39 protein-coding genes and 2 tRNA genes (1 of these 41 only partly in view) are annotated in these 45,356 nt (G+C 71.0%); 16 read left to right on the top strand and 25 right to left on the bottom strand.

The annotated features are described in order from the left end of the window. Positions 1 to 112: 112 nt before the first annotated feature. From AB0E88_RS04080 to AB0E88_RS04030, 11 genes are all read right to left on the bottom strand, one after another. Positions 113 to 2,074 carry a TIGR03960 family B12-binding radical SAM protein gene (locus tag AB0E88_RS04080; RefSeq protein ID WP_361623370.1) on the bottom strand — a complete coding sequence of 654 codons (1,962 nt, stop codon included), beginning with the start codon at positions 2,072 to 2,074 and terminating at the stop codon, positions 113 to 115. A 70-nt stretch (positions 2,075 to 2,144) separates the two neighbouring features. After that, positions 2,145 to 3,644 carry a CYTH and CHAD domain-containing protein gene (locus tag AB0E88_RS04075; RefSeq protein WP_361623367.1) on the bottom strand — a complete coding sequence of 500 codons (1,500 nt, stop codon included), beginning with the start codon at positions 3,642 to 3,644 and terminating at the stop codon, positions 2,145 to 2,147. A 161-nt stretch (positions 3,645 to 3,805) separates the two neighbouring features. Beyond that, positions 3,806 to 5,002, bottom strand: a complete 1,197-nt coding sequence (rodA, locus tag AB0E88_RS04070) for a rod shape-determining protein RodA (protein WP_361623364.1) — start codon at positions 5,000 to 5,002, stop codon at positions 3,806 to 3,808. Then, positions 4,999 to 7,251 (bottom strand): penicillin-binding protein 2, encoded by a 2,253-nt coding sequence (gene mrdA / locus AB0E88_RS04065; protein WP_361623361.1) that lies wholly within the window; start codon positions 7,249 to 7,251, stop codon positions 4,999 to 5,001. Before mrdA ends, rodA begins: the two co-directional genes overlap by 4 nt. A gap of 215 nt (positions 7,252 to 7,466) precedes the next feature. Then, positions 7,467 to 8,138 (bottom strand): rod shape-determining protein MreD, encoded by a 672-nt coding sequence (gene mreD, locus AB0E88_RS04060; RefSeq protein ID WP_361623358.1) that lies wholly within the window; start codon positions 8,136 to 8,138, stop codon positions 7,467 to 7,469. A gap of 13 nt (positions 8,139 to 8,151) precedes the next feature. Then, positions 8,152 to 9,201, bottom strand: coding sequence for a rod shape-determining protein MreC (gene mreC, locus AB0E88_RS04055; protein WP_361623355.1), 1,050 nt, complete (start codon positions 9,199 to 9,201; stop codon positions 8,152 to 8,154). A 154-nt stretch (positions 9,202 to 9,355) separates the two neighbouring features. Next, a complete protein-coding gene (locus AB0E88_RS04050) occupies positions 9,356 to 10,375 on the bottom strand; it encodes a rod shape-determining protein (protein WP_103782377.1) in 1,020 nt (339 codons plus the stop codon). Positions 10,376 to 10,690: 315 nt separating this feature from the next. Continuing rightward, the gene (ndk, locus tag AB0E88_RS04045) at positions 10,691 to 11,104 is read right to left on the bottom strand and encodes a nucleoside-diphosphate kinase (RefSeq protein WP_361623352.1); all 414 of its coding nucleotides are present in this window, start codon (positions 11,102 to 11,104) and stop codon (positions 10,691 to 10,693) included. A gap of 66 nt (positions 11,105 to 11,170) precedes the next feature. Further along, complete coding sequence (locus tag AB0E88_RS04040) at positions 11,171 to 11,536, bottom strand: DUF4233 domain-containing protein (RefSeq protein WP_361623349.1); 366 nt, start codon at positions 11,534 to 11,536, stop codon at positions 11,171 to 11,173. A gap of 3 nt (positions 11,537 to 11,539) precedes the next feature. Beyond that, on the bottom strand, positions 11,540 to 13,054 hold the full coding sequence (locus tag AB0E88_RS04035) for a folylpolyglutamate synthase/dihydrofolate synthase family protein (RefSeq protein ID WP_361623346.1): 1,515 nt from the start codon (positions 13,052 to 13,054) through the stop codon (positions 11,540 to 11,542). Between the two features lie 188 nt (positions 13,055 to 13,242). Continuing rightward, complete coding sequence (locus AB0E88_RS04030) at positions 13,243 to 15,867, bottom strand: valine--tRNA ligase (RefSeq protein ID WP_361623343.1); 2,625 nt, start codon at positions 15,865 to 15,867, stop codon at positions 13,243 to 13,245. 137 nt (positions 15,868 to 16,004) lie between these two features. On the opposite strand from AB0E88_RS04030, the gene AB0E88_RS04025 reads away from it, so the two are divergent. Beyond that, positions 16,005 to 16,982, top strand: a complete 978-nt coding sequence (locus AB0E88_RS04025; protein WP_361623340.1) for a hypothetical protein — start codon at positions 16,005 to 16,007, stop codon at positions 16,980 to 16,982. Between the two features lie 73 nt (positions 16,983 to 17,055). Here the strand turns inward: AB0E88_RS04025 and clpX are convergent, their stop codons facing one another. From clpX to AB0E88_RS04000, 5 genes are all read right to left on the bottom strand, one after another. Then, on the bottom strand, positions 17,056 to 18,336 hold the full coding sequence (gene clpX / locus AB0E88_RS04020) for an ATP-dependent Clp protease ATP-binding subunit ClpX (protein ID WP_361623337.1): 1,281 nt from the start codon (positions 18,334 to 18,336) through the stop codon (positions 17,056 to 17,058). A 191-nt stretch (positions 18,337 to 18,527) separates the two neighbouring features. Then, entirely contained in the window at positions 18,528 to 19,208 is a 681-nt protein-coding gene (locus AB0E88_RS04015) for an ATP-dependent Clp protease proteolytic subunit (protein ID WP_361623334.1), read from the bottom strand. Between the two features lie 109 nt (positions 19,209 to 19,317). Continuing rightward, a complete protein-coding gene (locus AB0E88_RS04010; protein WP_361623415.1) occupies positions 19,318 to 19,926 on the bottom strand; it encodes an ATP-dependent Clp protease proteolytic subunit in 609 nt (202 codons plus the stop codon). Between the two features lie 361 nt (positions 19,927 to 20,287). Then, positions 20,288 to 21,664 (bottom strand): trigger factor, encoded by a 1,377-nt coding sequence (gene tig / locus AB0E88_RS04005; RefSeq protein ID WP_361623331.1) that lies wholly within the window; start codon positions 21,662 to 21,664, stop codon positions 20,288 to 20,290. Between the two features lie 228 nt (positions 21,665 to 21,892). Next, positions 21,893 to 21,969, bottom strand: a tRNA-Pro gene (locus AB0E88_RS04000). Positions 21,970 to 22,145: 176 nt separating this feature from the next. On the opposite strand from AB0E88_RS04000, the gene AB0E88_RS03995 reads away from it, so the two are divergent. Further along, positions 22,146 to 22,216 (top strand) — tRNA-Gly (locus AB0E88_RS03995). Between the two features lie 20 nt (positions 22,217 to 22,236). On the opposite strand, the gene AB0E88_RS03990 is transcribed toward AB0E88_RS03995, so the two are convergent. Together AB0E88_RS03990 and AB0E88_RS03985 are read right to left on the bottom strand one after the other, a co-directional pair. After that, entirely contained in the window at positions 22,237 to 22,929 is a 693-nt protein-coding gene (locus AB0E88_RS03990) for an RraA family protein (protein ID WP_361623328.1), read from the bottom strand. Positions 22,930 to 22,998: 69 nt separating this feature from the next. Beyond that, entirely contained in the window at positions 22,999 to 23,193 is a 195-nt protein-coding gene (locus tag AB0E88_RS03985; RefSeq protein ID WP_361623325.1) for a hypothetical protein, read from the bottom strand. Between the two features lie 242 nt (positions 23,194 to 23,435). Here AB0E88_RS03985 and AB0E88_RS03980 point away from each other — a divergent pair, with 242 nt between their 5' ends. Continuing rightward, complete coding sequence (locus AB0E88_RS03980; RefSeq protein WP_361623322.1) at positions 23,436 to 24,497, top strand: acyltransferase family protein; 1,062 nt, start codon at positions 23,436 to 23,438, stop codon at positions 24,495 to 24,497. A gap of 128 nt (positions 24,498 to 24,625) precedes the next feature. Here AB0E88_RS03980 and AB0E88_RS03975 read toward each other — a convergent pair whose 3' ends face one another. Together AB0E88_RS03975 and AB0E88_RS03970 are read right to left on the bottom strand one after the other, a co-directional pair. Continuing rightward, positions 24,626 to 25,099 carry an HD domain-containing protein gene (locus tag AB0E88_RS03975; protein WP_361623319.1) on the bottom strand — a complete coding sequence of 158 codons (474 nt, stop codon included), beginning with the start codon at positions 25,097 to 25,099 and terminating at the stop codon, positions 24,626 to 24,628. 16 nt (positions 25,100 to 25,115) lie between these two features. Next, complete coding sequence (locus AB0E88_RS03970; protein ID WP_361623316.1) at positions 25,116 to 26,294, bottom strand: PP2C family protein-serine/threonine phosphatase; 1,179 nt, start codon at positions 26,292 to 26,294, stop codon at positions 25,116 to 25,118. Between the two features lie 174 nt (positions 26,295 to 26,468). Here AB0E88_RS03970 and AB0E88_RS03965 point away from each other — a divergent pair, with 174 nt between their 5' ends. Next, positions 26,469 to 27,731, top strand: a complete 1,263-nt coding sequence (locus AB0E88_RS03965) for a GNAT family N-acetyltransferase (RefSeq protein WP_361623313.1) — start codon at positions 26,469 to 26,471, stop codon at positions 27,729 to 27,731. A gap of 43 nt (positions 27,732 to 27,774) precedes the next feature. Here the strand turns inward: AB0E88_RS03965 and AB0E88_RS03960 are convergent, their stop codons facing one another. Further along, complete coding sequence (locus AB0E88_RS03960; protein ID WP_361623305.1) at positions 27,775 to 28,584, bottom strand: DNA-formamidopyrimidine glycosylase family protein; 810 nt, start codon at positions 28,582 to 28,584, stop codon at positions 27,775 to 27,777. A 79-nt stretch (positions 28,585 to 28,663) separates the two neighbouring features. Continuing rightward, positions 28,664 to 29,149 carry a ribose-5-phosphate isomerase gene (locus AB0E88_RS03955; RefSeq protein WP_361623302.1) on the bottom strand — a complete coding sequence of 162 codons (486 nt, stop codon included), beginning with the start codon at positions 29,147 to 29,149 and terminating at the stop codon, positions 28,664 to 28,666. Positions 29,150 to 29,380: 231 nt separating this feature from the next. Between AB0E88_RS03955 and AB0E88_RS03950 the strand changes: the two genes are divergently transcribed. Together AB0E88_RS03950 and AB0E88_RS03945 are read left to right on the top strand one after the other, a co-directional pair. Then, positions 29,381 to 30,880: an amino acid permease gene (locus tag AB0E88_RS03950; protein ID WP_361623299.1), complete on the top strand. Its 1,500-nt coding sequence runs from the start codon at positions 29,381 to 29,383 to the stop codon at positions 30,878 to 30,880. Between the two features lie 40 nt (positions 30,881 to 30,920). After that, positions 30,921 to 32,234 (top strand): FAD-binding oxidoreductase, encoded by a 1,314-nt coding sequence (locus tag AB0E88_RS03945; protein ID WP_361623296.1) that lies wholly within the window; start codon positions 30,921 to 30,923, stop codon positions 32,232 to 32,234. A gap of 214 nt (positions 32,235 to 32,448) precedes the next feature. Here AB0E88_RS03945 and AB0E88_RS03940 read toward each other — a convergent pair whose 3' ends face one another. Then, positions 32,449 to 33,033, bottom strand: coding sequence for a biotin transporter BioY (locus AB0E88_RS03940; RefSeq protein ID WP_361623293.1), 585 nt, complete (start codon positions 33,031 to 33,033; stop codon positions 32,449 to 32,451). A 436-nt stretch (positions 33,034 to 33,469) separates the two neighbouring features. Between AB0E88_RS03940 and AB0E88_RS03935 the strand changes: the two genes are divergently transcribed. From AB0E88_RS03935 to AB0E88_RS03900, 8 genes are all read left to right on the top strand, one after another. Then, positions 33,470 to 34,681 (top strand): ROK family protein, encoded by a 1,212-nt coding sequence (locus tag AB0E88_RS03935; RefSeq protein WP_361623290.1) that lies wholly within the window; start codon positions 33,470 to 33,472, stop codon positions 34,679 to 34,681. A gap of 170 nt (positions 34,682 to 34,851) precedes the next feature. Beyond that, on the top strand, positions 34,852 to 35,922 hold the full coding sequence (locus AB0E88_RS03930; protein ID WP_361623412.1) for an ABC transporter substrate-binding protein: 1,071 nt from the start codon (positions 34,852 to 34,854) through the stop codon (positions 35,920 to 35,922). Then, positions 35,919 to 36,761, top strand: a complete 843-nt coding sequence (locus AB0E88_RS03925; protein ID WP_361623287.1) for an ABC transporter permease — start codon at positions 35,919 to 35,921, stop codon at positions 36,759 to 36,761. The genes AB0E88_RS03930 and AB0E88_RS03925 overlap by 4 nt, the downstream gene beginning before the upstream one ends. Continuing rightward, complete coding sequence (locus tag AB0E88_RS03920) at positions 36,737 to 37,471, top strand: ABC transporter ATP-binding protein (RefSeq protein ID WP_361623284.1); 735 nt, start codon at positions 36,737 to 36,739, stop codon at positions 37,469 to 37,471. Before AB0E88_RS03925 ends, AB0E88_RS03920 begins: the two co-directional genes overlap by 25 nt. Further along, positions 37,468 to 38,832 (top strand): LLM class flavin-dependent oxidoreductase, encoded by a 1,365-nt coding sequence (locus AB0E88_RS03915; protein ID WP_361623281.1) that lies wholly within the window; start codon positions 37,468 to 37,470, stop codon positions 38,830 to 38,832. The genes AB0E88_RS03920 and AB0E88_RS03915 overlap by 4 nt, the downstream gene beginning before the upstream one ends. A gap of 11 nt (positions 38,833 to 38,843) precedes the next feature. Beyond that, a complete protein-coding gene (locus AB0E88_RS03910) occupies positions 38,844 to 39,734 on the top strand; it encodes a TauD/TfdA family dioxygenase (RefSeq protein ID WP_361623278.1) in 891 nt (296 codons plus the stop codon). 124 nt (positions 39,735 to 39,858) lie between these two features. Further along, a complete protein-coding gene (locus AB0E88_RS03905) occupies positions 39,859 to 41,247 on the top strand; it encodes an amino acid permease (protein WP_361623275.1) in 1,389 nt (462 codons plus the stop codon). Positions 41,248 to 41,362: 115 nt separating this feature from the next. Continuing rightward, positions 41,363 to 42,010: a superoxide dismutase gene (locus tag AB0E88_RS03900; protein WP_361623272.1), complete on the top strand. Its 648-nt coding sequence runs from the start codon at positions 41,363 to 41,365 to the stop codon at positions 42,008 to 42,010. A gap of 119 nt (positions 42,011 to 42,129) precedes the next feature. Here AB0E88_RS03900 and AB0E88_RS03895 read toward each other — a convergent pair whose 3' ends face one another. Next, entirely contained in the window at positions 42,130 to 42,906 is a 777-nt protein-coding gene (locus AB0E88_RS03895) for an SAM-dependent methyltransferase (protein WP_361623269.1), read from the bottom strand. A gap of 117 nt (positions 42,907 to 43,023) precedes the next feature. Between AB0E88_RS03895 and AB0E88_RS03890 the strand changes: the two genes are divergently transcribed. Beyond that, on the top strand, positions 43,024 to 43,290 hold the full coding sequence (locus AB0E88_RS03890) for a hypothetical protein (RefSeq protein WP_361623266.1): 267 nt from the start codon (positions 43,024 to 43,026) through the stop codon (positions 43,288 to 43,290). Here AB0E88_RS03890 and AB0E88_RS03885 read toward each other — a convergent pair. Beyond that, entirely contained in the window at positions 43,277 to 43,921 is a 645-nt protein-coding gene (locus AB0E88_RS03885) for a DsbA family protein (RefSeq protein WP_361623263.1), read from the bottom strand. The genes AB0E88_RS03890 and AB0E88_RS03885 overlap by 14 nt on opposite strands. Positions 43,922 to 44,076: 155 nt before the next feature. Between AB0E88_RS03885 and pepN the strand changes: the two genes are divergently transcribed. Continuing rightward, positions 44,077 to 45,356 carry the start of an aminopeptidase N gene (gene pepN / locus AB0E88_RS03880; protein ID WP_361623260.1) on the top strand. Its footprint extends 1,300 nt past the window's final position, so only the first 1,280 of its 2,580 coding nucleotides appear in the window; the start codon lies at positions 44,077 to 44,079; its stop codon lies off the right edge, out of view.

The raw sequence follows: 45,356 nt of genomic DNA, 5'->3' as shown, positions 1-45,356 counted from the left end.
GTCGGGTGTGCGTGCCCGACACCCCCGCGCCGGGCCCGCCCGGGCCGGCGGGGGGGGGGCGGGCGGAGAGCCCCCTGTCCCGCGCGGGACAGGGGGCTCTCCGGGTGGTGCGTCAGTGCGTGTGACCACTCGTCGCGGGCGCCGGGGCGGCGTTCTTGACGGTCAGCGGCAGCAGCTTCTTGCCCGTCGGGCCGATCTGGATCTGGGTGTCCATCGCCGGGCAGACACCGCAGTCGAAGCACGGGGTCCAGCGGCAGTCCTCGACCTCGGTCTCGTCGAGGGCGTCCTGCCAGTCCTCCCACAGCCAGTCCTTGTCGAGACCGGAGTCGAGGTGGTCCCAGGGCAGGACCTCCTCGTAGGTGCGCTCGCGGGTGGTGTACCAGTCGACGTCGACGCCGAAGGGCGCCAGCGCCTTGTCGGCGCAGCTCATCCAGCGGTCGTAGGAGAAGTGCTCGCGCCAGCCGTCGAAGCGGCCGCCGTCCTCGTAGACCGCGCGGATGACGGCGCCGATGCGGCGGTCGCCGCGCGAGAGCAGGCCCTCGACGATGCCGGGCTTGCCGTCGTGGTAGCGGAAGCCGATGGAGCGGCCGTACTTCTTGTCGCCCCGGATCTTGTCGCGCAGCTTCTCCAGCCGGGCGTCGGTCTCCTCGGCGGACAGCTGCGGCGCCCACTGGAAGGGGGTGTGCGGCTTGGGGACGAAGCCGCCGATGGACACCGTGCAGCGGATGTCGTTGGACCGCGACACCTCACGGCCCTTGGCGATGACGCGGGTCGCCATGTCGGCGATCTGCAGGACGTCCTCGTCGGTCTCCGTGGGCAGGCCGCACATGAAGTACAGCTTCACCTGACGCCAGCCGTTGCCGTAGGCGGTGGCGACCGTGCGGATCAGGTCCTCCTCCGAGACCATCTTGTTGATGACCTTGCGCATGCGCTCGGAGCCGCCCTCGGGGGCGAAGGTCAGACCGGAGCGGCGCCCGTTGCGGGTCAGCTCGTTGGCCAGGTCGACGTTGAAGGCGTCGACGCGGGTGGAGGGGAGGGAGAGGCCGATCTTGTCGTCCTCGTAGCGGTCGGCGAGGCCCTTGGCGATGTCGCCGATCTCGCTGTGGTCGGCGGAGGACAGCGAGAGCAGGCCGACCTCCTCGAAGCCGGTCGCCTTCAGGCCCTTCTCGACCATGTCGCCGATGCCGGTGATGGAACGCTCGCGCACCGGACGGGTGATCATGCCGGCCTGGCAGAAGCGGCAGCCGCGGGTGCAGCCGCGGAAGATCTCCACCGACATCCGCTCATGCACCGTCTCGGCCAGCGGGACCAGCGGCTGCTTGGGATAGGGCCACTCGTCCAGGTCCATGACGGTGTGCTTGGACACCCGCCACGGCACGCCGGAGCGGTTCGGCACGACCCGGGCGATCCGGCCGTCCGGCAGGTACTCGACGTCGTAGAACTGCGGGATGTACACCCCGCCCGTCCTGGCCAGGCGCAGCAGCAGTTCCTCGCGGCCGCCGGGACGGCCCTCGGCCTTCCACTCCTTGACGATCCGCGTGATGTCGAGGACGGCCTGCTCGCCGTCGCCGATGACGGCCGCGTCGATGAAGTCGGCGATCGGCTCCGGGTTGAACGCGGCGTGTCCGCCGGCCAGGACGACCGGGTCGTCCAGGCCGCGGTCCTTCGCCTCCAGCGGGATGCCGGCGAGGTCCAGCGCGGTGAGCATGTTCGTGTAGCCCAGCTCCGTGGAGAAGCTGAGGCCGAACACGTCGAACGCCTTCACCGGGCGGTGGCTGTCCACCGTGAACTGCGGGACGCCGCGCTCACGCATCAGCGCCTCCAGGTCCGGCCACACGCTGTAGGTGCGCTCGGCGAGGACGCCCTCCTGCTCGTTGAGGACCTCGTAGAGGATCATGACGCCCTGGTTGGGCAGGCCGACCTCGTACGCGTCCGGGTACATCAACGCCCAGCGGACATCGCAGCTGTCCCAGGGCTTGACGGTGGAGTTCAGTTCGCCGCCCACGTACTGGATCGGCTTCTGCACATGCGGGAGCAGGGCTTCGAGCTGCGGGAACACCGACTCGACGGACATCGGGGGAACCTTTGTGAGCTGACAGGGGTGACCATTCAGCGTAACCCGGTCGGCGGCCTCCCCCGTACGCTCACAGGCTCGCCCCTGCCTCGATCTCCTTCCACAGGCCGGGAAGCTCCCGCTCCGCGGCGGCGGCGCGTGCCTCCTCCCTGCCGTGCAGCAGCCCGTAGGTGAAGGCGCTCTCCCCCGCCGCGTGGGCGACCACGGACAGTTCGCGCAGGGCGTGGCGGGCCATGACGCTGTCCTGGTGGTCGCCGAGCAGGCTGGTGAGCGACTTCATCGACTTGGCCAGCGAGCGGGCGGGGCCGCCGAGGGCGGGCGTGGCGGCCTCGGCGGCGTACCGGGTGCGCTTGGCCTTCTTGCGGGCCTCGTGCAGGGCGACGTCGCGCTCGTGCCCCGGCGGCAGGTCGAGGGCCTGCGCGAGAAGCCGGGACACCTTGGCGAGGTCCTTGTGCACGGCGGCGGCGAGCACCGCGTCCGGCTTCTTCGCTGCCTTCTTGCGCAGCGGCGGGTCGGCGAGCACGGCGTCGAGGGCGTCGAGCAGGGCGAGCGCACGGGCGGAGTCCAGTACGGCGACGAGGTGGCCGCGGGTGTGGCCGTGCCGGGCGCTCGCCCAAGCGGCGATCCGCTCGTGGACGGGGCCGTGGACCAGGGCGGGCGGGACGTCGTCGAGGGCGGCCGTCAGACGTGCGGCCAGGACCTCCTGGTCGCGGTCGGCGCCCAGCTCGCCGGCCAGCCACTTCAGTTCGGCGGCGACCGGATCGGTGACGGCGCGGTCGAGGACGCTGCCGAAGGTGCGGAAGGTGCTGCGCATGCGGCGGGTCGCCACCCGCGTCTTGTGCACGGAGTCCGGGACGTCCAGGCGGATCGCCGGGTCGCCCGCCACGATGGCGTCGCGCTGGGCGCGCAGGTAGGCGAGGAGGTGGTCGCCTGCGGTCACGGGCTTGGCCGGTGCGCCGGTCCGGGTCCGGGAGCCGCCGGTCTCCTGAAGGGCACGGGCCAGCTTGGAGGGGGACTCCGACGGGCGGACGCCCGCTGCGCGCAGGTGCTTGTCGACCTTGCGGAGGAAGGCGGGGTCGGCGCCGTCGGCCAGTTCCACCTCGATCTCGGTCCACCGGGCGGTTCCGCCCGCCCGGTTGAGCCGTTCGGCGCGCACCTCGTCCACGCTCGCCTCGGCCAGCAGTGCGCCGTCGGCACCGACCAGGTGGCGCACGTCCCGGGAGCTGCGCAGCCGCACCACGGGCACCAGCTCGGCGTGCCGGATCCGGGAGCGGACCAGCGCGGCGATCTCGTCGGGCACGGTGTCGGACAGCGGCCCGCGGATCTCGTCGCGCACACCGGGCTCCACCGGGAGTTTGAGGTGCCAGCCGGCGTCCGAGCCGCCGGTGCGGCGGCGCAGGGTGACGGCGGCCGCGGCGAGGCGTTCGTCGGCGGTGTCGTAGTAGGTGGCGTCCAGTTCGGCCACGCCCCGGTCGAGGACGGCCGCGATCCCGGCGACGCCGGTCAGGTCGGGCAGCCCGCTGCCGTCGGATGCGTACTTGCGCTCGATCTCCCGTTTCGTCTCCGCCATGACCCGAATCTAATCGCAGTCGGGGCGGGACGGCAGGGGGCCTTTCCCGGCGTCGGCGGCCGGCCCGCGTCCGGTGCGGGCGCGCACCTCACACCCAGCCGCCGCACAGGCCGGTGCCCTCGCACCCCTGCGTCGCCGTGCCGCTCATGGTGTCCGCCCGCTCACGCCGACAGCGGTCTTTGTACCTTTATCGACTGCAGCAGTCCGATCGCCATCCACACCGCGAACATCGACGAACCGCCGTAGGAGACGAACGGCAGGGGCAGGCCGGTGACCGGCATGATGCCGAGGGTCATGCCGATGTTCTCGAACGCCTGGAAGGCGAACCAGGCGACGATCCCGGCGGCGACGATCGTGCTGTACAGCTCCGTGGTCTCGCGGGCGATACGGCAGGCCCGCCACAGCACCACTCCGAGCAGGAGGATGATGAGCCCGGCGCCGACGAAGCCCAGTTCCTCACCGGCGACGGTGAAGACGAAGTCCGTCTGCTGCTCGGGCACGAACTGCCCGGTGGTCTGCGAACCGTGGAACAGCCCGGCGCCCATCAGGCCTCCGGAGCCGATCGCGATGCGCGCCTGGTTGGTGTTGTAGCCGACGCCCGCGGGGTCCAGGTCGGGGTTGGCGAACGCGGCGAAGCGGTTGATCTGGTACTCGTCGAGGATGTGCAGCTGCCAGATGGCGACGCAGCCGATCGCTCCGGCGATGAGCAGGCCGAAGACCCAGCGGTTGGAGGCGCCGGAGGCGAGCAGCACGCCCAGGATGATGGCCACCATGGCCAGCACCGAGCCGAGGTCGGGCATCAGCAGCAGGACCAGGCACGGCACCGCCGCAAGACCGAGGGCCTGGGCCACGGTCCGGTGGTCGGGGTAGAGCTTGTCGCCCGCGTCGACCCGCGCCGCGAGCAGCATCGCCATGCCCAGGATGATCGTGACCTTGAGGAACTCGGCGGGCTGGACCGAGAAGCCGCCGATGACGAGCCAGTTGCGCTGGCCGTTGATCGTCGCGCCGAGCGGGGTGAGGACCACCAGGGCCAGCAGCACGGACAGGCCGTACAGGACCGGCACGACGTTGCGCAGGGCGCGGTGGCCGAGCCAGAGCGTGGCGATCATCAGGGCGAGCCCGATGCCGAGGTTCATCAGGTGCCGCAGCAGGAAGAAGTACGGGTCGCCCTGGTTCAGCTCGGTGCGGTTGCGGGTCGCCGAGTACACCAGCAGCGAGCCCAGCAGGGACAGCGCCAGCGCGGCGAGCAGGATCGGCCAGTCGAGCCGTCGGGTGAGCGAGTCGCGGGCGAAGATCCTGGTCCAGCCGGCCCGCTCCGGGCCGTACCCGGAGACGGAGAAGCTGTTCACGCCGGTCATCGGGGCATCCTCCGGCTTCCCCGCCTGCGCGGCCGTCTGCGGGTGTTGCGGTTGCCGCCGGTGGTCGGTGAGGCCGTGGCGGCGGGCTGCTGGTCGTCGCCGTTGGTCGGGTTGTTCTTCTGGGCGTTCTCGGCGTCCCTGGCGGGGTCGCCGCTGACCTTCGGGGCGGCGATGGTGCCGTCCGTGCGGACCTTGGGCAGGCCCTTCTGCGGCTGGGGCAGCAGCGCCTTCTTGTTGTCGATGGAGCCGTCGCCCTGGACGCCGTAGAGCGCGCTGTAGATGTTGCGCACCGCCTCACCGGAGGCGCCCGAACCCGTACCGGCCTGGGCGATCGTCATGATCACCGTGTAGTCCTTGGAGTAGGTGGCGAGCCACGACGTGGTCTGCTTGCCGTAGACCTCCGCGGTACCGGTCTTGCCGTGCAGCGCGATCTTGTCCTGCGGCCAGCCGCCGAACTTCCAGGCGGCCGTACCGCGGGTGATGACGCCCGCGAAGGCGTCGTCCATGCCCTTGAGGGTGGCCTGGCTGACGGGCAGCCGGCCGCGCACCGTGGGCTTGATCTCCTGCACGCTCTTGCCGTCCGGGCTGATGATCGCCTTGCCGATGGTCGGCTGGTACATGGTGCCGCCGTTGGCGACGGCACCGTAGATCACGGCCTCCTGGATCGGCGTGACGAGCGTGTCGCCCTGGCCGATGGAGTAGTTGATCTCGTCGCCCTCACGCATCTTGTTGCCCTCGAGGCAGTTCTCGTAGGCGATCTTCTCGACGTAGCTGCCGTCCTTCTTGCCGCTCTTGCACCAGGCGTCCTTGTTCGCCTGCCAGTAGGCGAGCTTCCACTGGCGGTCGGGGACGCGGCCGGTGACCTCGTTGGGAAGGTCGACGCCGGTCTCCCTGCCGAGGCCGAACTGGTGGGCGGTCTTGAAGAACCAGTCCTTCGGCTGCCCCTTCTTGGGGTTGATGCCGCCGTCCTTCTTCCACTCCCGGTCCGCGAGGCCGTAGAAGACGGTGTCGCAGGAGACCTCGAGGGCGCGGCCGAGCGAGATGGGGCCGAAGCTCTCCCCCTCGAAGTTCTTGAAGACCTGGCCGCCCACCGAGTACGCGCTGGTGCAGGGGTAGCCGCCGTCCCACTCGTAACCGGCCTGCACGGCGGCCGCGGTGGAGACCACCTTGAACGTCGAGCCGGGCGCCGCCTGACCCTGTATGGCGCGGTTGAGCAGCGGGTAGTCGGAGTTCTTGCCGGTGAGGGCCTTGTAGTCCTTGCCGGAGATGCCGCCCACCCACACGTTGGGGTCGTAGGTCGGCGCGGAGGCCATGGCGACGATCCGGCCGGTCTTGGCCTCCATGACCACGACGGCGCCGGAGTCGGCCTTGTAGTTCTCGCCGGTGATCTTGTCGAACTGCTGGCGGGCGGTCTTCATCGCCTTGTCCAGTTCGTACTCGGCGACGCGCTGGACCCGGGAGTCGATGCTGGTGACGAGGTTGGCACCGGGCTCGGCGGCGTCGGACTGCGCTTTGCCGATGACCCGGCCGAGGTTGTCCACCTCGTAGCGGGTGACGCCGGCCTTGCCGCGCAGCGCCTTGTCGTACTGCCGCTCCAGGCCGGAGCGGCCGACCTGGTCGGAGCGCAGGAAGGGCGAGTCGGTGTCCTTGGCCTTCTGGATCTCCTCGTCGGTGACCGGGGAGAGGTAGCCGAGGACCTGCGCGGTGTTGGCCTTGCCGGGAGCCGGGTAGCGGCGCATGGCCTCGGGTTCGGCGCTGATGCCGGGGAAGTCCTCGGCGCGCTCGCGGATCTGCAGCGCCTGCTTGGGGGTGGCCTCGTCGGTGATCGGGATCGGCTGGTACGGCGAGCCGTTCCAGCAGGGCTGGGGGGTCTTGGCGTCGCACAGCCGGACCTTCAGCATGACCTCCTCGGGGTCCATGCCGAGGACGGCGGCGAGCTTGGTGAGCACCGCCTTGCCGTCGTCCTTCTGCTTCAGCAGGTCCGTGCGGGACGCGGAGACGACCAGCCGGGTCTCGTTGTCGGCGAGGGGCACGCCGCGCGCGTCCAGGATCGAGCCGCGCACGGCGGGCTCGACGACCTGCTGGACGTGGTTGCCGGACGCCTGCTTCTGGTACTCCGCGCCCTCGCGGATCTGCAGGTACCACAGGCGGCCGCCGAGGGTGCCGAGGAGGGAGAGGACGAGGATCTGGATGACGACGAGCCGGATCTGGACGCGGGGCGTCCGGCCGGTCTCCGGGATGTTGGTCACTGCGGCTGTCTCCCCCTTTCAGGACGCGTGCGGCTGGGCGTGTACGAGCGGTGTCCGGGTGCGTACATGGGGTGAACGAACGGCCCCCGAACGCCGGTTCCAGCGGCGTTCACCCGTACCGGTGAACTTGACCTCCCACGTGATCTCGGGCGTGATCTTCCACGTGCTCTCCCGCGACCACTCCCACGGGCACTCCCCTGTGAACTCCCCGCCGCTCACAGCCGCTTGACCCCCTTGATGCGTCCCGCGCGGGCCACCCGCGCCCGCGCCGCCTTCACCCGCAGCCCGCCCCGCTGTCCGCCGATCTTCAGGCCGGTGCCGCCGGCGACCCAGCCGGAGGAGATGTCGGCGGACTTCGCCGAGGAGCCGGTCTCGGCGAGCGGGTCGTTGTCCGCGCGGCGGGCCAGCGCCATGACCCCGGGGACTACGAACGGCGCCAGCAGCAGGTCGTACAGGGCCGCCGTGAACAGCAGGCTGGGCAGGCCCACGTGCCGTGCGGCGGTGTCGCCGACGAGGGCGCCCACCCCGGCGTACAGCAGGGTCGAGCCGATCGCGGCCGCGACCACGGTGACCATGGGGCCGGTCGCCGACTTCAGCCGGCCGTTGTCCGGTCTCATCAGCCCGGCGGCGTAGCCGGTCACGCACAGCACCAGGGCGTAGCGGCCGGCCGCGTGGTCGGCGGGCGGGGCGAGGTCGGCGAGCAGACCGGCGCCGAAGCCGATGAGGGCGCCGCCGACATGGCCGTAGACCAGGGCGAGGCCGAGGACGGTCAGCAGCAGCAGGTCGGGGACGGCGCCCGGCAGGTGCAGGCGGGCGAGGACGCTCACCTGGACGACCAGGGCGACGACGATCAGCGCCGTGGAGAGCAGGATCCGGTTGACGCGCATGGAATGTCAGCTCCTACTGCAGCTCTTGCTGGCCGTCTTGGGTCTGCCCGTCGCCTGACGGTGGTCCGGTCTGCACGTCGGTGGCGGGCTGCTCGCTGAGCTGCGGCTGCGGCTGCTGCTGCCCGTTCTGCTGCCGGGCGTCGCCCGACGCGGTCGCGCCCGGGGTGACCGTGACGGTGACCGTCGGCGTGGGGACCGGCCGGGGCTTGGCCGGCAGGACCGTGTCGCGCGGGTCCTTCTTGGGTGCCTCGACGACCACGCCGACGATGTCGAGCTTGGTGAAGCCGACGAACGGCGTCACGTACAGCGTCCGGGTGAGTCCGCCGCCGGAGGGGTCGACGCGGGAGACGACACCGACCGGCACGCCGGGCACGAACGGCTTGTCGGCCTGCGAGCCGAAGGTGACCAGCCGGTCACCCTTCTTGACCTCGGCCTTGCCGTTGAGCAGCTCCACCCGCAGCGGCCGGTCGCCCTGGCCGGAGGCGAAGCCCAGTTCGTCGCTGCCTTCCATCCGGGTGCCGACGGTGAAGTCGGGGTCGTTGGCGAGCAGCACGGTGGAGGTGTTCGGGCCGACCGTGGTGACCCGGCCGACCAGGCCCTCGCCGTTGAGCACGGTCATGTCGCGCCGGATGCCGTCGTTGGCGCCGACGTCGATGGTGATGGTCCAGGAGAAGCCCTGGGCCGCTCCTATGGCGATGACCTCGGCGCCCTTGATGCCGTACTGCCCGGCGCCGGCCACCTTCAGCATCTTGTCGAGCTGCTTGAGCCTGCTGCGGTTGCGGTCGTCGCTGCCCAGCCTGGCCTTGAGGGCCGCGTTCTCCTTCTCCAGCGCGGCGAGCCGGTCGTGCCGCTCCCCGGAGTCGCGGACGGCCTCGACCGCGTTGCCGACCGGGTTCACCGCCGACGCCACGCCGTTCTCGATCGGACCGAAGGCCGCGGCCGCGGCCTGCCGGGCACCGTCGACCGGGGAGTCCTCACCGCCGCGGATGTCCACCGTGATCAGTGCGAACGCGATGGCGATCAGCAGCACCAGGAGAAGCCGGCTCTCTCGTGTGTCCCTCACGTGCGGCGGCCGTGCCCTTCCTCATTGGAATGTGTGCAGGGGTCGGATGCGAGTGTTCACCTGTGCGGAGGCATATGGCGGAGCTTATGCCTCCATATCAACGATCCGCCGTACGAGAGGAGATCATCTCGTACGGCGGAATCGAAGCGTTACGTCATCGGCGCGGCGCGGCGTCCAGGACCTGCTGGAGCGCCTCGAACTCCTCGACGCACTTGCCGGAGCCCAGCGCCACGCTGTCCAGCGGATCCTCGGCGATGTGGATCGGCATGCCGGTCTCACGGCGCAGCCGCTCGTCGAGGCCCCGCAGCAGCGCGCCGCCACCGGTCAGGACGATGCCGCGGTCCATGATGTCGCCGCTCAGCTCCGGCGGGCACTTGTCGAGGGTCGTCTTGACCGCGTCGACGATCGCGTTGACGGGCTCCTCGATCGCCTTGCGCACTTCGGCGGCGGAGATGACGACGGTCTTGGGCAGCCCGGAGACGAGGTCCCGGCCGCGGATTTCGGTGTGCTCGTCGGTGTCGAGGTCGTACGCCGAGCCGATCGTGATCTTGATCTGCTCGGCCGTCCGCTCACCCAGCAGAAGGCTGTACTCCTTCTTCACGTGCTGGATGATCGCGTTGTCCAGCTCGTCGCCCGCGACGCGGATGGACTGCGCGGTGACGATGCCGCCGAGCGAGATGACCGCGACCTCCGTGGTGCCGCCGCCGATGTCCACCACCATGTTGCCCGTGGCCTCGTGGACCGGCAGGCCGGAGCCGATGGCCGCGGCCATGGGCTCCTCGATGATGTGCACCTGGCGGGCGCCGGCCTGGGTCGACGCCTCGATGACCGCGCGGCGCTCGACGCCGGTGATGCCCGAGGGCACGCAGACGACGACCCGCGGCCGAGCCAGATACCGCCGCTTGTGGATCTTCAGGATGAAGTAGCGGAGCATCCGCTCGGTGATCTCGAAGTCGGCGATCACGCCGTCCTTGAGGGGACGGACGGCAACGATGTTGCCGGGCGTGCGCCCGATCATCTTCTTCGCTTCGGCGCCGACCGCGAGGATGCCACCGGTGTTGGTGTTGATCGCGACGACGGACGGCTCGTTGAGTACGATCCCACGACCCCTGACGTACACCAGCGTGTTGGCGGTCCCGAGGTCGACAGCCATGTCACGGCCGATGAACGACATTGAGTTCCCCATGAGGATTCGTCTGGCCTTCCCACGAGCTTTTGAGGGCTTTTCAGGTAGGCGAGGTGGGTGCTGTGACGTGAAGGCTTCCATCGTAAACGCGCCTGCACGAACACGGCGTGAGGGTCTTCGCCATTGTCATCAGATGCGACGGCGCCCCGCTTGGTGAGACGTGCCATCGGGGGCATCCGTTCCCCCGATCGGCCCGGCATATGCCAAAGGACGGCCGAAATCGTCCGGCCGTCCCGGGGCGGCTACGGGGAGTTAACTGACGGGGTGTCAGAAAAATCCCCGGAACATCCTCGCGCGGGCGTCTCAGGCACGGCCCGGGAAGAAGATCTTCACCTCGCGCTCGGCGGACTCCTCGGAGTCGGACGCGTGGATCAGGTTCTCCCGCACGATCACACCGAAGTCGCCCCGGATGGAGCCGGGCTCCGCGGCGATCGGGTCGGTCGGACCCGCCAGCCGGCGCAGCCCCTCGATCACCCGCTCACCCTCGACGATCATCGCCACGACCGGACCGGACGCCATGAACTCGACGAGCGGCTCGTAGAACGGCTTGCCCTTGTGCTCGCCGTAGTGCTGCTCCAGCGTCTCGGTGTCCAGGGTGCGCAGCTCCAGCGCGGTGATCTGCCAGCCGGCCTTGCGCTCGATACGGCTGATGATCTCGCCGGTCAGGCCGCGACGGACGGCGTCGGGCTTGAGGAGGACGAGGGTGCGCTGGGTCACGGGGGGACTCCTTCTTCCTGCCAGGTGTGCGGTGGGACGAGATTACAGGGCGTGCCGTGGCGCCCGTCACGCAGCGTCAGGTGTCCCGGAGCCGCCCTGCGCGCTCTGGGCCGCGAATCGCGCCTTCGCCTCGTCCACCTTGCGCCCGAAGTGCACCGACGCCCACCACAGCGCCGCGAACACCGCGCCCATGAAGAACATCAGCGGCACCACGAAACCGGCCGCGACCAGCGCGATCTGCAGCGCCCACCCGAGGGCGACGCCCCCGGGCCGGGTCACCATGCCGCACAGCAGCACACAGAACAGCATCGCGATGCCGCACACCGTCCACACCGTGCCCGTGGTGAGGTCCGGGTCCTTCATCGCGACCAGGCCGGCGAACCCGATGATGAAGAACTCACCGATCAGCGTCGAGGAACACAGCGTCCGCATGACTCACGCACTCTTCCCGAGAAGCAGCCGGGCCTCGCCGACCGTGATGACGGAACCGGTCACGAGCACGCCACCGCCCGCGAACTCGCCCTCCTCCTCGGCGAGCGTGATCGCGGCCTCCAGCGCGTCCGGCAGACGCGGCTCGACCTGCACCCGCTCCTCGCCGAAGACCTCCACCGCGATGCCCGCCAGCTCGTCGGCGTCCATCGCCCGGTGGCTGGAGTTCTGCGTGACCACGATCTCCGCGAAGACCGGCTCGAACGCCTCCAGCAGCCCGCGCACGTTCTTGTCGCCGCTCGCGCCGACGACCCCGATCAGCCGGCTGAACTGGAACGCCTCTCCGATCGCCTCGGCCGTCACCCGCGCGCCCGCCGGGTTGTGCGCGGCGTCCAGCACCACGGTCGGCGAGCGGCGTACGACCTCCAGGCGGCCCGGCGAGGCCACGGCCGCGAACGCCTTGCGGACCGTGTCCGCGTCCAGCTGCTCCTGGCGCTGCGCGCCCACGCCGAAGAACGCCTCCACGGCGGACAGCGCCACCGCCGCGTTGTGCGCCTGGTGCGCGCCGTGCAGCGGGAGGTAGATGTCGGTGTACTCGCCGCCGAGGCCGCGCAGCGTGAGCAGCTGCCCGCCGACGGCGACCTGCCGGGCGACGACGCCGAACTCCAGGCCCTCACGGGCCACGGTCGCGTCCACCTCCACGGCCTTCTTCAGCAGCACCTGCGCCGCGTCCACCGGCTGCTGCGCCAGGATCACGGTCGCGCCCTGCTTGATGATCCCGGACTTCTCGCCCGCGATCTCCCCCGGCGTCTCGCCGAGCCGGTCGGTGTGGTCCAGGTCGATCGGCGTGACGACGGCGACGTCACCGTCGATCACGTTCGTCGCGTCCCAGGAGCCGCCCATGCCGACCTCGACGACCGCCACGTCCACCGGCGCGTCGGCGAAGGCGGCGTACGCCATGCCGGTGAGCACCTCGAAGAAGGACAGCCGGTACTCCTGCTGGGCGTCGACCATCTCGACGTACGGCTTGACGTCCTGGTACGTCTCGACGAACCGCTCGGCGGAGATCGGCGCGCCGTCCAGGCTGATCCGCTCGGTGATCGACTGCACGTGCGGGCTGGTGTAGCGGCCGGTGCGCAGCTCGAAGGCGCCGAGCAGCGCCTCGATCATCCGGGCGGTGGAGGTCTTGCCGTTGGTCCCCGTGATGTGGATCGAGGGGTACGAGCGCTGGGGCTCGCCCAGGACGTCCATCAGCGCGGAGATGCGGGCGACCGACGGCTCCAGCTTGGTCTCGCCCCAGCGGGTGGCCAGCTCGGCCTCGACCTCGCGCAGCGCCTTGTCGACCTCGGGGTCCTCGGGGCGGGCCGGGACGTCTGCCTCCGGAGGGCCTCCCTGGGTGCGCAGGGTGCGGCTGCCGGCCTCGATGACCGCGAGGTCGGGGTCGCGGGTGGTCTCGGCTTCGATGATCTCGTCGAAGTCGTCGAGGGGGTCGGGCTGGTCGTTGCCGGGGTTCTCGCTCACGGGGTCAGTCTACGGACGGGTGCTGACAAAGGGTGCGGGGGCTTGGAGCGCCTGCTGAGGGGGGTGGCTGGTCTTTTCTCGCGGGTGCGGGTGCGTTGTGGTTGATCGCGCAGTTCCCCGCGCCCCTGGAGGTGGGCGAAGGCCCCCCGTGCTTCGCAGCTCCGGGGGCCTTCCTCACGCAGAACGACTCACGCCTGCGGCAGCCTGTCCAGCTGGGCCTGGATCCGGGTGATGTCCTCCTCCGCCTTGGCCAGGCGGCCGCGGATCTTGTCCACCACGTTGTCCGGGGCCTTGGCCAGGAACGCCTCGTTGCCGAGCTTGGCCGTGGCCTGGGCCTTCTCCTTCTCGGCCGCCGCCAGGTCCTTCGCCAGGCGCTTGCGCTCCGCCGCCACGTCGATCGCGCCGGACAGGTCGAGCGCGACCTCCACGCCCGCGACCGGCAGGGTCGCCGTGGCGGTGAAGTCCTCGCCCTCCGGCTGCAGGCGCAGCAGCTGGCGGATGGCGGCCTCGTGCGCCCCGAGCGGCGAGCCGTCGAGGCCGAGGCGGGCCGGGACGCGCTGGCCGGGCTGCAGGCCCTGGTCGGCGCGGAAGCGGCGGACCTCGGTGATGACCTGCTGGAGGGTCTCGATCTCCCGCTCGGCGCCGGCGTCGCGGAAGCCGCTGTCGGTCGGCCACTCGGCGATGACCACCGACTCGCCGCCGGTCAGCGTCGTCCACAGGGTCTCCGTGACGAACGGGACCACCGGGTGCAGCAGCTTCAGGGTGACGTCGAGGACCTCGCCCAGGACGCGCTTGCTGACCTCGGCCGCCTCGCCGCCCGCCATGAACGTCGTCTTCGACAGCTCGACGTACCAGTCGAAGACCTCGTCCCACGCGAAGTGGAACAGGGTGTCGGACAGCTTCGCGAACTGGTAGTCGTCGTAGTAGGCGTCCACCTCGGCGACGACCGAGTTCAGGCGGGAGAGGATCCACCGGTCGGTCGGCGACATCGTCGACGCGTCCGGCAGGGGGCCGTCCACGGTCGCGCCGTTCATCAGCGCGAAGCGGGTGGCGTTCCAGATCTTGTTGGCGAAGTTGCGCGAGCCCTGGACCCAGTCCTCGCCGATCGGCACGTCGACGCCCGGGTTGGCGCCGCGCGCCAGGGTGAAGCGCAGGGCGTCCGAGCCGTACTTGTCCATCCAGTCCAGCGGGTTGACCGCGTTGCCGAAGGACTTCGACATCTTCTTGCCGAACTGGTCGCGGACCATGCCGTGCAGGGCGATGGTGTGGAACGGCGGGGTGCCGTCCATCGCGTACAGGCCGAACATCATCATCCGGGCGACCCAGAAGAAGAGGATGTCGTAGCCGGTGACCAGGACGGAGTTCGGGTAGAACTTCGCGAGCGACTCGGTCTGCTCGGGCCAGCCGAGCGTGGAGAACGGCCACAGGCCGGAGGAGAACCAGGTGTCGAGGACGTCGGTCTCCTGGTGCCAGCCCTCGCCGGCGGGCGGCTGCTCGTCGGGGCCGACGCAGACGACCTCGCCGTCGGGGCCGTACCAGACCGGGATGCGGTGGCCCCACCACAGCTGGCGCGAGATGCACCAGTCGTGGAGGTTGTCGACCCAGTCGAAGTACCGCTTCTCCATCTCCTGCGGGTGGATCTTGACCTTGCCCTCGCGGACCGCGTCACCGGCGGCCTTGGCGAGCGGGCCGACCTTGACCCACCACTGCATGGACAGGCGCGGCTCGATGGTGGTCTTGCAGCGCGAGCAGTGGCCGACGGAGTGGACGTAGGGGCGCTTCTCGGCGACGATCCGGCCCTCGGCGCGCAGCGCGGCGACGATGGCGGAGCGGGCCTCGAGGCGGTCCAGGCCCTGGAAGGGGCCGTGGGCGGTGATCACGGCGTGCTCGTCCATGATCGCGATCGCCGGGAGGTCGTGGCGCTGGCCGATCTCGAAGTCGTTCGGGTCGTGCGCGGGGGTGACCTTGACGGCGCCGGTGCCGAACTCGGGGTCGACGTGCTCGTCGGCGACGACGGGGATACGGCGGCCGGTGAGCGGCAGCTCGATCTCGCGCCCCACGAGGTGCTTGTAGCGCTCGTCCTCGGGGTGGACGGCGACGGCGGTGTCGCCGAGCATGGTCTCCGCGCGGGTGGTGGCGACGACGATCGCGTCGTCACCGTCGCCGTACTTGATGGAGACGAGCTCGCCGTCGTCGTCCTGGTACTCGACCTCGATGTCGGAGATCGCGGTCAGGCAGCGCGGGCACCAGTTGATGATGCGCTCGGCGCGGTAGATCAGCTCGTCGTCGTAGAGCTTCTTGAAGATGGTCTGGACGGCCTGGGAGAGGCCCTCGTCCATGGTGAAGCGCTCGCGGGACCAGGCGACGCCGTCGCCGAGGCGGCGCATCTGGCCGCTGATCTGGCCGCCGGACTCGCCCTTCCACTGCCAGACGCGCTCGACGAAGGCCTCACGGCCGAGGTCGTGGCGGGACTTGCCCTCCTTGGCCAGCTCGCGCTCGACGACGTTCTGGGTGGCGATGCCGGCGTGGTCCATGCCGGGCTGCCACAGCGTCTCGTAGCCCTGCATCCGCTTGCGGCGGGTCAGGGCGTCGATGAGCGTGTGCTCGAAGGCGTGGCCCAGGTGCAGGCTGCCGGTGACGTTCGGCGGCGGGATGACGATCGTGTACGGCGGCTTGTCGCTCGCCGCGTCCGCCTCGAAGTAACCGCGCTCTACCCAGCGCTCGTACAGCGGCCCCTCTACATCGGCCGGCGCGTACTGGGTCGGCAGTTCGGTGGTGGGCGCTGGTGGCTGCTGCTGAGCGTTGTCGGTCACGGCGCTCAGTTTAGAGGCGTCACGGGCCTGTCCCGAAACGCGATTCTTCTGTAACGGTCCGTACCCCGGTGGGGTGCCGTGCGGGGGGCTCGGCCAGGATGTCGGATACGCATAAGCATCTGGAGGGGAACCCCGTCATGAGCTACAACCAGCCGGGCCCGTACGGCGGGCAGCCGCAGCAGCCCGGGCCGTACGGTCAGCCGGGTCCCTACGGCCAGCCCGGCCCGTACGGCCAGCAGCCGCAGGCTCCGCAGCCCGGTTACGGCTACCCCCAGCAGCCGCCGGCCCCGCAGCCGGGCTACGGCTACCCGCAGCAGGGTGTGCCGCCCCAGCCGGCCCCGTACGGCCAGCCCGCCCCCTACGGCCAGCAGCCGCCGTACGGCACCATGCCGCAGCCCCCGGCGGCCGGCGGCGGCAAGAAGAAGACGGGCCTGATCATCGGCACGGTCGCGGTCGTCGCGGCCCTGGCGGTGGGCGGCTACTTCGTCCTGGCGGGGGGCGGTGGCGGGGGCCTGAGCGACGACGGCCCGCACAAGCTGACGACGCCGGCGACCGCGCTGACCGAGTACAAGCGGGTCGGCAAGGGCGGCGAGAGCACCGACTCCAAGACCGTGGAGTACCTCGCGTCCAGCGGTGTCACCAACGGCAAGGCCGTCATCGGGCAGTGGTCGACGGCCGACTTCGGGGACTACGACCCCGAGCACCCGGACCCCGACAAGCTGCCCTCGACGGCCGAGCTGCTGACCGCTCGCGGCGTCACGATGGTGGGCGGCTACGGCCAGATCAAGGATCCCGCGACGACGCTCGACAAGTACTTCGCCGTCATCCAGCAGCAGTTCACGAAGAACGCGGCGAGCAGCTCGGGCACGGCGTCCGACGCGAAGCTGATCGGCCAGCCGGAAGAGGCCGCCCTCGACGGCGCGGTCATGAAGTGCCAGTCGACCCAGAGCACCAACTCGCTGACCAAGAAGCAGTCCACGGACTGGTTCTGCGTGTGGGCCGACTACAGCACGGTCGCCATGGTCTCCCCCGGTGACAACACCAAGAGCATCACCAAGGACGCCGCGATCGACATCACCACAAAGCTGCGCAGCGAGGTCCGCATCAAGGCCTGACGCCCACGAGGCGCCGCGTACGGCGAAGGGGCCCCGGTCGGTCGACCGGGGCCCCTTCCTGCATGCCTTGCGGCTACGCCGACTTCTGTTCGCCCGGGCCGCGGCCTCGGGCGTCCCTGGGGATGAGGGTCGGGTTGACGTTGGAGTGGACGACGTCGGCGGTGATGACGACGCGGGCCACGTCCTTGCGGGACGGGACCTCGTACATCACCGACATCAGGACCTCCTCCATGATGGCGCGCAGACCGCGGGCGCCGGTCTGGCGGAGGATGGCCTGGTCGGCGATGGCCTCCAGCGCCTCGCGCTCGAAGTCGAGCTCGACGCCGTCGAGTTCGAAGAGGCGCTGGTACTGCTTCACCAGCGCGTTGCGCGGCTCGACCAGGATCTTCAGGAGCGCTTCGCGGTCGAGGTTGTGGACTGAGGTGATCACCGGCAGACGGCCGATGAACTCCGGGATCATGCCGAACTTGACCAGGTCCTCGGGCATGACGTCCTCGAACTGGTCCTTGGACTCCAGCTCGCGCTTGGAGCGGATCGTCGCGCCGAAGCCGATGCCCTTGGCGCCGGCCCGGGACTCGATGATCTTCTCCAGGCCCGCGAAGGCACCGCCCACGATGAACAGGACGTTCGTCGTGTCGATCTGGATGAACTCCTGGTGCGGGTGCTTGCGGCCGCCCTGCGGCGGGACCGAGGCCGTGGTGCCCTCGAGGATCTTCAGCAGGGCCTGCTGCACGCCCTCGCCGGAGACGTCACGCGTGATCGACGGGTTTTCGCTCTTCCGGGCGACCTTGTCGATCTCGTCGATGTAGATGATCCCGGTCTCGGCCTTCTTGACGTCGTAGTCGGCCGCCTGGATCAGCTTGAGCAGGATGTTCTCGACGTCCTCGCCGACATAGCCCGCCTCCGTCAGCGCGGTCGCGTCGGCGATCGCGAACGGGACGTTCAGCATGCGGGCCAGCGTCTGCGCGAGCAGCGTCTTGCCGGAACCCGTGGGGCCCAGCAGCAGGATGTTGGACTTGGCCAGTTCGATGGCGTCCTCGCGGCTGCCGCCGTTCTCGCCGGCCTGGACCCGCTTGTAGTGGTTGTACACCGCGACGGAGAGGGCCTTCTTCGCCGCCTCCTGGCCGACCACGTACCCCTCGAGGAACTCGTAGATCTCGCGGGGCTTGGGGAGCTCCTCCCAGCGCACCTCGCTGGTCTCGGCGAGCTCCTCCTCGATGATCTCGTTGCAGAGATCGATGCACTCGTCGCAGATGTACACACCGGGGCCTGCGATGAGCTTCTTGACCTGCTTCTGGCTCTTGCCGCAGAACGAGCACTTGAGCAGATCGCCGCCGTCACCGATGCGTGCCACGGTGTGCTTCCCCTTCGCCTGGGAGTCGCCTGGACGTCAACGTCCAGTGGCTCCTGGTGCTGCCTTATGTCCGACGGTACCTTGCCGGGCCCCCCGTTCGGGCCCCCCTTGGCACGGTTCACTTCCACGGGAACCGTGCGCGTGGCGTGCCAAGGGGCGGCAGACGATACAGGTCCGGTGACCTCTGCGGGTCAGCGGACCGCCGCGTTGTTCATCTTCCGGGTGGAGATGATCTGGTCGATCAGGCCGTACGAGAGCGCGTCCTCGGCCGTGAGGATCTTGTCGCGCTCGATGTCCTCGCGGATCTTCTCGATCGGCGTGGTGGAGTGCTTGGCCAGCATCTCCTCCAGCTGCGAACGCATCCGCAGGATCTCGTTCGCGGCGATCTCCAGGTCGGAGACCTGGCCGCGGCCGGTCTCGCTGTAGGGCTGGTGGATCAGCACGCGCGCGTTCGGCAGCGCCATGCGCTTGCCCGGCGTACCGGCGGCCAGCAGGACGGCGGCGGCGGAGGCCGCCTGGCCCATGCAGACCGTCTGGATGTCGGGCTTGACGAACTGCATCGTGTCGTAGATCGCCGTGAGCGCCGTGAAGGAACCGCCGGGGCTGTTGATGTAGACCGAGATGTCCCGGTCGGGGTCCATCGACTCCAGGCACAGCAGCTGCGCCATGACGTCGTTGGCGGAGGCGTCGTCGATCTGGACGCCCAGGAAGATCACGCGCTCCTCGAAGAGCTTCGCGTACGGGTCGTACTCGCGGATGCCCTGCGAGGTGCGCTCGACGAAGCGCGGGATGACATAACGGGACTCGGCCGTGGGGCCGGTGTACTCGGCTCGCGCACGGTCGTAGAGGCCGCTGCCGGGGAAGTCGTTCACGGTGTCTCCTGAAAAGGGCTGGGGCGGTGGCTGAGGCGGACGTGGGGGCCGGTGGGACCTGGGGGGCCACCCGGCGCCGTACGGGCGTTGTACGGGCCTGTGGGGCCCGTTACGCCGCCCCGGTACCGCCGCCGCCCGGCATGCCGGCGGCCGTCGGGATCACGTCGTCGATGAGGCCGTACTCCTTGGCCTCGTAGGCGTCGAACCAGCGGTCACGGTCCGAGTCACGGGTGATCTGCTCGACCGACTGGCCGGTGTGCAGCGACGTGAGCTCGGCCATGCGCTTCTTGGTGTGCAGCAGCCGCTCGGCGTGGATCTTGATGTCCGACGCGGACCCGGCCAGACCGGCCGAGGGCTGGTGGATCAGGATCTCGGCGTTCGGCAGCGCGAAGCGCTTGCCGGGCGTGCCGGCGCTGAGCAGGAACTGGCCCATCGAGGCCGCGAGGCCCATGGCGATGGTCACCACGTCGTTCTTGATGAACTGCATGGTGTCGTAGATCGCCATGCCGGCCGTGATCGAACCGCCGGGGCTGTTGATGTACAGGTAGATGTCCTTGTCCGGGTCGGCGGCAAGGAGCAGCAGCTGTGCGGTGATCTTGTTCGCGATGTCGTCGTCGACCGGCTGGCCGAGGAAGATGATCCGCTCGTTGAGCAGCCGGTTGTAGACCTGGTCGCCGAGGCCACCACCGATGGAAGGCTCGCCGGCGGCTGAGGGCATCAGATTCGTCACGTATCCACCTGCTCGTCTTACGACGGCGCCGGGCCGTCTCACGTTTCCCTGCGGGGCTTGGAGCCGTTCGGGGACTCCACTGCCCTCGTATTCATGGACCCTAACGCGCGGGTCCCTTCGGGGAATCCCGGGAATGGGAGTGTTCGCCGGGGGCGTAGCGCTCCGCGTCCCCGGGAGTGCGGTTCGCAGGAGGTGGCGAGGGCTGTCGTCGGGGCGCGGGCCGTCCGTGGCTGGTCGCGCGGTTCCCCGCGCCCCTTGGCGTCGGCCACCGCGCCCGGGATGCGGACGGGCCCCCGGGAAGATCCCCGGGGGCCCGTTCATGCGTGCGTCAGAGGCGCCGCGGGGCTGGTCAGCCCTCGGTCTTCTCCTCGGCGGCGGCGTCGGTGGTCTCGGCCTCGGCGGCCTCGTCCTCCTCGTCGTCCAGGTCGATGACCTCGCCGTTGGTGTCCTTCACCGTGGCGGCCTCGACGACCAGGGCCAGGGCCTTGCCGCGGGCGACCTCGCCGACCAGCAGCGGAACCTGGCCGCCCTCGACGACGGCCTGGGCGAACTGGTCGGGGGACATGCCGGAGGAGGCGGCACGGCGCATGAGGTGCTCGGTGAGCTCCTCCTGGTTGACGTTGAGCTTCTCCCGCTTGGTGAGCTCGTCGAGCACGAACTGGGTCTTGATGCCCTTGACCGCGGCCTCGCGGGTCTCGGCGTCGAACTCCTCGGCGGTCTTGCCCTGGATCTCCAGGTACTTGTCGAGGGTCAGGCCCATCTGGCCGAGCTGGTGGTGCTCGAGGTTGTGCTTACGGGTGTTGACCTCGTCCTCGAGGAGCTTCTCGGGGACCGGCACCTCGACGAGCTCCAGCAGCTTGTCCAGGACGCGCTCCTGGGCCTGCGTGGCCTGGTCGAACTGCTTCATGTCGGCGAGGCGCTTGCGGCTGTCCGCCTTCAGCTCCTCCAGCGTGTCGAACTCGGAGGCGAGCTGCGCGAAGTCGTCGTCCAGCTCGGGCAGTTCGCGCTTGGCGACCTGGGTGACCTTGACGGTGACCTCGGCCTCCTTGCCGGCCGCGGAGCCGCCCTTCAGCTCGGAGGTGAAGGTGGCCTCCTCGCCCGCGGACAGGCCCTTGACGGCGTCGTCGATGCCGTCGAGCAGCTCGCCGGAGCCGATGGTGTAGGAGACGCCGTTGGCGACGCCGTCCTCGAGGACCTCGCCGTCGACCTTGGCCTCCAGGTCGACGGTCACGACGTCGCCGTCCTCGGCGGCGCGCTCCACCGGGGTGGTGGAGGCGAAGCGCTCACGCAGCTGCTCCACGGACTTCTCGACGTCCTCGTCGGTCACCTCGACGGCGTCGACCTCGACCTCGATGGACGAGAAGTCCTCGGGGAGCTCCAGGGCGGGACGGATGTCGACCTCGGCGGTGAAGTTCAGCGTCTCGCCGTCCTTCAGCTCGGTGATGTCGACCTCGGGCTGGCCCAGCACGGAGAGCTCGGCCTCGTTGACCGCCTCCGTGTAGAACTTCGGAAGCGCGTCGTTGACGGCCTCCTCCAGCACGGCGCCGCGACCGAACCGCTGGTCGATGACCCGGGCCGGGATCTTGCCCTTGCGGAAGCCCTTCACCGTGACCTGCTGGTTGATCTTCTTGTACGCCGCGTCGAGGCTGTCCTTGAGCTCCTCGAAGGGCACCTCGACAGTGAGCCGAACCCGGGTCGGGTTCAGGGTCTCCACGGCGCTCTTCACGGTTCGGTCTCCTTGTGGCTGACTTCTCGGTTTCTACCGGGGCCAGAACGACTCCGGCGGATTTCGCCGCCCGGGAGGACTTCGGTGTGAGGCACACGGGCGCGCAGCTTGCATAGTAACCGCAGCCGCTGAACGGCCCAAAAGGCGATCACCCGCGTCGTCCCCGGGTGATCGGCAGATTCCCGGGCGGCCGATCGGAGCAGGTGATCGCCCCGGGGGTTCTGCTGGTGGTCGGGGTGGCGGGATTTGAACCCACGGCCTTCCGCTCCCAAAGCGGACGCGCTACCAAGCTGCGCCACACCCCGTCTGGTGCGACACGTAGGGTACATGCCCGCAGGCAGTACGGCCGCCGCATCGACGGGGGCGTGCGCCGCGCCGCGCCGGAGGGCCGCGCACGTCGCGGGGGGTGTGCGGCGAGGGGTGCCGACCCGCTACGATGCCTTGCAGTGCCGCGGACCCACTGGCTCGCGGCGCGCTGTGTGCGGGCGTAGCTCAATGGTAGAGCCCCAGTCTTCCAAACTGGCTACGCGGGTTCGATTCCCGTCGCCCGCTCTGTAGCACTCAGGCCCAGGTCAGGCGGGGTTTCCCCGCTCACCTGGGCCTGAGTCGTCCGGGGCCCGAGTCGTCCCCGTGGCCGGTCGGTCCTGGTGGCCGTGCTCGGCGAGGATCTTGTCGATGCGGGCGCGGTGGGCCTCCTGCCAGGCGTCCAGGGACTGCTCGGCCTCCTCGGCCAGCCGGGCGCGTGCGGCCCGCAACACCTCTTCCCGGCGTGCGCCGGGGACGACCACGACACCCTCCTCGTCGGCGACGACGACGTCACCGGGGTGCACCTGGACGCCGCCGCAGCGCACCGGCACGTTCAGCGGCTCGACGGCCTTCTTGGTGCCGGGGACCGGGATGACTCCGCGGGCGAGGACGGGGAAGCCGAGCTGCCGCGCCTCGGCCACGTCGCGGATGACGCCGTCGAGGACGAAACCGGCGATGCCCCGGCGCTGGGCGACCGCGCAGACGTTGCCGCCGGCCAGGGCGTGGTCGAGGTCTCCGGACTCCACGACGACGACCGAGCCGGGCGGGGCGCGGTGGATCGCGGCGTGCAGCATGAGGTTGTCGCCGGGGCGGCACCGCACGGTGAACGCCGGACCGGCGAGGCGCGGCATCGGCGACCACAGGGGCCGTACGCCGATGTCCATGACCTGTGCGCGGCCGACGAGGTCGGCGAGGGTGGTCGGCGGGATGTCCGGGAAGCCGGTGGCGGTGTCGGTCATCCGGTCAGCCTGCCCAGGAAGTATCTCGACGTCAAGACACTTGCCCGGCGACCCGGGCGGGCCGCCCCCTCAGAAGCTGATCGAGTTGATCGTTTCCGCTATCGAGTTCAGGAAGCGGTTGATCGAGGGGGCCATCCCCGTGGAGGCGAGGAAGAAGCCGAAGAGGATGGCGACGATGGCGGGGCCGGCCTTGATCGAGCCTCCGCGGACCAGCACCACCAGGATCACCGCCAACAACAGCACCACAGACAGTGAAATGGCCACAACAGATCACACCCTCGGTCGGTCCGCTTCCCCGGCCCGGGGGTGTTACCCCGCACACCCCCGTCGGGAACCATCGTGCCACCAACCGCGCTACCCGGTGCGGCGCGTGACACACCGTCCGCCGGACCGGGGAGGGCGCGAACAGCCGTGCACTGCCTGCCCATATGGGTTGTTTTGGTGGGCATTATCCAGGACATATCGGGCCGTTGGTGTGGCGCGGCAACCGCGTTAGGGTGCCTCGAATGGTCAAGCAGCGCGACGCCTTCTTCGACAACGCCAAATACCTGGCCATCGTGCTCGTCGCGATCGGGCACACCTGGGCGCAGATGATGGACGACAGCCGCGCGGTGGAGAGCGCGTACCGGGTCGTGTACACCTTCCACATGCCGGCGTTCGTCGTCATCTCCGGCTACTTCTCGCGGAGTTTCGACCTGAGCCCGCAGAAGGTGAGGCGTCTGGTCACCGGTGTCCTCGTGCCGTACGTCGTCTTCGAGACCGCCTACGAGCTGTTCAAGGACGTCGCGGACCGGCCGGACACCGAGATCAGTCTGCTCGACCCCAGCTATCTGATGTGGTTCCTCGCCGCCCTGTTCATCTGGCGGCTCACCACGCCGCTGTGGAAGGTGCTGCGCCGGCCGCTGCTGCCGGCCGTCGCCGTGGCCGTGCTGGCGAGCGTGAGCCCCAGCATCGGCACGGACTTCGACCTCCAGCGCGTGCTGCAGTTCCTGCCGTACTTCGTGCTCGGCCTGTGCCTGAGGCCCGAGCACTTCCAGCTGGTGCGGCGCCGCTCGGTGCGGATCGCGGCGGTGCCGGTCGGCGCTGCGGCGCTCGCGGTCGCCTGGTGGTCGGTGCCGCGGATGAACGGCGGCTGGTTCTACCGGCAGTCGGCCGCGCAGGACCTCGGGGCGCCCTGGTGGTGCGGGCCGGTGATGACGCTGGCGTCGATCGGCTGCGCGCTGGTGCTGACGGCGTGCTTCCTCGCCTGGGTGCCGGGCCGCCGCCTGTGGTGCACGGCGCTCGGCGCGGGCACCATCACGGGCTATCTGCTGCACGGCTTCCTGGTGAAGTTCGCCGAGTACCGCGGCTGGTTCGACGCGCCCTGGGTGCACCGTCCGCTCGGCGCCGTCGCGGTGACCGTGCTCGCGGCCGCCGCCGTCACCCTGCTGTGCACCCCGCCGGTGCGGCGGGCCCTGCGATGCGTGACCGAGCCGAGGATGGCGTGGGCGTTCCGGCCGGACCCGGCCGCGCAGGCCCGCGCCCGCGAACACACCACGCCCGCGGCCCGCGAGCCGGTGAACGCCTAGCCCGGCCCGGGCAGTCCGGGCGGTCCCCGCAACACGGGCAGTCCGGACAGTACGGACATCGGGGCCGTACGGACATCCGGGCAGCACGGACAACCGGGCATCACCGGCCGGGAGAAGGCCCGGGGCGGTTACGGCTGTTCCACTCCGGGCGCCGCACGGGCCGGCTCCGGCAGTCCCAGCAGGGCGCGCATGCGGGCGTACTTCTCGGTCAGGCGGGCGCGGGTCGCCGGGTCCAGGGCGGCGAGGCGGGAGGGGTCGGCGTTGTGCGCCAGGTCGGCCTCCTTGACCAGCAGCGCGCCGTCGGTGGCGAGGATGCGCCCGGCGTACTCCTGCGGGGACTCCCCCGCCCGCTTGGTCACGGCCCGCACGATGTCCTTCGTACGACCGCTCAGCGCGGCCCCGGACAGCCACTGCTCGCTCAGCGCGTCGTCCTCGACGGCGTCGTGCAGCCAGGCCGCCGCGATCTGCTCGGCGTCGCCGCCACGCGCGCGTACGCCCTCGGCGACCGCGTGCAGGTGCTCGGTGTAGGGCCGTCCCGCCTTGTCGGTCTGGGCGGCATGGGCGGCGCGGGCGAGGGCCTCGACTTCCGTCAGGGTGAGCATGGGGCCCCCAGTGCGGTCAGTGGACAAAGGACGCGGTCGGGCCCTCGCGGCAGATCAGCAGCAGGGCCCGGTCGTCGTTGACGTCCTTGGCGACCGCCTCGATCAGATGCCAGGCGGCGCCCTGGAAGCCGGCGGCGACATAGCGGTCGGCCTCACCGGTGAGCCGGTCGATGCCCTCGACGATGTCCCGGTCGGAGGTCTCCACCAGGCCGTCGGTGAACAGCATCAGGACGTCACCGGGGCGCAGCGAGCCCTTCACCGGGTCGAACTGGGCGCCGTCGTAGACGCCCAGCAGGGGGCCCTCGGCGGCCTTCTCCTCCCAGCGGCCGCTGCCCGCGCTGAGCTGGAGGCCCGGCGGGTGGCCCGCGGAGTACAGCTCGTAGTCGCCGGAGTCCAGGTCGAGGACGAGGTGGATGGAGGTGGCGAAGCCCTCGTCCCAGTCCTGGCGCAGCAGATAGCCGTTGGCGGCCGGGAGGAAGGCGTGCGGCGGCAGGGAGCCCAGCAGCCCGCCGAACGCGCCGGACAGCAGCAGGGCGCGCGAGCCGGCGTCCATGCCCTTGCCGGAGACGTCGGTGAGGACGACCTCCAGGGTGCGGCCCCCGTTGGTGCGGGCCGCGACCACGAAGTCGCCGGAGAAGGACTGCCCGCCGGCCGGGCGCAGCGCCATCTCCTGGTGCCAGCCGCGCGGCAGCGCCGGCAGCTTGCTCTGCACCCGGATGCGTTCACGCAGGTCGAACAGCATCGTGCCGCCGCGCCGCCAGGGCACGCCGACCCGGCTGCGGAACTGGGCGATCAGCAGTCCGACGAAGCCGCAGGCGGCGACCACCAGCACCACCCCGGGCGTGACCCGGCTCGGGCCCTCGGTGTACGGGCCGAGCCACACCGACTCCACGATCAGGGCGGTCGCCGCCGCCGCGTACAGGCCGAGCAGGCTCGCCGGGCGCAGCACCAGGCCGCCGACGACGATCGGCAGGACCAGCGCGGCCGGCGAGAACCACACGGAGTTGGCGAGGGTGAGCGCGGCGATGAGCGGGATGGTGAGGAAGAGGCCGGCCAGCGCGATCCAGTCCGAGCCGTCCCCGCGGAAGTAGTCGACGGCGGCGCGGCGCACGCCGACGCGGACCCGGTGCCACTGCATCTTCCACCGGGCCGTGAGCGTCTCGGCCGCCGTGCGCCGACCTCGTCGTACTGCCATTGGTCGGTGACCCTATCCATCGGGCCGGGCGCTTGGCACGGGAGGTCCCACTTGTCCCCCGTCCGAGGCCCCTTTTCTCAGGGGGTTCTCAGTGAACGGCACGCGGGCCGGGTGTGCGGGCGGGAGGGAGAAATTCCCTCGCTGGTCCCGGTGCGGCCCTGATAGGCATGGTTCATGGCGACTGAGGCGAGCGACGCGACGGGTACCGGGGCCGAGCTGCGGGTGCTGCGGCCGGAGGACTTCGAGCAGTGGTACGGCACCCTGCTGCGCGCCTTCGGCGGGGTGGCGGAGTCGGAGGAGGAGCGCGCGCTGTGGCGGGACCTCACCGAGTTCGACCGCTCCCTCGCCGCGTGGGACGGGGACGCGGTGGTGGGGACGGCCGGGGCGTTCTCCTTCCTGCTGACCGTGCCGGGCGGGGCGGCGGTGCCCGCGGCGGGCGTCACCATGGTGGGCGTGGCCGCCACGCACCGGCGGCGCGGGCTGCTGACGGCGATGATGCGGCGCCAGCTGGACGACGTACGGCTGCGGGGGGAGCCGCTGGCGGTGCTCACCGCGTCCGAGCCCTCGATCTACGGCCGCTTCGGGTACGGCGCCGCGAGCCACCAGCTCGGCGCCGAGATCGACACCGCGCGGGTGTCGCTGGCCGTGCCGCAGGGCACGGACGACGTACGGCTGCGGTACGCCGAGCCGGGCGACGCCGTGCGGGAGTGCGAGGCGGTGTACGCCCGGCTGGTGCCCGGGCGGCCGGGGATGCTGGCGCGGCACCGGCCGGGCTGGGAGCGGGTCGGGCTGCTGGACCCGGAGAGCGAGCGGGACGGGGCGTCGCCGTTGCAGTGCGTGCTCGCCGAACACGGCGGCGAGGTCGTGGGGTTCGCGCGGTTCCGGGTCAAGCCGGCCTGGGGACCGGGCGGGCACGACGGCACGGTGATCCTGACGGAGCTGTACGGGCTTCATCCGGCGGCACAGGCCGCGCTGTGGCGGTTCCTGTACGACATCGACCTGACGTCGACGCTGGTGGTGCGGGGGCGGCCGGTGGACGAGGCCTGGCAGTACCAGGTGTCGGACATCCGGCGCTGTGTGCTGCGCATGCGGGACCAGTACTACGTGCGTCTCGTGGACGTCGGGGCGGCGCTGGCCGCGCGGACGTATCAGGCGCCGGTGGATGTGGTGCTGGAGGTGTCGGACCCCTTCTGCCCGTGGAACGAGGGGCGTTGGCGGCTGAGCGGCGACGCGAAGGGCGCGTCCTGCGAGCGGACCACCGACCCGGCCGATCTCGCTCTGTCCGTGCGCGAGTTGGGGGCGGCGTATCTCGGGGGCGTGCCGCTCACGGCGCTGGCGGCGGCCGGGCGGGTGCGGGAGCTGCGGGGCGGGGCGCTGACGGAGGCGTCGGTGGCGTTCGGCTCGGCGGTGGCGCCGTGGCTGCCGCACGGGTTCTAGCGGTCCCGCCGGCCGGGCCGGAGAAGTGGGTCCCGGGCCGCTGTCAGGGTTTCTGGCAGGTGGGGCACCAGAAGAGGTTGCGGGCGGCGAGGCCGGCGGTGCGGATCTCGGTGCCGCACAGGTGGCAGGGCTGCGGTGCGCGGCGGTAGACGTAGACCTCGCCGCCGTGGTCGTCGACGCGGGGCGGGCGGCCCATCGCCTCGGGCGTGTGCTCGGGGCGGACCGTGTCGATGCGGTTGTGGCGGACGCCCTCGCGCATCAGCGCGACGAGATCGGTCCAGATCGCCCGCCACTGGGCGGGGGTGATGTCCCGGCCCTGACGGTAGGGGTCGATGCCGTGCCGGAAGAGGACCTCGGCGCGGTAGACGTTGCCGACGCCGGCGATGACCTTCTGGTCCATGAGCAGGGCGGCGACGGTGGTGCGGCTGCGCGAGATCCTGCGGTACGCCGCGTCGGGGTCGGCGTCGTCGCGCAGCGGGTCGGGGCCGAGGCGGGCGTGCACGGCCTGCTTCTCGGCGTCCGTGATCAGTGCGCAGGTCGTCGGGCCGCGCAGGTCGACGTAGGCGGTGTCGTTCGCGAGGCGCAGGCGGACGGTGTCGGTGGGCGGCGGCGCGGGGGCGTCCCCGAAGGTCACCTTGCCGAAGAGACCGAGGTGGATGTGCACGTGCTCACTGTCGCGGAAGCGCAGGAAGAGGTGCTTGCCGTGGGCCTCGGTGGCGGTCAGGACGGAGCCGGTGAGGAGGTCGGCGGCGTCGGAGAACTTGCCCTGGGGGCTGGTGACGCGGGGCGCCGTGCCCAGGAAGCGGGCGGCGTAGTCCTGCGCCAGCCGGTGGATCGTGTGCCCCTCTGGCACGGTTGCCGTCTCCTCTCGTGACCGTCCGCTGGGGTGCGCGCCGGACCGGGCCGGGTCCGGCACGCAGCCCCGCGTGCGACTACTGCTGCGGGTGGTGCGCCGGGATCGGCGGCAGGTCACCCGTCGTCTCGTAGGACGACAGCATGTCGATGCGGCGGATGTGGCGCTCGTCGCCGGAGAACGGGGTGTTCAGGAAGGTCTCGACGAACTTCGTCGCCTCCTCCTGCGTGTGCATGCGGGCGCCGACCGCGACCACGTTGGCGTTGTTGTGCTGGCGGCCGAGCGCCGCCGTCTCCTCGCTCCAGGCGAGGGCCGCACGCACGCCCTTGACCTTGTTGGCGGCGATCTGCTCGCCGTTGCCGGAGCCGCCGATCACGATGCCGAGGGCGTCCTGGTCCGCCGCGGCGCGCTCGGCGGCGCGCAGGCAGAAGGGCGGGTAGTCGTCCTGGGCGTCGTAGATGTGCGGCCCGCAGTCGACGGGGTCGTGACCCGCCGCCTTCAGCCATTCGACGAGGTGGTTCTTGAGTTCGAAGCCGGCATGGTCCGAGCCGAGATACACGCGCATGGGACGAGTGTGACATGCGCGGGCGTGGGCAGCAGGGCGGGGTGGAGGCCCGGGAAGGGTGCACCGAGCGTAGGGGCGAGACTACAGAACCTCAGGAAAACCTCAAGTAACGATCCGGATTCAAAGGTTTCCGAATTCCGTTACCTCAGATTCACTGGTCCGGCTCGTACACCGCTCCGTACGGGAGATGGATCACAACAAGATCACACGGCGCAAAGGAATTCCGTCCCAATGACCTCGCAGCCGTCCATGACGCAGGCCGGACACGGCCAGAAAAGCCCCGGTGCCCCCGGCGACCCCGGATCCGGGCTCCAGGCAGGACTCAAGAACCGTCACCTTTCGATGATCGCCATCGGCGGTGTCATCGGCGCCGGGCTCTTCGTGGGCTCCAGCACCGGTATCGCCACCGCCGGGCCCGGCATCCTCCTCTCCTACGCGCTCGTCGGCACGCTCGTGGTGCTGGTGATGCGCATGCTGGGTGAGATGTCGGCCGCCAACCCGACCTCCGGGTCGTTCTCCGCCCACGCCGACCGCGCGCTCGGCCCCTGGGCCGGGTTCTCCATCGGCTGGCTCTACTGGTTCTTCTGGGTCGTGGTGCTCGCGGTCGAGGCGACCGCCGGCGCCAAGATCCTCGAAGGCTGGATCCCGGCCGTGCCCCAGTGGGGCTGGGCCCTGATCGTGATGGTGGTGCTCACCGCCACCAACCTCGTCTCCGTCGGCTCCTACGGCGAGTTCGAGTTCTGGTTCGCCGGCATCAAGGTCGTCGCGATCGGCGCCTTCATCGTGATCGGCGGACTCGCCGTCTTCGGTGTGCTGCCCGGCGCCCACAGCGACCAGGCGGGCGTGTCCAACCTGACCGCGCACGGCGGCTTCCTGCCCAACGGGCCCGGCGCGATCCTCACCGGTGTGCTGCTCGTCGTCTTCTCCTTCATGGGCAGCGAGATCGCCACCCTCGCGGCCGGTGAGTCGGAGGACCCGCAGCGGGCCGTCACCAAGTCGACCAACAGCATCATCTGGCGCATCGGCGTCTTCTACCTCGGGTCGATCCTCGTCGTCGTCTGCCTGCTGCCCTGGGACAGCAAGGCGATCGCCGAGAAGGGCTCGTACGTCGCCGCGCTGGACTCCCTCGGCATCCCGCACGCCGGTCAGATCATGAACTTCATCGTGCTGACCTCGGTGCTGTCCTGCCTCAACTCGGGCCTGTACACCGCCTCCCGCATGGCGTTCTCGCTCGGCCAGCGCGGCGACGCGCCGAAGGGGTTCGCCCGGACCACCCCGCGGGGCGTGCCGCAGACCGCGATCCTCGTGTCGGTGGCGTTCGGGTTCGTCGCGGTGTTCTTCAACTACAAGTTCCCGGACACCGTCTTCCTCTTCCTGCTGAACTCCTCCGGTGCGGTCGCGCTGTTCGTGTGGCTCGCCATCTGCTTCTCGCAGCTGCGCATGCGGAAGATCATCCAGGCGGAGGCGCCGGAGAAGCTCGTCGTGAAGATGTGGCTGTACCCGTATCTGACCTGGGCGTCGGCCGCGCTGATCGTCTTCGTGCTGGGCTACATGCTCACCGACACCGAGCACGACGGCCGCGAGACCGTGCTGCTGTCGCTGGGCGTCGCGGCGGTCGTCCTCGTCATCGCCTTCGTCAAGCAGAAGGTGGCGGGCGACCGGCGCGGCGCCGTGGCCGCGCCGGCCGCGAGCGAGGCGGCCGAGCCGGTCTCCTCCGACACGCGCGGATAATCTGACGGCAGCTGTCAGGTTATGCGGCCAGCATGGCCGCATGGACTTCACGGACCTCGACGCCGATCCGACGCAGCTGCCCGTCCTCAGGCCCGGCGACCCCGCCTACGACGCGGAGGTCGCCGGGTTCCAGACCGGATTCAGCCAACGGCCGGACCTCGTCGTCGCCGCCTCGGGCGCCGACGAAGTGGTCGCGGCCGTTCGGCACGCCACCGCCCGAAACCTGCCGGTGCGGGTGCAGACGACCGGGCACGGTCTGCCCGGCGACGTGGTGGGCGGGCTGCTGGTCACGACCTCGCGGATGGACCGGGTGGAGGTCGACGCGGAAGCCCGCAGTGCGCGCGTGCAGGCGGGGACGCGGTGGCGACAGGTCGTGGCGGCCGCCGCACCGCACGGACTGGCCCCGTTGAACGGCTCCGCCCCGTCCGTCGGCGTCGTCGGCTACACCCTGGGCGGTGGACTGGGCATCCTGGCCCGGCAGTTCGGGTACGCCGCCGACCATGTCCGCTCCCTCGACGTCGTCACCGGCGACGGCGTCGCGCGGCATGTCACGCCCGGCGACGAGCTGTACTTCGGTCTGCTCGGCGGCGGTCACGGCCTCGGCGTCGTCACCGGGATGGAGATCGGCCTCGTCCCCGTACGCACCCTGTACGGCGGCGCGCTCGCCTTCGACGGGCGCCAGGTGGACCCGGCGGCGGTGCTGCGGGCGTACGAGGCGTGGACGCGGACCGTGCCGTCCACGCTGACCTCGTCCTTCGCCGCCGTACCGTATCCGGATCTGCCGGCGCTGCCGCCGCATCTGCGCGGGCGGTACGTCGTGTCGGTGCGGGTGGCGTACACCGGCGACGACGGGGACCGGCTCGTCGCGCCGCTGCGGGAGGCCGGGCCGGTGCTGTCCGACTCGCTGCGCGTGATGCCGTATGCCGACAGCCACACCATCCACAGTGATCCCGACTTTCCGCACGCCTACCACGGGGACAGCGCGGTGCTGCGCGAGCTGGACGTGACGGCGGCCGCCGAGGTGCTCGCCCGTACGGGTCCGGATGCCGGCGGGCCCATGTGCGTCGTGCAGATCAACCACCTGGGCGGCGCGCTCGCCGCACCCGCGCCGAACGCCGTCCCGTGGCGCGAAGGGCGTTTCCTGGTACGGCTGTTGTCCGTCGGCGAGCGTGAGCGCGCCCGCGCGGTCCTCGACCCGGCCTTCGCCGCGCTCGCCCCGCACACCCTCGGCCGCTCGGCGAACTTCGCCTTCGGCGCCGGGGACCGCACGCGGGGCCTGCACGACGCGGAGACGACGAAGAGGCTCGCCGTGCTGCGGTCGGTGTACGACCCGGCGAGCCTCTTGCGGAGCTAGAGGAGGAGCGGGCGGGGAGGAGCGGGCGGTGAGGAGCGGCAGGAGGAGCGGGCGGGGAGGAGCGGCAGGAGGAGCGGGCCGGACCGGCGCCCGCTGGTGTGGAGCCGGGCCGACCGGGGCTCGCTCATGCCGAGCCGGACCCAGCAGGGCCCGCTGCCGGCGAGCCTGACCATCCGGTGCCGCCCGCTGTGGAGCCGGCCGGAGGGGTGGCCTGTCAGGTGCGGTTGGCGAACTTCCAGGCGGTGGGCAGGACGCCCATCGCCAGGGCCGCCTTCAGGGCGTCGCCGAGCAGGAACGGGGTGAGACCCGCCGCGATCGCCTGGGTCAGGGACATGTGGGCGGCCAGCGCCAGGTAGGGCACGCCGACGGCGTAGATGACCGCCTCGCCCAGGATCATCGTGCCGGCCGTGCGCCAGACGTTCCGGTCGGCGCCGCGGCGGGCCAGCGCGCCGACCACGGTGGAGGCGAGCAGCATGCCGAGGACGTACCCGAAGGAGGGCATGCCCGCGCCCGAGGCGCCCCCGGCGAACCACGGCATGCCGGCCATGCCGGCCAGCGCGTACAGCGCGAGCGCGAGGAAGCCGCGGCCGGCGCCGAGCGAGGTGCCGACGAGCAGCGCGGCGAAGGTCTGGCCGGTCACCGGGACCGGGGAGCCGGGCACCGGGACGGAGAGCTGGGCCGCGAGGCCGGTGAGCGCGGCGCCACCGAGCACGAGGGCCGCGTCGCGGACGCGGGAGGCCGGCAGCAGGTCGGCGAGGACCTGCCCGGTACGGGCGGGAGTGGCGGCAGCGGTGCTCATGGGGACTCCGCGGAGGTCGGGACGGCTTGGGACACCGTGACGCTATCCCAGCGTGCTCGAGCCGATCACCATCAGCGCTCGACAAAGGCCGGGACGGCGGCTTGGTGGGCTTCGGACAACACACGGCTGCACAGCCCATCTGACGTGACACCGGTCACGCAGGCCGTGACGTCTTCCTCACCCCGGCCCGGCCGGATCCTCCTGTGGGATCCCGCCAAACGCGACCGGGTGCCCTGGCCGGAACGCGCCGTCAGGGCCTACCCTTCCAGCCATGGTTGCCCAGGCCCGGTACTTCTCGTCGCGTCGCCATGTCGACCTGCGGCGCGTGGGCGCGGCCATGTGTCACCGCGCGGTGTGAGGCGGCGGGAGCGGTGGCTCCGGCGCGCCTCCTGACGAGGACACCCGACGGCCCCCTCTCCCGAGGAAGCGCATCGCCATGCCCCGTACCGCGGCACCTCCCCCCGCCCTGTCCGCCTCGCCGGTCCCCCGGGTCGCCGACCGCGACCGGCGCCGCACGAACGCGAGCGTCGTCCTGCGGTCCGTGCTGGAGCACGGGCCGGTCGCGCGCAGCACCATCGCCCGGCTGACCGGGCTGTCCCCGGCGTCGGTGACGGACCACTGCGCCCGGCTGGCCGGGGCGGGTCTGCTGCGGGAGGCGACCGCGCCGCGGCGCTCCGGCGGGGTCGGGCGCCCGCACCTGCCGGTCGATGTGGACACCGAGCACCTCCTGGTGGCCGGAGTGCACATCGCCGTGCCGTACACGACGCTCGCGCTGCTGGACCTGCGCGGGCGGGTGGTGCTCCGACGGGAGCTGAAGCACGAGGGGACCGAACCGCACCGGGTGCTCCGGCGGGCCGCCGACGGGCTGGCGGCGCTGTGCGCGGCGGTGCCGGGGCGGCGGCCGCTGGGCGTCGGGGTGGCCGTCGGCGGCTGGGTGGACCGGGAGACGGGCACCGTCGTGGAGCACGAGCTGCTGGGCTGGCGGGAGGTCCCGGTGCGGGAACCGCTCGGGGCGCGGACGGGGCTGCCGGTCCAGGTGGACTCTCACGCGCGGGCGTTGGTGAACGGCGAGCGGCTGTTCGGGCGGGCCCGGGGGGCCGGCAGCGTGCTGCACCTGTTCGTGGGCAACGTGGTCGACGCGGCGTTCGCCTCCCACGACGAGGTGCTGCACGGTCCGCGCTCTGCGGCCGGGGCGATCGCCCATCTGCCGGTGCCGGGCGGCGGCGAGCAGTGCGGATGCGGCCGTACCGGCTGCCTGCAGGCCGAGTTGAGCGAACGGACGCTGTGCCGGCGGGCCCGGGCGGCCGGGGTGGCCGGCTGGGCCAACCCGATGCATGTCGTGGCCGCGGCGGCGGGCGGGGACGCGGTGGCGCGGCGACTGCTGGTGGAGCGGGCCCGGGCCACGGGGCGGGCGGCCGCGCTGCTGCTGGACGTGCTGAACCCGGAGGCGGTCGTGGTGACCGAGGTGGGGGTCCTCCATTTCGACGACTGCCTCGCGGCGCTGCGCGAGGCCGTCGGTACGGAACGCGCCGCGCAGGTTCACCCGACGAGTTTCCCGGCGGATTCCGTGCTGGCGGTGGCGGGCGGTTCGGTGGCGCTGGACGCGTTGTTCCGGGACCCTTTGGGCGCCTGGCCTGAGGTTATTTAATTCAGAAACTCCGAATGTTGACAGGGGTTGCTCATGGCCGGGAACATCCTGGTCATGAGCCCTCTCACCAGCTGTCGCACCGTCTGTTGCTGACATATTGCCGCGCATGAAGCGCGTGTTTCCCGCTGTGTGAGTTCTTCTTCTCCGGGCCTTCTTTCCCGCAATTCCCGCTGTCTTTTTCTCCTGGGAGTCCTCCCGTGCACCGTCGTGCCTTTCTCACCTCCGTGCTGGGCGCGTCCGCCGCCGTGACCGGTCTCAGCGGCTGCGCGGACGGCCAGGCCGCCGCCGGCACCGCGGCCGCCGCCACCCGGCCGCTCGCCGACCGCGTCCCCGCCGGGACCAGCCTGAAGATCGCCTCCTACCTGGGCCAGCAGCAGCTCCAGTTCAAGCTGGCGAGGCTGCCGGCGCTGCCGTTCACCGTCTCGAACTGGCTGAACATCGGCGCGGGCCCCGATGTCATCAACGCCTTCCGCGCCAAGTCCCTCGACCTCGCGGCCAACGCCGGGATCCCGCCGATCCAGGCGCACTACCAGGGGTTCGCCGCGAAGATCGTGGCGATCGACATCACCCGCAAGCCCAGCTACCTCTTCGCCACCAAGCCCGGCAGCGACATCCGCACGGTCGCCGACTTCAAGGGCAGGCAGCTCGCCTTCTCCCAGGGCCAGGCCCAGGGCGTCGTCCTGCTGCGGGCGCTGAAGAAGGCGGGTCTGTCCTACGACGACGTGAAGCTGGTGCCGCTGACCAGCAACCAGTTCCTGACCGCGCTGCAGTCCGGGCAGGTCGACATCGCCCCGCTCGGCATCAGCCAGGCGCCCGCCTATCTGAAGCAGTACGGCCCCAAGGGCGCCCGCACCATCGCCACCGACGTCGTCGACCTGCTCAGCCTGCTGTGGGCGCCGCAGTCCGTGCTGAACGACCCGGCGAAGGCCGCCGCGATCGCCGCCTACATCCCGCACTGGGCCAAGGGCCAGGTCTGGGCGTACGAGCACCCGGACATGTGGAACGAAGAGTTCTACGTCAGGACGCAGAACCTCAGCCTTCAGCAGGCGAGGTCCATCACGGCGCTCGCGAACAAGCCGCTGTTCCCGCCGAGCTGGGACGAGGCGATCCGGTGGGAGCAGGAGACCGCCGACCTGCTCGCCGAGGGCGGCTTCGTGCAGAAGTTCGACGTCTCGTCCCTCTTCGACCACCGCTTCGAGGCGATCGCCGCCCGGGCCGTACCCGAGGAGTACCGGAAATGACCACCCTCACGACGACCGCCGTCGTGGCGCCGGAGGCAGGGGAACTCCCCCAGGTCCGCAGGCGCCGCCGCCTCTCCCCCGGCCGCCGGCTGCCCGCCGCCCGGCTGGCCGGCCCGCTGGCCGTGCTCGCGCTGTGGGCGGCCGCCTCGGCCGCCGGGACCCTGGATCCCGGCGCGATCCCCGCACCCTGGACGGTACTGAGGACCGCAGGTCATCTGTGGACCGACGGCACCCTGCCCACGGACATCGTGACCTCTCTGAAGCGGGCCGGCTCCGGCTTCGCGATCGGCCTGACGGCCGGGGTGCTGCTCGCGCTCGCCGCCGGGCTCAGCCGGGCCGGGGAGGCGCTGATCGACGGGACGGTGCAGCTCAACCGGGCGATCCCGACCCTCGGGCTGATCCCGCTGTTCATCCTCTGGCTGGGCATCGGCGAGACCTTCAAGATCGCCATCATCGCGATCGTCGTCTACATCCCGGTCTATCTGAACACGCACGCCGCGCTGTCCGGCATCGACAGCCGTTTCGTCGAACTCGCCGAGGTGCAGGGCCTGTCCCGGCTCACCTTCGTCCGCCAGGTCGTGATCCCGGGCGCGCTGCCCGGCTTCTTCGTGGGGCTGCGGCTCGGCGTGACCGGCTCCTGGCTGGGCCTGGTCGTGCTGGAGCAGATCAACGCCACGTCCGGGCTCGGCTATCTGATGTTCCAGGCGCAGAACTACGGCCAGAGCGACGTCATCCTGGTCGGCCTGCTGATCTACGGCGTCTTCGGCCTGGTCTCCGACAGCGCGGTCCGGCTCGTCGAACGGAGGGTGCTGTCATGGCGCCGCACACTGAGCAACTGACCCGGCCGGCCGTGCGGTTGCGCGGCCTGACCCGGTCCTTCGCGGGCCGCACGGTCCTGGACGGCGTCGATCTCGACCTGCCCGCCGGGCAGTTCACGGCGCTGCTCGGGCACAGCGGCTCGGGCAAGTCCACGCTGCTGCGGGCGATCGCCGGCCTGGACCACGGGGTCAGCGGCAGCGGGCAGCTGTCCGCCCCGGAGCGGGTGTCGGTCGTCTTCCAGGACTCCCGGCTGCTGCCCTGGCGGCGGGTACTGGACAACGTCCTCCTCGGCCTGGACGGCAGGGACGCCGCGGCCCGGGGCCGGGCGGCGCTGGCCGAGGTGGGGCTGACCCACCGCGAGCGGGCCTGGCCGGGCGAGCTGTCCGGCGGCGAGGCGCAGCGCGCCGCGCTGGCCCGCTCCCTGGTCCGCGAGCCGGAACTGCTGCTGGCGGACGAGCCGTTCGGCGCGCTGGACGCACTGACCCGGATCAGGATGCACGCGCTCCTGCGTGACCTGTGGCAGCGCCACCGGCCGTCCGTGCTGCTGGTCACCCACGACGTGGACGAGGCGGTCGTGCTCGCCGACCGGGTCCTCGTCCTCGACCAGGGCCGCATCGGCCTCGACCTGACCATCGACCACCCCCATCCGCGCTCCTACCGCGAACCGGTGCTCGGCGAGTACCGCGAGCGTCTGCTGGGCGCGCTGGGCGTCACGGAGGACCACCGGTGACCGCCAGAGAGCTCCACCTCAACGCGTTCTTGATGAACACCGGCCACCACGAGGCCTCGTGGCGGCTCCCGGAGAGCGACCCGTCCGCGCACGTCGATCTCCAGCACTACGTCCGGCTCGCCCGCAGCGCCGAGCGGGGCACCTTCGACTCGCTGTTCCTCGCCGACGGCCCGCAGCTGTGGAGCAACCTCGCCCAGCGCCCTGCCGGGGCCCTGGAGCCGCTCACCCTGCTGACGGCGCTGGCGACGGCGACCGAGCACATCGGGCTGATCGCCACCGCGTCCACGTCGTACAACTCGCCCTACAACCTGGCGCGCAAGCTGGCCTCGCTGGACATCATCAGCGGCGGCCGGGCCGGCTGGAACGTCGTCACCACGGCCGGCGCCGAGGCCGCCCGCAACTTCGGGCTGGACGCCGAACCGGCGCACGCCGAGCGGTACGCCCGCGCCGCCGAGTTCCTGGACGTGGCGCTGAAGCTGTGGGACAGCTGGGAGGACGACGCGGTCGTCGCCGACAAGGCGGCCGGGGTGTGGGGCGACGACGGCAAGATCCATCCGCCGCGCCACCGGGGAACGTACTTCAGCGTGGCGGGCGCCCTGAACGTGCCGCGCACCCCGCAGGGCTACCCGCTGCTGGTGCAGGCGGGCTCCAGCGAGGACGGCAAGGCGTTCGCCGCCCGCTACGCCGAGGCGGTGTTCACCGCGCAGCAGACGCTCGCCGACGCGCAGGCGTTCTACGCCGACCTCAAGTCCCGCACCGCGCGGGCCCGCCGGGACCCCGGGCTGCTGAAGGTGCTGCCGGGCATCGTCCCCGTCCTCGGCTCGACCGAGGCCGAGGCGCGGGCCGCGGAGCGGCAGCTGGAGGACCACATCGTGCACGACCACGGCGTGGCCCGTCTGGAGAGCCTGCTGCACCTGCCGCCCGGCACGCTGGAGCTGGACGCGCCACTGCCCGCGGACCTGCCGCCGGAGGACGCCATCGAGGGCGCCAAGAGCCGCTACACGCTCGTGGTGGAGCTGGCCCGGCGCGACAAGCTCACCGTGCGGCAGCTCATCGGGCGGCTCGGCGGCGGGCGCGGGCACTTCACCGTCGCCGGAACGCCCGAGCAGGTCGCCGACGTGATCGAGACCTGGTTCACGCGGGGCGCCGCCGACGGCTTCAACGTCATGCCGCCCGTCCTGCCCTCCGGCCTGGACGCCTTCGTCGACCACGTGGTGCCGGTCCTGCGCGCCCGGGGCCTGTTCCGCACCGCGTACGGCCCGCGCCGCACCCTGCGCGAGCGCTACGGCCTGCCCCGGCCCGCCAACCAGTACCTGAACCCCGCTCCCGCTTCTCCCGCACCCGCTCCCGCCCTCGCCTGAAAGGACCCGTCATGTCCCTGAAGATCACCAAGGTCACCGCCCGCATCGGCGCCCGCGTCACCGGCGTCGACCTCACCGCCCCGCTCGCCCCCGAGCAGGTCGCCGCGGTCCGCGAGGCCCTGAACGTGCACAAGGCGCTCGTGTTCGACGCGGGCGACCTGGACGACGCCGGCCAGCAGGCCTTCCTGCGCCACTTCGGCGACCTGACCACCGCCCATCCCACGGTCGGCGCCGTCGAGGACGCCCCGAACGTGCTGCCGGTGGACAGCGAGCGGGGCCGGGCCAACCACTGGCACACGGACGTCACGTTCGTGCTGAACCCGCCCCAGGCCACCAGTCTGCGCTCGCTCACCGTCCCGGCGTACGGCGGCGAGACGCTGATCGCCAACGCGGCCGCCGCCTACCGCGACCTTCCCGAGCCGCTGCGCCGGTTCGCCGACGGCCTGTGGGCCGAGCACACCAACGACTACGACTACGCCGTGCCGCAGGAGGAGATCGACGAGGAGAAGGCGGCGCAGCGGGCGCAGTTCACCTCGATCCGGTACCGCACCGCGCACCCGGTGGTCCGCGTCCATCCCCTGACCGGGGAGCGCGGGCTGTTCATCGGCGGGTTCGCGCAGCGGATCGTGGGCCTGTCGGCCGGTGAGTCCCGCAAGGTGCTGGAGCTGCTCCAGGCCTATGTGACACGGCCCGAGAACGTCCTGCGGCACCGGTGGGCGGAGCGGGAGCTGGTCCTGTTCGACAACCGGATCACCCAGCACTACGCCATCGACAACTACGACGGGCAGCCGCGCCGGCTGCACCGGGTGACCGTCGCCGGCGACGTGCCGGTGGGCGTCGAGGGCAAGGAGAGCTGGTCCATCGAGGGTGACGCCGCGCACTACACCCCCGTGGCGGCGTAACCGGAGTCTCACACTGCGCACAGGCGGTGTCCGGATACTGGGCGGTCCCTTCGCGTGAGCGGACGGGCCGCCCAGACTGGCGGGGTTTTTGCCCGCCCCTTGCCTTCGTGGAGAGCCGCGCCCCATGCCCAGCCGCACGACCACGGACACACCGCCGCAGCAACAGGAGGGCGCCGCCCTCTCCCATGGCCTCAAGCAGCGCCATCTGTCGATGATCGCCCTCGGCGGCGTCATCGGCGCCGGGCTGTTCGTCGGCTCCGGCGCGGGCATCGCCGCCGCCGGCCCGTCGATCGTGATCGCCTACACGATCTCCGGCCTGCTGGTGATGCTGGTGATGCGGATGCTCGGTGAGATGTCCGCCGCCTATCCGTCCTCCGGTTCCTTCTCGGCGCACGCCGAGCGGGCGATCGGCCCCTGGGCCGGCTTCACCGCCGGCTGGTCGTTCTGGGTGCTGCTGTGCACGGCGGTCGGCCTGGAGGGCATGGGCGCCGCGAGCATCGCCCAGGGCTGGGTGCCCGGCGTCCCGCAGTGGATGTGGGTCGCCCTGTTCATGGTGGTCTTCTGCGGCGCGAACCTGGCCGCGGTGAAGAACTTCGGCGAGTTCGAGTTCTGGTTCGCCCTGCTGAAGGTCGTGGCGATCAGCCTCTTCCTGATCCTCGGCGTCCTGGCCATCGCGGGCCTGCTGCCGGACGTCGAGGCGCCGGGCACGTCCCACCTGACGGACTTCATGCCGCACGGCAGCGAGGGTCTGCTCGTCGGCCTGCTCGCCTCGGTGTTCGCCTACGGCGGTCTGGAGACGGTCACCATCGCGGCGGCCGAGTCCCAGGACCCGGTGCGCGGTGTCGCGTCCGCCGTCCGCACGGCGATGTGGCGCATCGCCGTCTTCTACATCGGCTCCATGGCGGTCGCGGTCACCCTGGTCCCGTGGGACTCCAAGGAGGTCGTCGAGAAGGGCCCGTACGTCGCCACACTCGACCACCTGGGCATCCCGCACGCGGGCCAGCTCATGAACGTGGTCATCTTCGTGGCCCTGCTGTCCGCGATGAACGCCAACATCTACGGCTCCTCGCGCATCGCCTTCTCGCTGGTGCAGCGCGGCCAGGGCCCGAAGGCGCTGGCGAAGCTGTCCGGCGGGGTGCCGCGGATCGCGGTCCTCACCTCGTGCGTCATCGGCTTCGTCTGCGTGCTGCTGAACTACTGGCGCCCGGACGACATCTTCAAGTGGCTGCTGAACATGATCGGCGCGGTGATCCTGGTCGTGTGGACCTTCATCGCGGTCTCCCAGCTGCTGCTGCGCCGCCGCATGGAGCGCGAGGCCCCGGAGAAGCTGGTCGTGCGCATGTGGGCCTTCCCGTGGCTGACCTGGATCGCGCTGGCCGGCATGGCCGCGATCTTCGTACTGATGGCCCGCGACCCGGCCAACCGCGTGCAGCTGTACTCGACGGGCGCGATGACGCTGGTCCTGGCGGCCGTCGGGTACGCCTGGCAGAAGGCGCGGACCTCCCGCGGCTGACGCCACACCTCGCCACCCTCGCGCAGACAGCCCCCGTGTGATCCACACGGGGGCTTTTTGCTGCTAGCTTGTTGTTGCGACTTACTTGCAATAAGAGCTCGGAGGTTACCCACGCATGCCCGTCTACACGCTGCCTGACCTGCCGTACGACTACTCCGCGCTCGCGCCCGTGATCAGCCCGGAGATCATCGAGCTGCACCACGACAAGCACCACGCGGCCTATGTGAAGGGCGCCAACGACACGCTGGAGCAGCTCGCCGAGGCGCGTGAGAAGGACACCTGGGGCTCGGTCAACGGCCTGGAGAAGAACCTCGCCTTCCACCTGTCCGGGCACATCCTGCACTCGATCTACTGGCAGAACATGACCGGCCCCAAGGAGGGCGGCGGCGAACCGCTGGCCGCCGACGGGGTGGGCGAGCTGGCGGAGGCGATCAAGGAGTCCTTCGGGTCCTTCGCCGGCTTCAAGACGCAGCTGTCCAAGGCCGCCGCGACCACCCAGGGCTCCGGCTGGGGCGTACTGGCCTACGAGCCGCTCAGCGGGCGGCTGATCGTCGAGCAGGTCTACGACCACCAGGGCAACGTCGGCCAGGGCGCCACCCCGATCCTGGTCTTCGACGCCTGGGAGCACGCCTTCTACCTGCAGTACCGCAACCAGAAGGTCGACTTCATCGAGGCGATGTGGCAGGTCGTCAACTGGCAGGACGTCGCGCGCCGCTACGCCGCCGCCAAGGCCCGCACGGACGTGCTGCTGCTCGCGCCGTGACGTGAGCCCGGATGCTCCTGCCTCGTGATCGTCTTCTCACCCTTCACCTGGCAGGCGGAAGAAGGGAGGCCCTTGCGAGGACAGGACTCGCAAGGGCCTCCTTCGTTCCCGGGAGCCGGTCAGGGCTTGCGGCCCACGCCGCCGTGCTGCCCGATCGGTTCCGCCCCGGCGCCCGGCTCGGGCCGCCACAGCGGTACCGACACCACGCCGGGCTCGATCATCTCCAGCCCGTCGAAGTAGGCCTCGATCTGCTCGACGGGGCGCAGGAAGTAGGGCACCGCGCCGGTCTCGTTGTAGCCGTCCTGGGCCGCCTCGTAGGCGGGGTCGGTGCCGCGCGAGCCGTCGTTGACACACAGGAAGCTGCCCGAGGGCAGGCCCGCCAGCAGTCGCCGGACCAGGTCGCGGGCCACCTCGTGATCGGCGACATGGCCGAGCAGACCGCTGAGGATCAGCGCCGTGGGCCGGGTCAGGTCGAGGGTGCGCCCTGCGGCCTCGATGATCTTCTCCGGGTCGTACAGGCTCAGGTCCTCGTACGCCGTGACGCCCTCGGGCGTGGACGTGAGCAGGGCGCGGGCGTGCGCGAGCACGAGCGGGTCGTTGTCGACGTAGACGATCCGGGACTCGGGGGCGAGCCGCTGGGCGACCTCATGGGTGTTGTCCACCGTCGGGAGGCCGGTCCCCACGTCCAGGAATTGACGGATGCCGGCCTCGCGCACCAGGTACCGGATGGCGCGCCCGAGGAAGGCGCGGCTGCTGCGGGCGACGGTGACGATGCCGGGGAAGACGGCCGTGTAGGCGTCACCGGCCGCCTCGTCCACCGGGTAGTTGTCCTTGCCGCCCAGCCAGTAGTTCCAGATCCGGGCCGAGTGCGGCACCGAGGTGTCGATCTCCGTCATGGGGTGTTGCTCGCCTCCAGCAGTGGGTTTCCCGCCCATGGTGCTACGAAATGACCTGCGGACAGGGCACATTGGGAGACTACGGCGGAGGGCTCCGCCTGTCCTGAGGAGACGCTCATGGCGAACGTGCGATGTCCCAGCCCCACCTGCAAGGACCGGATGCAGACCTTCCGCGAGCTGCGCCGGGAGGAGACCGCGGCGGCCGGTGAGGCGCTCGCCGCGGAGCTGGACGGGGAGGCCTTCGTCGCCCGGGCCTTCCACCGCTGCACGGCCGAGGGATGCCGTCGGGTGCAGCGCAAGACGAAGTACTGGGTGGGCGGCTATCTGCCGGAGGAGTTCGCGCACCCCTCCGGCAGCACCACGGCCGGCACTACAGGTTGCTGAAGTCCGGACCCTTGGTCCGGGTGCGCTTGATCTCGTAGAAGCCGGGCACCGAGGCCACGGCGAGGGTGCCGTCCCACAGCTTGGCGGCGTCCTCGCCCTTCGGGGCGGGGGTGACGACCGGGCCGAAGAAGGCGATCTGCTCGCCGTCGGCACCGGGAACGGCGATCACCGGGGTGCCGACGTCCTGGCCGACCAGGTCGATGCCCTCCTTGTGGGAGGCGCGCAGCTCGGCGTCGAACTCGAAGTCCTCCTGCTCGGCGTACTCGATCAGGTCGGCCGGCAGCCCGGCGTCGGCCAGCGCGCCGGCGATCGCCTCCACGGTCGCGCCCTCGCCCTGGTTGTGGAAGCGGGTGCCGAGCGCGGTGTACAGCGGGCCGAGGACCTGCGCGCCGTGCTTCTGCCAGGCGGCGGTCACCACGCGCACCGGCTGCCACGCCTTGGTGGCGAGCATGTTCCGGTACTCCTCCGGCAGCTCGTCCAGCCTGTCCTCGTTGAGGACGGCGAGGCTCATCACATGCCAGCGGACCTCGATGTCCCGGACCTTCTCCACCTCCAGCACCCAGCGCGAGGTCATCCACGCCCAGGGGCACAGCGGGTCGAACCAGAAGTCGACGGGGGTCTTCTGCGGCATGTCTCTCCTCAGGCGGACGTCTTTCCCCGGACAACGCCGTCGCGGGCCCCGGCCATTCCCGGGCGCCCCGGCCGTTCCCGGCGGCGCCGCGTCAGGTGCGCATGGCAGGATCGGTCCTGTCTGCCGTAGTCACGACACACGAGGGAGTGCCGCCCGTGCCCGGTGAGAATCTGTCCCGCGACGAGGCCCGGGAGCGGGCCGCGCTGCTGTCCGTCGACGGGTACGAGGTGTCCCTCGACGTCCGCTCCGCGGTCGGCGAGCAGCAGGGGGAGGGTGCGCGCACCTTCCGCTCGGTCACCACGATCCGCTTCCGCTGCAACGAGCCGGGTGCCTCCAGCTTCGCAGATCTGATCGCGCCGAGCGTGACGGCCCTCTCGCTCAACGGCCGCGACCTGGACCCGAGCGAGGTCTTCGACGGCTCCCGCATCCTGCTGGAGGACCTGGCGGAGGAGAACGAGCTGGTCGTGGACGCGCAGTGCGCGTACTCCCGCACGGGTGAGGGCCTGCACCGCTTCGTCGACCCGGAGGACGGGGAGGTCTACCTCTACACGCAGTACGAACCGGCCGACTCCCGCCGGGTGTTCGCGAACTTCGAGCAGCCCGACCTCAAGGCGCCGTTCCGCTTCGAGGTGCGGGCGCCCGAGGGGTGGACGGTGTGGAGCAACGGCGCCGGGGAGCGCGCCGAGGGGGTGTGGCGGTTCGCGGAGACGAAGCCGATCTCGACGTACATCACCTGTGTCGTCGCCGGCCCGTACCACTACGTCACCGACTCCTACGAGCGCACCCTCGCCGACGGCAGCACGCTGCGCATCCCGCTGGGGGCGCTGTGCCGCAAGGGGCTGGCGAAGCACTTCGACGCCGACGACGTGTTCCTGGTGACCAAGCAGGGCCTGGACTTCTTCCACGAGCACTTCGACTACCCGTACCCGTTCGGCAAGTACGACCAGGCGTTCGTGCCGGAGTACAACCTCGGCGCGATGGAGAACCCGGGGCTGGTGACCTTCCGCGAGGAGTACATCTTCCGCGGCAAGGTGACGCAGGCGTCGTACGAGGCGCGGGCCAACGTCATCCTGCACGAGATGGCGCACATGTGGTTCGGCGACCTGGTCACCATGGTGTGGTGGGACGACCTGTGGCTGAAGGAGTCCTTCGCGGACTTCATGGGCACGTTCGGGAACGTGGGCGCGACCCGCTTCGAGAACGCCTGGATCACCTTCGCCAACCGCCGCAAGGCGTGGGCCTACCGCGCGGACCAGCTGCCCTCCACGCACCCCATCACCGCGGACATCCGCGACCTGCAGGACGCCAAGCTCAACTTCGACGGCATCACCTACGCCAAGGGCGCCTCGGTGCTCAAGCAGCTGGTGGCCTACGTCGGCCAGGACGCGTTCCTGGAGGGCTCCCGGCGCTACTTCAAGCGGCACGCGTACGGCAA

Source organism: Streptomyces sp. NPDC028635 (assembly GCF_040637635.1).
Taxonomy (GTDB): domain Bacteria; phylum Actinomycetota; class Actinomycetes; order Streptomycetales; family Streptomycetaceae; genus Streptomyces.
The sequence above is the reverse complement of the archived record's forward strand: the minus strand, read 5'-3'. Positions and strand labels throughout refer to the sequence as shown.

Bases quoted from the DNA above. Each gene is read 5' to 3' on its own strand.
- AB0E88_RS04080 (WP_361623370.1), bottom strand. From the start codon at position 2,074: ATGTCCGTCGAGTCGGTGTTCCCGCAGCTCGAAGCCCTGCTCCCGCAT.
- AB0E88_RS04075 (WP_361623367.1), bottom strand. From the start codon at position 3,644: ATGGCGGAGACGAAACGGGAGATCGAGCGCAAGTACGCATCCGACGGC.
- rodA (WP_361623364.1), bottom strand. From the start codon at position 5,002: ATGACCGGCGTGAACAGCTTCTCCGTCTCCGGGTACGGCCCGGAGCGG.
- mreD (WP_361623358.1), bottom strand. From the start codon at position 8,138: ATGCGCGTCAACCGGATCCTGCTCTCCACGGCGCTGATCGTCGTCGCC.
- AB0E88_RS04050 (WP_103782377.1), bottom strand. From the start codon at position 10,375: ATGTCGTTCATCGGCCGTGACATGGCTGTCGACCTCGGGACCGCCAAC.
- AB0E88_RS04040 (WP_361623349.1), bottom strand. From the start codon at position 11,536: ATGCGGACGCTGTGTTCCTCGACGCTGATCGGTGAGTTCTTCATCATC.
- AB0E88_RS04025 (WP_361623340.1), top strand. From the start codon at position 16,005: ATGAGCTACAACCAGCCGGGCCCGTACGGCGGGCAGCCGCAGCAGCCC.
- AB0E88_RS04010 (WP_361623415.1), bottom strand. From the start codon at position 19,926: ATGCCCTCAGCCGCCGGCGAGCCTTCCATCGGTGGTGGCCTCGGCGAC.
- AB0E88_RS03990 (WP_361623328.1), bottom strand. From the start codon at position 22,929: ATGACCGACACCGCCACCGGCTTCCCGGACATCCCGCCGACCACCCTC.
- AB0E88_RS03980 (WP_361623322.1), top strand. From the start codon at position 23,436: ATGGTCAAGCAGCGCGACGCCTTCTTCGACAACGCCAAATACCTGGCC.
- AB0E88_RS03975 (WP_361623319.1), bottom strand. From the start codon at position 25,099: ATGCTCACCCTGACGGAAGTCGAGGCCCTCGCCCGCGCCGCCCATGCC.
- AB0E88_RS03970 (WP_361623316.1), bottom strand. From the start codon at position 26,294: ATGGCAGTACGACGAGGTCGGCGCACGGCGGCCGAGACGCTCACGGCC.
- AB0E88_RS03965 (WP_361623313.1), top strand. From the start codon at position 26,469: ATGGCGACTGAGGCGAGCGACGCGACGGGTACCGGGGCCGAGCTGCGG.
- AB0E88_RS03955 (WP_361623302.1), bottom strand. From the start codon at position 29,149: ATGCGCGTGTATCTCGGCTCGGACCATGCCGGCTTCGAACTCAAGAAC.
- AB0E88_RS03950 (WP_361623299.1), top strand. From the start codon at position 29,381: ATGACCTCGCAGCCGTCCATGACGCAGGCCGGACACGGCCAGAAAAGC.
- AB0E88_RS03945 (WP_361623296.1), top strand. From the start codon at position 30,921: ATGGACTTCACGGACCTCGACGCCGATCCGACGCAGCTGCCCGTCCTC.
- AB0E88_RS03940 (WP_361623293.1), bottom strand. From the start codon at position 33,033: ATGAGCACCGCTGCCGCCACTCCCGCCCGTACCGGGCAGGTCCTCGCC.
- AB0E88_RS03935 (WP_361623290.1), top strand. From the start codon at position 33,470: ATGCCCCGTACCGCGGCACCTCCCCCCGCCCTGTCCGCCTCGCCGGTC.
- AB0E88_RS03925 (WP_361623287.1), top strand. From the start codon at position 35,919: ATGACCACCCTCACGACGACCGCCGTCGTGGCGCCGGAGGCAGGGGAA.
- AB0E88_RS03920 (WP_361623284.1), top strand. From the start codon at position 36,737: ATGGCGCCGCACACTGAGCAACTGACCCGGCCGGCCGTGCGGTTGCGC.
- AB0E88_RS03910 (WP_361623278.1), top strand. From the start codon at position 38,844: ATGTCCCTGAAGATCACCAAGGTCACCGCCCGCATCGGCGCCCGCGTC.
- AB0E88_RS03905 (WP_361623275.1), top strand. From the start codon at position 39,859: ATGCCCAGCCGCACGACCACGGACACACCGCCGCAGCAACAGGAGGGC.
- AB0E88_RS03900 (WP_361623272.1), top strand. From the start codon at position 41,363: ATGCCCGTCTACACGCTGCCTGACCTGCCGTACGACTACTCCGCGCTC.
- AB0E88_RS03895 (WP_361623269.1), bottom strand. From the start codon at position 42,906: ATGACGGAGATCGACACCTCGGTGCCGCACTCGGCCCGGATCTGGAAC.
- AB0E88_RS03890 (WP_361623266.1), top strand. From the start codon at position 43,024: ATGGCGAACGTGCGATGTCCCAGCCCCACCTGCAAGGACCGGATGCAG.
- AB0E88_RS03885 (WP_361623263.1), bottom strand. From the start codon at position 43,921: ATGCCGCAGAAGACCCCCGTCGACTTCTGGTTCGACCCGCTGTGCCCC.